The following is a 54,902-nucleotide window of genomic DNA, read 5'->3' as shown; positions in this document are numbered from 1 at the left end:
GCGGTGATTGTCAGCAGCCAGGTCTTGAGACTGGAGCGCCCCTCGAAACGGCCGATATTACGCACCACCGACAGCCACGCGTCCTGCACCACTTCCTCGACATGGCGCTGGCCGACAATCGCGTAGGCGACCGCGCGCATGGGGCTTTGATAGGTGCTGACCAGTTCCTTGAAGGCTTTCTGTTCGCCTGCCAACAACCGCTCGAGCAGTTGTGTGTCGTCAACCGCCATCCATCAATCCCCTTTTCCTGACTCCGAAAATGATAGCGGCAGGATCTCTCCTGCCGCCAGTTTCGAAAATTACAGCGCTCGCGCCGATTCGGATGTAGGAAACGTCAGCGCGATTAAGAGGAAATGAACTCGCTCTTAGCGTTTACGCAGAATCACGCTACCAATCGAGTAACCGGCACCGAACGAACTCAGCACCGCCAGCGAACCGGCCGCCAGATCGTCCTGATATTTGTGGAACGCGATCACGGAACCGGCGGAGCTGGTGTTGGCGTAGGTGTCGAGAATCACCGGGGCTTCTTCTTCGGTGGCTTCGCGACCCAGCAGCTTGCGCACGATCAGGTGGTTCATGCTCAGGTTGGCCTGGTGCAGCCAGAAGCGCTTCACGTCACCGACGTTGAGCTTGTTCTCTTCCAGATGCTCGCCGATCAGCTCGGCCACCATCGGGCAGACATCCTTGAACACCTTGCGGCCTTCCTGCACGAACAGTTTGTCGCGGGCGCCGATGCCCTCTTCCGCCGCGCGGTTGAGGAAGCCGAAGTTGTTGCGGATGTTGTTGGAAAACTTGGTCAGCAGTTTGGTGCTGACCACATCGAACTGGTGTTTCGACGTCGCCAGATCGGCGCGCTCGATGACGACGGCAGTAGCGGCGTCACCGAAAATGAAGTGGCTGTCGCGGTCGCGGAAGTTCAGGTGACCGGTGCAGACTTCCGGGTTGACCATCAGGATCGCCCGGGCCTGGCCCAGTTGCACGGTGTTGGCCGCTTGCTGGATGCCGAAGGTCGCCGACGAGCAGGCCACGTTCATGTCGAAACCGAAACCCTGGATGCCCAGCGCTTCCTGGACTTCGATGGCGATGGCCGGGTAGGCGCGCTGCAGGTTGGAGCAGGCGACAATCACGCCGTCGATGTCGGCGGCGGTCTTGCCGGCACGTTGCAGAGCTTGTTCGGCAGCGCCGATGGCCATCTGGCAGAGTACCGACCATTCGTCGTTGGAACGCTCCGGCAGCCGTGGCGCCATGCGCGCAGGGTCGAGGATGCCGTCCTTGTCCATGACAAAGCGGCTCTTGATGCCGGAAGCTTTTTCGATGAACGCGGCGCTGGACTCGGTCAGGGCCTGGACTTCGCCGCTGGCGATGGCGTCGGCGTTGTCCGCGTTGAACTGGGCGACGTAGGTATTGAAAGACTGCACCAGCTCTTCGTTGGAGATGCTGTTGGCCGGAGTGTACAGGCCGGTGCCGCTGATGACGACGTTATGCATGGTCGTTTCTCTAATCTGTTCAGGCAGAAAGTGCTGGCACCGACGTGCCAACACGCAAAGGGTCCATTCCCGTATCAGGGACGCAAAAACCTGGCATCGCTTTATTCCGTTGCGCGGCCCGGCAAAGGCTCTGGGACGCGAAAACGGCATTTATGGTGGCGAAGTTTGCCATAAACCCGAGGTTTTGGCCCCATTCTCAAGCACAACGCCTAACCAATGTGGGAGCGGGCTTGCTCCCACAAGGGGAATTTGTGATCGTTCCCACGGAGCGATCAGGCACTCGCTAGGGTTCCACCTGCGTCCACTGCTTGTTGAGGCGCTTGTCGGAGATCGGCACCTTCGTCCCCAACTGCTGGGCGAACAGCGAAACCCGGTACTCCTCCAGCCACCAGCGATACAGCTCGAGCTGCGGATCGCGCTTGCCTTCCTGGGCATGTTTGGCGGCACGGGTCTGGTATTGCGTCCAGAGCCCGGCAAGCTCGCCGCTCCAGACCCGATCCTTCTGCACCTGCGCGCCCAGCTTCTCGAAACGCTGCTCGACCGCTTTCAGGTAACGCGGCAACTCCTTGAGCCAGAGCATTGGCGTTTCCCGGACGAAGCCCGGATACACCAGATGACTGAGCTGCTGCTTGATGTCGTTAAGCGCCACGGCCTGAGCCAGATCGATCTTGCCCTTGAAGCGTTTTTGCAGACCGTGCCAGAGCTTGAGGATTTCCAGAGTCAGGCGTGCCACCCGCTCGGCGTGCTCGGTCCAGCTGCCGCGCTTGCGCTCGGCCAGTGCCGCCAGACCTGCGCCATCACGGGGCAGCGGGTCTTCACCGTCAAGAATGCAGCTGTCGAGGCTGGCCAGCAGAATGTCTTCGACCAGCGCATCAACCCGCCCCAGTTCGCGGTACAGCAGGCCCAGTTCGGTCAGGCCCGGCAACTTGCCGCGCAGGAACTTCGCCGGTTCGGCGAGTTGCTGCAGCAGCAGACGTTGCAAGGCGCGGCGGTGCTGGAATTCGGCTTCGGCCGGGGTAGAAAATCGCCCTTCCTTGACCGTACCGCTCTCTTCCACCAGCGCCGGATACACCGTCATCGACAGCCCGGCGATCTTCTGTTGGGTCTTTTCCGCCACTGGCGCAAAAACCTTGGCCTCCACCGGTTGCTGGTTTTTCGCACTTTGTGGCACGGCCAGTGCGGCCTGGCTGGCTTCGGCGAAACGTGCGGTCAGTTCGACCAGATCCCGGCCTTCGCCAAGGAACTTGCCCTGGCCGTCGACGATTTCCAGGTTCATCCGCAGGTGGCTTTCAACCTGCTGCGCCGCTTCGGCCCAGGCTTCATCGCTGACCCGCGCACCGGTCATGCGCAGCAGTTCGCGACCCAGCGCTTGCGGCAACGAGCCTTCGGCGAAGGTCATGCGTTGCAGCGCGGCCTTGATGAAATCCGGCACCGGCACGAAGTTTTTTCGCAAAGCCTTGGGCAGGTTGCGCACCAGCGCGATGCACTTGGCCTCGATCAGTCCCGGCACCAGCCATTCCAGACGCTCCGGTGGCAGCATCGGCAACAGCGGCGCCGGCACACGCAGGGTCACGCCGTCACGCGGGTGATTCGGTTCGAAGTGGTAACTCAGCGCCAGTTCCAGATCGCCGATGTGCAGCGTGTCCGGGTAATGCTGGGCGGTGACTTCGCTGGCTTCGCGCGCCAGCACGTCCTCCTCGCGCATGATCAGCAGTTGCGGATCTTTCTGGCTGTTGACGCGGTACCAGCTATCGAACGTCGCGGTCTGGTGAATCTCCGCCGGCAAACGCGCGTCGTAGAACGCGTAGAGGGTTTCCTCGTCGGCCAGAATGTCCCGACGACGAGCCTTGGCTTCCAGTTCGTCGAGTTGTTCGAGCAATTGCTTGTTGGCAGTCAGGCATTTGGCCCGGGACTGAATCTCGCCGCGCACCAGGCCTTCGCGGATAAACAGCTCTCGCGAAACCACCGGATCCACCGGGCCGTAATGCACCGGCCGGCGACCGACCACGATCAGGCCAAACAGAGTGATCTGTTCGAACGCGACGACCTGGCCGCGCTTCTTCTCCCAGTGCGGTTCGAAGTGGTTCTTCTTGATCAGATGCCCGGCCAGCGGTTCGATCCAGTCGGCGTCGATCTTCGCCACCATCCGCGCGTAGAGCTTGGTGGTTTCCACCAGTTCGGCGGTCATCACCCACTGCGGGCGTTTCTTGCCGATACCCGATGACGGGTGAATCCAGAACCGCCGCTGACGGGCGCCAAGGTAATCGCCGTCCTCGGTTTTCTGACCAATCTGGCTGAGCAGGCCGACCAGCACCGCTTTGTGCAATTTCGGATAATCCGCCGGCTCTTTGTTCAGACTCAGCTGCAAGTCGCGGCAGATCAGGCTCAACTGACGGTGGGAATCGCGCCACTCGCGCAGGCGCAGGTAGTTGAGGAAATTCTTGCGGCACCAGTTGCGCAGCGGGCTGGCGGTCAGCGCCTGGCGCTGCTCTTCAAAACCGCGCCACAGATTGACCAGCCCGGCGAAGTCCGAATCGGCGTCCTTCCACTGAGCGTGGGCCTGGTCAGCGGCCTGCTGACGCTCCGGCGGACGCTCGCGCGGATCCTGAATCGACATGGCACTGGCGACGATCAGCACCTCCTGCAAGCTGCCAAGTTTCGCCGCTTCCAGCAGCATGCGGCCCATGCGCGGGTCCACCGGCAGGCGCGCCAGTTGGCGACCGAGCGGGGTCAGCTGACTGTTGCGATCCACCGCCGACAATTCCTGCAGCAGGTTGAAACCGTCGCTGATCGCCTTGCCGTCCGGCGGCTCGATGAACGGGAAATCGGTGATCTCGCCGAGGCGCAGATGGAGCATCTGCAGGATTACCGCAGCGAGGTTGGTGCGCAGGATTTCCGGATCGGTGAATTCCGGGCGACCAAGGAAATCCTCTTCGCTGTACAAGCGCACGCAGATACCCGGCTCGACCCGGCCGCAACGACCTTTACGCTGGTTGGCACTGGCCTGGGAAATCGCTTCGATCGGCAGCCGCTGGACCTTGGCACGGTAGCTGTAGCGGCTGATGCGCGCGGTGCCGCTGTCGATCACGTAACGGATGCCCGGCACGGTCAGCGAAGTTTCCGCAACGTTGGTCGCCAGCACCACGCGACGCCCCGGATGGGACTGAAAGATCCGCTGCTGCTCGGCCGGCGACAGGCGCGCGTACAACGGCAGGATTTCGGTGTGTTTGAGCTGGGCCTTGCGCAGCATGTCGGCGGCGTCGCGAATCTCGCGCTCGCCGGGCAGGAACACCAGCACATCACCGGGACTGCGGCGCTCGCTGCGCTCATAGGCGGCGATTTCGTCGAGGGTGGCGAGAATCGCCTGATCCACGGTCAGGTCATCCTCGACGCGGTTGCCTTCTTCGTCCTGCTCCAGCGTCAGCGGGCGATACCAGGTTTCCACCGGGAAGGTGCGGCCGGACACTTCGACAATCGGCGCATCGTCGAAATGCTTGGAGAAGCGCTCCAGATCGATGGTCGCCGAAGTGATGATGACTTTCAGATCCGGGCGACGCGGCAGCAGGGTTTTCAGGTAACCGAGCAGGAAGTCGATGTTGAGGCTGCGTTCGTGGGCTTCGTCGACGATGATCGTGTCGTAGCGCTCGAGGTAGCGGTCGTTCTGGGTTTCCGCCAGCAGGATGCCGTCGGTCATCAACTTGATCAGGGTGTTGGAATCGCTCTGATCTTCGAAGCGCACCTGATAACCGACCAGCGCGCCCAGCGGTGTACCGAGCTCTTCGGCAACCCGGCTGGCCACGCTACGCGCCGCGATCCGCCGCGGTTGGGTGTGGCCGATCAAACCGTGCTGGCCGCGACCGATCTCCAGACAGATTTTCGGCAACTGGGTGGTTTTGCCCGAGCCGGTTTCACCGGCGATGATCAGCACCTGGTGCTTTTCCAGGGCCTTCTTGATTTCGTCACGCTTGGCTGCAATCGGCAGGCTGTCGTCGTAACGGATCACCGGCAGGCTGGCCTTGCGCGCCAGCACCTGATCGCAGGACGCCTGCATCCGCGCCACCCACTGGGCCAGCTTGGCCTCGTCGGGTTTCTTGCGCAGCTCAAGCAACTGTCGCCGCAGCCGGTGGCGGTCGGCGAGCATGGCGTGATCGAGGTTTTTCAGCAGTTTGTCGATGGAGGGCGATTCGTCGGTCATCGGGTACGCAATTCGGTCGTCTAGTGGCGCAAGGACGCGATTGTCGCAGAAAAGCAGCTACAAGCGGCAAGCTACAAGCCGCAAGTTGAAAGCGGCGTTTGACTTGCTGCTTGTAGCTTGCTGCTTGCTGCTTGCGGCTTGCGGCTTGCGGCTTGCGGCTTGCGGCTGCTTTATTCGTTATCCAGGCCTTTGCGCCGATACGGAAAGACATCAATGACTTTCCCCGCCCGAATCGCTTCCTGTAGCCCCTTCCAGTAATCAGCGTTGTACAACTCGCCATGCAACTGATCGAACAGCTTGCGCTGCGCTGCATCGGCAAACAGGAACGGCGGAAATTCCTCGGGAAACACATCCAGTGGCCCGATCGAATACCACGGTTCGGAGGCCATTTCGTCCTCCGGCGTACGCGGTGCCGGAATGTGGCGGAAGTTGGCTTCGGTGAGAAAGCAGATCTCGTCGTAGTCGTAGAACACCACCCGGCCATGGCGGGTGACGCCGAAGTTCTTCAGCAGCATGTCGCCGGGAAAGATGTTGGCCGCCGCCAGTTGCTTGATCGCCAGGCCGTAATCCTCCAGCGCTTCGCGCACCTGGGCTTCGTTGGCGTTATCCAGATAGAGATTAAGCGGCGTCATTCGGCGCTCGGTCCAGCAGTGGCGGATCAGCACGGTTTCGCCTTCCAGCGACACCGTGGACGGCGCGACTTCCAGCAGCTCCGCCAGGCACGCCGGCTCGAATTTGCTCAGGGGAAAACGAAAGTCGGCGAATTCCTGGGTATCGGCCATGCGCCCGACGCGGTCGACGCTTTTCACCAGTCGGTACTTCTCGATCACCGTGGCGCGGTCGACGTTTTTCGATGGGGAGAAACGGTCCTTGATAATCTTGAACACAGTGTTGAAGCCCGGCAGCGTGAACACGCTCATGACCATGCCGCGCACGCCCGGCGCCATGATGAACTGGTCATCGGTGTTGGCCAGGTGATTGATCAGGGCGCGGTAGAACTCCGATTTACCGTGCTTGTAGAAACCGATCGAGGTGTACAGCTCGGCGATGTGCTTGCCCGGCAGGATGCGTTTGAGGAAACCGATGAACTCCGCCGGCACCGGCACATCCACCATGAAATACGAACGGGTGAAGGAGAAGATGATCGACACCTCCGCTTCGTCGGTGATCAATGCGTCGATCTGAATCCCGCGCCCTTCGCGGTGCAGCAACGGAATCACCAACGGCCACTGATCGTCGTTGGTGTAGATGCGCCCCACCAGGTACGCGCCCTTGTTGCGGTACAGCACCGAGGAAAACAGCTCGACGCTCAGCTCCGGGTCCTTGCACACCCAGTCCGGCAGGTTCTCGCGCAGTTGCGCTTCCAGACGCAGCAAGTCGCCGGGCAAATCGGCGTAGGCCTCGCTGAAGCGGTAATCGGCAAAGATGCTCGCAAGCATGCCCGAGATCTGCCCTTGGGGCTTGTAGGTGCGGGTCTGTGCGGCCCGTGCCCGACGCAGGCTCGGGCGCGTGGTGTGGATGAACATGCAGCCGTCGCTGATCAGGTCGTGGCTGAACAGGCTGCAGAAAATCGAGTTGTACCAGGTCTCGGACAGCTCATCGTCGAAGCGCAGGTCGATGATGCTGATGTAGGCGCTTTTCACCAGCGGCCAGCAGGTGACGTCCATCAAGGTGTCCGGCTCGAAATACTCGCGCAGGCGGGCGACGGTTTCACCGACCTTTTCTTCGTAGAGGTTGATCCGTGCCGCCGACGCGGTTTGCGTGTCCTGCCAGCGGGCCTGCTCGAAGCGCTCCCGGGCGCCGTCGGTGATCCGCCGGAAATGCTCGCGGTAATCGTCAAAGCCATCGAGGATCAGGCGGGCGATGTCGGTGGCTGGCCATTGCTGCGGCATAGATGAGACCTCTGCGGGAATTGGAGAATCTGTGCTCGAATGCCTGAGCTTAGCCACGGAAGCGGGCGCAGGAGAAGCGCAATTTCGGCCAAATCCTCTTGCGGGTTGTACAACGACACAGTTTTTATCAAAGTTTTTTTAATCGACCGTTCGGTCAATAAACGTCCCTTCGGCTTCTCCCTATCGCTGAACGCCAGCCCGCGTTTCTTCTGGGTTTCGGATCCAACCCGGTAGCGACGTCTCTAATCCGCGCTTTTCCCGGCTAGTTCCTTCTCGTCCATCGCGTGCCACCCCGGTTAAAAATGGCCTTACCAAGATAGTGGCACTTTGATATACAGCCCGCCATCACCCGCCTTACAACAAGATCCTCGGTCCACGAGGACGACCTCTCCCCCAATCCCCAAGGAGCACATTGATGTCTATCCGGAATCTGCGCATAGGTTTGCGCGCCAGTTTGTGTTTTGCCGTTCTGGCCAGTCTGCTGGTGGTGGTCGGCCTGTTCGGTCTGGGCCAGATGAAAACCCTGCGCGAGAGCGCGGCGGTGATCGAGGAATCGTGGATGCCCAGCATCGAAAGCATCCATGACGCAGCGGCGAATATCGCCAGCATCCGTCTTGAATCCCTGCGCCTGATCACCAGTACTCAGGCTGTCGTTCGCGAACGCAGCAAAGGCATTCTCACCGCGCAACGTCAGGAATTGCTCAAGCGCCTCGACGACCACAAGGCCCTGATCGCCAATGACCAGGAGCGAGCGATGCTGGAAGGTTTGAGCGCCGACACGGCCAAGTACCTGAGCATCCTCGACCAGATCATCAAACAGATCGATGCCGGACAAAACGAACAAGCCTACGCGCGCCTGACCACTGAACTGGCGCCCCAGGGCACGGTGCTCGACAAGACCCTTGAGCAAATGATCAGCCTCAATCAGCAAGGCGCGGATGCCGCCGCCAAGTCCGCGGCGGCGATGTACCAGCAGGCGCTGTGGATCGTCGCCGCGATCATCGTCATCGCCCTGATTGCCACGTTGTTGCTGGCCTGGTTGCTGACCCGCAGCATCACCACGCCGATCAATCAGGCGCTGAACGCGGCACGGCAGATTGCTTCGGGAGACCTCAGCGGTCGCATCGACAGCGAGGGTCGTGATGAAGCGGCGCAGTTGCTCACGGCGCTGGCGCAGATGCAGGGCAATCTGCGCTCGACCATTCGCGGCATCAGCGAGTCGGCCCAGCAACTGGCCTCCGCTGCCGAGGAAATGAGTTCGGTGATGGAGCAGAGCACCCGCGGCCTGCAACAGCAAAATGACCAGATCGAGCAGGCCGCCACGGCGGTCACCGAGATGAGCACGGCGGTGGATGAAGTGGCCGCCAATGCGGTGTCCAGTGCCCAGGCCTCCGAAGCGTCGAACGAGGACAGCAAACACGGGCATGTGCAGGTCAGCGAGACCATCAGTTCGATTCAGGAACTGGTCAGTGCAGTACTCGGCGCGTCCGAACAGGCCGAGGGCCTTGCGACTCAGGCCCAGGACATCAGCAAGGTGCTGGAAGTGATTCGCGGCATCGCCGGGCAGACCAACCTGCTGGCCCTGAACGCTGCGATTGAAGCCGCGCGCGCCGGCGAGGCCGGGCGTGGCTTCGCAGTGGTTGCCGACGAGGTCCGCTCGCTGGCCCAGCGCACGCAGAACTCCACCGAAGAAATCGAGCTGATGATCAGCAGCATTCAGCAAGGCACCAGTGCCACCGTCGGCGCCTTGCAAAACAGCGCCGAGCAGGCCAGCCATACCCTGCGTCGCGCCAACAGTGCCGGCCATGCACTGGAGAAAATCACCGCGTCGATTTCGCAGATCAACCAGCGCAACCTGGTAATCGCCAGCGCCGCCGAGCAACAGGCGCTGGTGGCTCGGGAGGTCGATCAGAACCTGGTGACCATCCGTGATCTGTCGACACAAACCGCAGCAGGTGCCACCCAGACGTCTGCCGCCAGTCAGGAGCTGTCGCGACTGGCCGTCGACCTGAACGCACTGGTCACGCGCTTCGTGATCTGATCAGACAATTAAATGCCCGATTAGCGGTTGCCATCGCCGGGGCCCTCGGCAACACTCTCGTCCCGATCAAGGAAGGAGTGGCCCGTGAGCCCTGTCGATATTTTCCGCATGTTGTCGCTGGCCGCCATCTGGGGCGCGAGCTTCCTGTTCATGCGCATCATCGCTCCCGCGATCGGTACGGTTCCGACCGGATTCTTCCGCGTTTCCATCGCCGCCGTCGGCTTGCTGGTGATTCTCGGGCTGATGCGCATCAGCTGGGATTTCAAAGGCAAGCTCAAGACTGTGATGTTGCTTGGCGTGATCAACTCCGGCGTGCCGGCGACGCTGTATTCGGTCGCCGCCCAGGTGCTGCCGGCCGGTTATTCGGCGATCTTCAATGCCACCACGCCATTGATGGGCGTGTTGATCGGCGGTTTGTTCTTCAGTGAAAAACTCACGCTGGCCAAACTCGCCGGGGTGTTCCTTGGCCTGCTCGGGGTGGGGGTGCTGACCCGCGCCGGCCCGGTCGCGTTCGATCTGCACTTGCTGATGGGCGCGGTGGCCTGCCTGCTCGCAACCACCTGTTATGGCTTCGCCGGGTTCCTCGCCCGACGCTGGCTGGATCAGGCCGGCGGCCTCGACAGTCGTCTGTCGGCGCTGGGCAGCATGCTCGGTGCAACCCTGTTTCTGTTGCCGCTGTTCGGTTACAGCGTCATCACTGCGCCGCCGGTGAGCTGGGGTGGCTGGAATGTCTGGCTGTCGCTGCTGGGCCTTGGGCTTGGCTGCACTGCGTTTGCCTACATCATTTACTTCCGCCTGCTGAGTTCCATCGGGCCGGTGAAATCGATGACCGTGACCTTCATGATTCCGCCATTCGGCGTGTTGTGGGGGGCGCTTTTTCTCGATGAGCCGCTGTCGATGGCCCACGTGTATGGCGGGGTATTGATCGCCATTGCGCTGTGGCTGGTGCTGAAACCCGCTGTGGTGAAGCCGGCAGAAGCCACCGCCCGCTGATTGGCAGATGCACAAAGGCCCGGGAGTTTCCTCCCGGGCCTTTTTCATGCGCGGCTGTTACGCCGATTTACGGAATACGAATACCAGACCGACGATGATCAGCAGCATCCCCAGCACGCTCAACGCCGCCAGGCGATTGCCAAAGATCAGGTAGTCCATCACCGCCGTCACGGCCGGCACCAGATAGAACAGGCTGGTGACATTGACCAGATTGCCCCGGGCGATCAGCCGGTACAGCAGCAACGTCGCCAGCACGGAAACCACCAGTCCCATCCACAGCACCGGCACAATGAAACCGGCGCTGTGCTCGAAGTGAAACGGCTGGAACGGCACGAAAATCCCGCACAGCAGCAGACCGGCCAGATACTGCACCGGCAGCGTGCCGAGGGGATTGTCGGTGATGCGCTTCTGCATGATCGAGCCGAAGGTCATGCTCGCCAGCGCCAGCAGCCCGAACAACATCCCCGCCAGCGACATTCCGGCCAGACCGATGCCCTGGTAAACCACCATGATCAGACCGGCCAGTCCCAACGCCAGCCCAAACATTCGGCTCGCCGAACGCTGCCGCTCCATGAGCACCACCGTCAGGATCGGTTGCACGCCCATGATGGTCGCCATCACCCCGGGCGTGACCTTCAGATCCAGCGCCAGCAGATAGAAGATCTGATAAGCCCCTAACAACACCACCCCGGTGGCCATCGCGTACAGCATCGGCTTGCCGCCCTTGGGCAACTTCAACTTGAGCAACGGCACCAGCAGCACCAGCCCGCACAGGGCAATCACAAACCGGATCAGCAGAAAGGCGAAGGGTGAAGCGTGGGCCAGCCCCCACTTGGAGAAGATCGCCCCGCTGCTCCACAGCAGAACGAACAGGCTCGTGGACGCCGCCGCGAGCGCGGACTTTTTCGAAAGGACAAACATGAATACCACCTGTAGTCAGGCAAATAGCCAACTCAGCCGAAGCTGAAATTCAGTAGGTTTTTTCAGGCGGGCACAGGGGTCAGCAGCAAACGCTGATCAGCCCGAAACACCAACGCCCGGCGGTGATACGACTGCGCACACCGGCGTGCTACTGACAGGTGGAGGGTAATGACTGATCTGCACAGGCTGCTGATTCCCGCACGGCACGACGCCAGCGTTGACCGCTGAATCGACTACCGCGTTGATGAGGGATGCAGGCATCTGGGCTGATCTTTTTTGAAGGGTTGGACAATGAGTCGTGCGACTCACGAGCGCCGACTATAACCAGCCCGCGACATGGATTGCAACGACTTGGACAAAGGGCCAGTAGCGACAGGCAGGAGGCAGGCGCATAGGCTCGTTTGCAATTGCAACGACCATAGTGGAGACGCCATGAAAACTGTCGCCGAGAACAAAGCGCCAGGCGCCAAATCGATGAGGGCCAAAGGAAAGCGCTCTGCTGGAGAATTATCTGAAAAGGAGTTACTCCGAATTAGAGAGGCATTGGCTAATCCAGCAGCGGAAGAGCCGGGAGGTGTTCTCGCCGGCGCATCCTTTACCTTCCCCGCATAAAAAAACCGCTCACAAGGAGCGGTTTTTTGTTTCTGCTTCCAGCCTCAACCAAACAGCCAATACCCCAGCAACGTCAACACCACCACCGCCAGCACCGGCCGCAGCACACGGTAGGCCTTCGGGTTGCGGCGTTTCCACTGTTTGACCGCACCACTGAACCTGTCGCTGAAGTTCTTGCTCCAGGCGTAAGCCTGGTTGATCCCGCCGACACGCTCGTCGTCGAGGTTCTGCGGTGCCGTGGCACGGCCCAGCCAGGCGCTGATGAAGCGGTTGATGCGGGTCATCAGGCGGCTGCTCAGCGGCCGCTCGATGTCGCAGAACAGGATGACGCGGGTCTGTTCGGTTTCGTTCTTGACCCAATGCACGTAGGTCTCGTCGAACATCACGTCTTCACCGTCGCGCCAGGCGTAGACCTGACCGTCGACGAAGATTCGGCAATCGTCGGAGTTTGGCGTTGACAGACCCAGGTGATAACGCAGGGAGCCGGCGAACGGATCGCGGTGCGGGTTCAAATGGCTGCCGCCCGGCAACAGCGCGAACATCGCGCCTTTGACGTTGGGGATGGCACTGACCAGCGCCACGGTTTTCGGGCACAGGGTTTCGGCCGATGGCAGCGGTTTGTCGTACCACTTGAGGTAGAAACGCTTCCAGCCTTTCTTGAAGAACGAGCCGAAACCGGCGTCGTTGTTCTTCTCGGCGGCACGAATATAACCCTCGTCGAACAGATGCATGGCTTCGTCGCGAATGGTTTCCCAGTTATCGCGCAACACGTCCAGCTCCGGAAACTTGCTGCGATCCAGATACGGCTTGGACGGCACGCCCGAGAACAGGTACATCAAGGCGTTATACGGGGCGAACAGCGCCGAGTGGTTGACGAACTGCCGCAACACCGGCAAACGCGCCTTGCCGCGCAAATGCACGTAGAGGATGCTGCCCACAAACAGCAGCAACACCGACACCTTGGCGGCTAACGAAAAGGTCATCAACAACTCCTTGAAATAAGACAACGCCACGCCATGTCATTTACCCGAGATGGCGGCCGGCCATGATAAACACTACCGGCTCCGGGAAAAACCCGCCCGACTCAAGATTCAGTGTTAAGAATTGCGCAACAAAGCACTTATTAACATAACGATCCTGAACCCTGGCTGACCTGAATCAACGTGCCCCCTTACTGCTGGTTCTCCTGATCGGTGAACAGATCACTGAACAGCATGCTCGACAGATAACGCTCACCGGAGTCGGGCAGCACCACCACAATGGTCTTGCCCTGCATTTCCGGGGTCTCCGCCAGACGCACCGCCACCGACATGGCCGCACCGCAGGAAATCCCGCACAGGATCCCCTCTTCCTGCATCAGGCGCAGGGCCATGGCCTTGGACTCGTCATCCGTCACCAGCTCGACCCGGTCAACCATCGACAGATCAAGGTTCTTCGGCACAAAACCGGCGCCGATGCCCTGAATCTTGTGCGGGCTCGGCTTGATCTCTTCACCCGCCAACGCCTGGGTAATCACCGGCGACGACACCGGTTCCACCGCCACCGACAGAATCGGTTTGCCCGCCGTATTCTTGATATACCGCGACACGCCGGTAATGGTTCCGCCGGTGCCGACGCCCGCCACCAGCACATCGATGGCGCCATCGGTGTCATTCCAGATTTCCGGGCCGGTGGTCTTTTCATGAATGGCCGGGTTGGCCGGGTTATCGAACTGGGCCGGCATGAAGTATTTGCCCGCGTCACTGGCTACGATTTCGTTGGCCTTTTCGATAGCGCCTTTCATGCCCTTGGCTGGCTCGGTCAGCACCAGCTCGGCGCCCAGCGCCTTGAGCACCTTGCGCCGCTCGATGCTCATCGAGGCCGGCATGGTCAGCAGCAACTTGTAGCCGCGCGCGGCCGCCACGAAGGCCAGGCCGATGCCGGTGTTGCCGGAGGTCGGCTCGACAATGGTCATGCCCGGCTTGAGTTTGCCGCTGCTTTCGGCGTCCCAGATCATGTTGGCGCCGATCCGGCACTTGACCGAGTAGCCCGGGTTGCGACCTTCGATCTTGGCCAGAATGGTCACGCCACGGGGCGCGATGCGGTTGATCTGCACCAGCGGCGTGTTGCCGATGGAATGGGCGTTGTCAGCAAAAATACGGCTCATGGCTGGGTCCTTGTGCAGCGTTGAATTCAGCTCTCCAAGGTAAGCCTGTTGCTCTTGTCAGTCCAGTCGGGCCGAACGTCTGCGCCAGGCGGCAGTCAATCGCTTTATACCGTTCGGAATTTGCTGCCATGAAGCGTCGCTACCGTTGGCCATTGTGGATTTTCACCACTCTCGTTGTATTACTGGTCGCCCTGCACATCGCCCTGCCCTACCTCGTGCGCGACTATCTGAATGACAAGCTGGCCAACATGGGCGACTACCGCGGCCAGATCACCGACGTGGACCTGGCGCTCTGGCGCGGGGCCTACAAGATCAATGGCCTGAAAATCGTCAAGGCCGACGGCAAGGTGCCGGTGCCGTTCGTCGATGCGCCGGTTATCGACCTGTCTGTCAGTTGGCACTCGCTTTGGTACGACCATGCTGTCGTGGCACAGGTGAAATTCTTTAAACCTCAGGTGAACTTCGTCGATGGTGGTGCCAACAAGCAGAACTCCCAGACCGGTCAGGGCACCGACTGGCGTGAGCAACTGGGCAAACTGTTGCCTATCACGCTCGACGAAGTGCAGATCAGCGATGGGCGGATCAGCTTTCGCAACTTCAACTCCAAGCCACCGGTAAACATGAATGCAACCAACGTCGACGCCAGCATTTACAACCTGACCAACGTGGTCGACAAAGAAAGCAGACGCGACGCTCGCTTCGAAGGCAAGGCCCTGCTGCTGGGGCATGCCCCGCTGGAAACCACAGCCACCTTCGACCCCTTGAGCAATTTCGAAGACTTCGAATTTCGCCTGCGGGCCCGCGACATCGAACTCAAGCGCATGAACGATTTCGCCTCGGCCTACGGCAAATTCGACTTCAACGCCGGCCACGGCGACGTGGTCATCGAAGCCGCCGCCAACAAGGGCCAGCTCAAGGGCTACATCAAACCGCTGCTGCGCGACGTGGACGTGTTCAACTGGCAGCAAGATGTCGAGAACAAGAACAAGGGGATCTTCCGCTCGATCTGGGAAGCACTGGTCGGCGGCACGGAAACCGTGCTGAAAAACCAGGGCAAAAACCAGTTTGCCACCCGAGTCGAACTCAGCGGCAGCGTGCACCAGCAAGATATCAACGCGTTCGAAGCGTTTTTGCAGATTTTGCGCAACGGATTCATCCAGGCCTTCAATGCCCGGTATGAACGGCCGAAGCCGGACGCGGGCTAAGTTTTACGGTTGACGATGTAGCGCCCGTTATCCTCTGCCGCGATCAATGCAGGCTTCTCCTGCAACGAATCCCAACCCAGACAGGCCAGGGCCAATGATCGCGGCACCGCTTCCCGACCATTACTGTAGCGACTGATGCTGCGGGCGCTCACACCCAACGCTTCGGCCGCCTCATTCAACGGTAGACCGGTGCGAGCGCGCCAATCCATGAAAATCCGTGTGTTTTCGTCCGGCGCATTTTGCGCGAGCGCGTCCCGGTACAAGGTATCGGCACCAATCTGGATATCCGGTTCCAGCCACTCCACGCTCCAGCCGTCGTCACCCAACTCAGCGGTTGCAAACACTTCGGCGTCCAGTAGCGGAGCGAGCCCCGGATAGGTTTGCAGATCGCGGCTCAAGTCCAGGTTCAGCCGTTGGCCATCAATAAAGGTCAGCGACAGGCAAGCATCGCCAACAGCCTGCACTGCGGCCAATCGTGGCCGCTTCATGGGTAACATCGTTTCCAGTCCTCCAGCAATTGCGTCTGATGGGCCGAAACCCACGCCAACGCTTCCTTGACGATCAGTGGCGGTGCCTTGCCCATCATGACCTCGACGGTTTCCAGGCTAAGCATCACATCCACTCCACCACCGGTCAGGTGAACATGGGGTGGCGGGTGATCCTTCTCGCGCAACTGAATGCGGTATTTTTCGCGAAATCGGTATTTGGTAGTCATGCCCGAAGGCTATCGCCAAATCGGCGATACCTGGAATACTGGCCTCGTGCCGAAACTGAGTCAACATGTGACGCCCCATTCAGAGACTGAATAAGCCGTCTGCGTTCACAGTCGACCGGGCCGCGCGTTATAGTCGGGCATCCGATTATTTCGCCCCCGCCCTGCCCGTTCAGGTCGGCGTTACCGTTCGAGGATTAGCAGATGAAGTTCGAAGGCACCCAGGCCTACGTCGCCACCGATGACCTGAAGCTGGCGGTCAACGCCGCCATCACCCTGGAGCGGCCGCTGCTGGTCAAGGGCGAACCGGGCACCGGCAAGACCATGCTCGCCGAGCAACTGGCCGAATCGTTCGGCGCCAAGCTGATCACCTGGCACATCAAGTCCACCACCAAGGCCCATCAGGGCCTGTACGAGTACGATGCGGTCAGCCGTCTGCGCGACTCGCAACTGGGCAATGAAAAAGTCCACGACGTACGCAACTACCTGAAGAAGGGCAAGCTCTGGGAAGCGTTCGAGTCCGAAGAGCGGGTCATTCTGCTGATCGACGAAATCGACAAGGCCGACATCGAGTTCCCCAACGACCTGTTGCAGGAACTCGACAAGATGGAGTTCTACGTTTACGAGATCGACGAGACCATCAAGGCCAAGAAACGTCCGATCATCATCATTACCTCCAACAACGAGAAAGAGCTGCCGGACGCCTTCCTGCGCCGCTGCTTCTTCCACTACATCGCCTTCCCCGACCGCACCACCCTGCAGAAAATCGTCGATGTTCACTACCCGGACATCAAGAAGGATCTGGTCAGCGAAGCGCTGGACGTGTTCTTCGACGTGCGCAAGGTGCCGGGCCTGAAGAAGAAGCCGTCGACCTCGGAACTGGTCGACTGGCTGAAACTGCTGATGGCCGACAATATTGGCGAAGCGGTGCTGCGCGAACGCGATCCGACCAAAGCCATCCCGCCGCTGGCCGGTGCGCTGGTGAAGAACGAACAGGACGTGCAACTGCTTGAGCGCCTGGCGTTCATGAGCCGTCGCGGCACCCGCTAAGAGGCTGACGCCATGTTGCTCAACCTGTTCAATGAAATGCGTGCAGCCAAGGTGCCGGTGTCGGTGCGCGAGCTGCTCGACCTGATCAACGCGCTGAAACAGCGCGTGACCTTCGCCGACATGGACGAGTTCTACTACTTGTCGCGGGCGATTCTGGTGAAGGACGAACGGCATTTCGACAAGTTCGACCGTGCGTTCGGCGCCTACTTCAATGGCCTGGAAAAGCTCGACGATCACTTGCAGGCGCTGATCCCCGAAGACTGGCTGCGCAAGGAATTCGAGCGTTCGCTGAGCGACGAGGAACGCGCGCAGATCCAGTCCCTCGGCGGTCTGGACAAGCTGATCGAAGAGTTCAAGAAACGCCTGGAAGAACAGAAGGAACGCCACGCCGGCGGCAACAAATGGATCGGTACCGGCGGCACCAGCCCGTTCGGCTCCGGTGGTTTCAACCCGGAAGGCATCCGGGTCGGCGATGCCGGCAAGCGCCAGGGCAAAGCGGTGAAAGTCTGGGATCAGCGCGAGTACAAGAACCTCGACGATTCCGTGGAGCTGGGCACCCGCAACATCAAGGTCGCCCTGCGTCGCCTGCGCAAATTCGCGCGTCAGGGCGCGGCGGAAGAACTGGACATCGACGGCACCATCGACCACACCGCCAAGGACGCCGGCCTGCTGAACATCCAGATGCGCCCGGAACGGCGCAACACGGTGAAGCTGTTGCTGCTGTTCGACATCGGCGGCTCGATGGACGCCCACGTGAAGATCTGCGAGGAACTGTTCTCGGCCTGCAAGACCGAGTTCAAGCATCTGGAGTACTTCTACTTCCACAACTTCATTTATGAATCGGTGTGGAAGAACAACATGCGCCGCACTTCCGAGCGCACGTCGACCCAGGACCTGCTGCACAAGTATGGCGCTGACTACAAAGTGATCTTCATCGGTGACGCCGCGATGGCGCCTTATGAAATCACCCAGGCCGGCGGCAGCGTCGAGCACTGGAACGAAGAGCCGGGTTACGTGTGGATGCAGCGCTTCATGGAGAAGTACAAGAAGCTCATCTGGATCAATCCGTACCCCAAAGATACGTGGGGCTACACCTCGTCGACCAATATCGTGCGGGATTTGATCGAGGACCAGATGTATCCGCTGACGTTGCGCGGGCTGGAAGAAGGGATGCGGTTTCTGTCCAAGTAACCGGATTCTTCCCACGTCGAACGGTATGCCTGGGAACGTATCAAGTGACGCTCTGCGTCACTGGGACGCGGAGCGTCCCGAGCGGCATTCCCACGCAGACGGTTCGACGCCTCGACGTGGGAACGATCAAGTAAAGCGCCGCAGATATTCGACATGCTCCCGGTGCGCCACTTCCTGCACCACCGGGCGCAACCTGACCTTCGCCCCCGGCAGACACTGCGCCAGTCGAGCCAGCGCCAACGGCGTCAACGCGCCCAATCGCGGATAGCCGCCAATCGTCTGCCGATCATTGAGCAACACGATCGGCTGCCCGTCCGGCGGAACCTGCACAGCACCCAGAGGAATGCCCTCGGAAATCATCGGTTTGCCCTGATACTGCAACGCCGTGCCCAACAGACGAATACCCATGCGATCGGCGCGACTGTCCAGCGTCCAGGCACGGTTGAAGGCATCGAACAGACTCTGCCCGCTGAACTGACCGATTTGCGCGCCGAGCACCAGATCGAGCGGTGCGTCGAGGCGCAGGTCCGGTCGATGCTCCGCCGGAACCTCACGCACCAACAGGGTTTCGCCCTGATAACTCAGCGAAGCGCCCTTGGCCAGCGGCAATCCAAAACCATCAAGACCGCCAAGCTCCTCACGCACCACCGTAGCACTGCTGCCCAGCACTTTCGGCGCACTGAAACCGCCGGGCGCCGCCAGATAGGCCCGCGCGCCCAGCAACGGCTGAGTGAACTTCAAGGTCTGCCCTTTGCGCAGTTTGAAACTGCGCCACGGCGCCAACCCCTCACCTTCGATCTGCGCGCCAAGATCCGCGCCAGCCATTGCCAGCAGACAATCCTCTTGCGCCACCACCGTAAACCCGCCGAGGGTGATTTCGATCACCGGCAGATCCAGGTCATTGCCCAGCAGCCAGTTGGCCCAGGCCATCGACCGCCAGTCCGCCGCGCCGCCCTGAGTCACGCCCAGATGCCGCACGCCAAACCGCCCGGCATCCTGCAACAGGCACAGCGGCGTACTCGCTTCAATCGTCAGTCGGCTCATGCCAGGGCCTCCAGAGGCGTGTCATCACCGCCCAGACGGATGAATTCGGCATGACTCACCGCTTCGAAACGCACGGTATCGCCGGGCTGCATGAGGCTGTAGCCATCGCGTTCACGGTCGAACAGTTTTGCCGGCGTACGCCCGATCAGGTTCCAGCCACCGGGAGACACCACCGGATACGCCGCTGTCTGCCGCTCGGCGATGCCGACGCTGCCGGCGGCGACTTTCTTGCGTGGGGTATTCAGACGTGGTGCCGCGAGAATTTCTTCCACCAGCCCCATGAACGCGAAACCCGGCGCAAAGCCTAGGGCGAACACCTGATATTCACGAGCACTGTGACGGCGGATCACTTCTTCCACCGCCAAACCGCTGCGTTGTGACAGCAGACTCAATTCCGGTCCGACGCTCAGGTCGTACCACACCGGCAACACATGACACTTGACGTCGGTGTGCGCATTCGGCGACAGGTCGATCAGCGCTTCGGCGATCAACTCCCGCGCCTGATTCGGGCTCAACGCGGTCAGATCGTAATGCACCATCAACGTGGTGTACGACGGCACCAGATCGACCAAATGCTCGCCGAACACCGCGCGCAGCCGCTCACTGGCGGCGAGCATCCACGGCATGTTGGCTTCGGCGATTTCATCGAACAGGCGCAGCATCAGGCAATCCAGTGCCACCACTTCCACTCGCGGATTCATGGCGCGCTCTGCTCGTTCAAAGCCTGACGAATGCGCTGCACGGCCGCCACAGAACTGGCGTTGTCGCCATGTACGCACAGCGTGTTGGCTTGCAGGTGCAGCGCGCTGCCGTCGCTGGCGGTGAGGTTGTCACCACGGGCGATGGTCAGCGCCTGCCCGATAATGGTTTCGGAATCGTGGTGTACCGCGCCCGGCAGTTGTCGCGAAACCAGTCGGCCGGCGCTGTCGTAGGCGCGGTCGGCGAAGGCTTCGAACCACAGGCTCACGCCGTATTCGTCGCCGAGTTGCTGGGCTGCCGTGTTATCGCGGGTGGCCATCAGCATCAGCGGCAGGCTGCGATCGTAAGCCGCGACGGCCTGAATCACCGCCCGCAACTGCGCCGGGTTGGCCATCATGTCGTTGTACATCGCGCCGTGGGGTTTGACGTAACTGACCCGCCCGCCTTGGGCACGACAAATACCGTCGAGGGCACCGATCTGGTAATGCAGGATGTCTTGCAGCTCCTGGGCGGTGTAGGCCATGGAACGCCGGCCGAATCCCACCAGATCCTGATAGGCCGGATGCGCACCGATCTGCACGCCGTGGCTCAGGGCCAGGCTGACGGTCTTGCGCATGATGCTCGGGTCGCCGGCGTGAAAACCGCAGGCAATGTTGGCGCAGTCGATGAAGGGCATGACTTCCGCATCCAGACCCATGGTCCAGCTGCCGAAGCTCTCGCCGATGTCACAGTTCAATAGCAGGCGGCTCACGGTGAACACTCCTGTAGTTCTTTTCTTTTTTTGCTGTGGGACAGGCAGTGTCCCGCAGGTTATCAGTTACTGCGCGTCCAGTTGTTTGCCACGGGTTTCCGGCAGGCTCAACGCCGCGAGGATCACCACGCCGTAGGACACTGCCGCAAAGGCACCGATGCCTACACTCAGCGGCACTTTCTGGCTGAGCAACCCGATCAACAGCGGGAACAACGCCGCCAGTGCCCGGCCGATGTTGTAGCAGAAGCCCTGCCCCGAGCCGCGAATCCGGGTCGGGAACAGTTCGGTGAGAAACGCTCCCATGCCACTGAAAATCCCCGAGGCAAAAAAGCCCAGCGGAAAGCCCAACCACAGCATCACGCCATTGCTGACCGGTAATTGGGTGTAGAGCAGAACGATGGTGAACGAGCCGACCGCGAACAGGATGAAGTTCTTCTTGCGGCCCAGCAGGTCGGTCAAATAGGCGCTGATCACATAACCGACGTAGGAACCAATGATCACCATCGCCAGATAACCGCCGGTGCCGAGTACGCTCAAGCCGCGTTCGTTCTTCAGAAAAGTCGGCAGCCAGGAGGTGATCGCGTAATAACCGCCGAGGGCGCCGGTGGTCAGCAACGAGGCGCGAATCGTGGTGAAGAGCATGCCGGGGGCGAAGATCTCGTAGAACTTCGACGGGCTGTCCGGGGTTTGCTTGGCTTTGGCTTCGCGATAAATCTCCGGATCTTTCACCAGACGCCGGACAAAAATCACGAACACCGCCGGCACGATGCCGAGGATAAACAGTGCGCGCCAGGCATCCTCCGGCGGCAGTACCGAGAACAGCAGCGCATAGAGAATCGCCGTCAGCCCCCAACCCAGCGCCCAGCCGGATTGCACCATGCCCACCGCTTTGCCGCGATCCTTTGCGCGGATCACTTCACCGATCAGCACTGCGCCAGCCGTCCACTCGCCGCCGAAACCGAAGCCCATCAGTGTGCGGGCGATCAGCAGCTGTTCGTAGTTTTGAGCGAAGCCGCAGAGGAAAGTGAAGAAGGCAAACCACAGCACCGTCAGTTGCAGGGTGCGCACGCGGCCGATGCGGTCGGAGAGAATCCCCGCCACCCAGCCGCCGATGGCCGAAGCGATCAGGGTACTGGTGTGAATCAGGCCGGCTTCGCCGGTGGTGATGCCCCACATCGCGATCAGGGTCGGCACCACGAAGCTGAGCATCTGGGTGTCCATGCCGTCCAGACCGTAGCCGATCTTGCAGCTCCAGAAGGTCCGGCGCTCCTGCTGATTGATGTTGCGATACCAGTCGAATGGGCCGGGACGGGCCGCGGTCTTGGGGAGGTCGAGGGTGTCGGGCGCACTCATGGCATGTCTCCGCAGGCTTTTATTGGTCTTGTTCGAAGCTCCGACGACGCCTATCGTGGGAACCGGATGCGTCGATTCTTGGGTGCGTCACCCGGTCGCGTCCAACGAATAAAAACCCGCCCAAGACATAAGAAAAATTTGTTGCCATGAACCTGAAGTTTCTCGAAACCTTCGTCTGGGTCGCCCGGCTGAAAAGTTTTCGCCTGACCGCCGACAAGCTGTTCACCACCCAGGCTTCGATTTCCAGCCGGATTGCAGTACTCGAAGGCGAGCTCGGGGTGAAGCTGTTCCTGCGTGACTCACGCGGCGTCAGTCTGACGCCCGAAGGTTTGAAAGTGCTGGACTATGCCGAGCAGATGCTCGACACGATGCAGGCGCTGAAGCAGTCGATCGAGACCCGATCGAGCAAGGTCGGCCGGGTACGTATCGGCGTGATGGACACGGTGATCCACACCTGGCTCAGCCCGCTGGTGGCGCAGATGACCGATCTGTACCCTCGGGTGGAAATCGAGCTGGTGGCGGATACCTCGCTGAACCTCTGCGATCAGCTGCAAAAAGGCTTTCTCGATTTGATCCTGCAAACCGACCTGGTGCGCCAGGAAAGCGTGCGCAGCCTGGAGCTGGCCAGCCACCCGATCGGCTGGATCGTCGCCAGCCATTCGATCTACAACCGCGACTACCAAAGCCTCGCCGACCTGGCGCAGGAACGGATCATCACCTACTCGAAAAACTCCCGGCCGCATCAGGACATTCTGGCGCTGATGCAGACCCAGGGCGTGCTGGCGCCACGCTTGAACTGTGTGAATTCGGTGTCGGCGATCACCCGTCTGTTGCGCGACGGCTTCGGCATTGGCGCGTTGCCGCCGTTGCTGGTGGCCGAGGAACTGGCGCGAGGGGAATTGACCCTGCTTGACATCGAACAGCGTCCGCCGAACCTGCAGGTGGTGGTGTCGTGGCGGGTCGGTGTGGAATGGGTCGAGGAGATTGTGACGCTGTGTCAGCAGGTGCTGGAGGAATATGCGCGCAAGGTAGGTACGGATTACATCGTTCTAAGTTGATCATTCCCACGCTCTGCGTGGGAATGCAGCCCGGGACGCTCCGCGTCCCTGGCAAGCCGAACGCGGAGCATCCGTTGAGGCTCAGAGCCCGCGCACATCCCGGTCTTCGATCGGCCGGCTCTGGCGCAGGCGCTTGCCGCCCAGCACCACCCAGTCGATCAGACGGAACAGGCATTCAAGGCCGAACGACAGCAACATCGCGCCGCTCATGCCCCAGATCATCGCTTCCGGCGTCAGCAGGATCTGGTAGCTGTAGCCATTCCAGGTTTCCTTGCGGATGTCCGGGTCGGCGGCCAGCACCACTTGCAGGAAGCGGATGTACCACGGGCCCTGCATCGCCTGGAATTGCTTGTCCAGCGCCAGCTGACGGTTGAGCAAGGTGCTCAGGCTGTCGGCATCGCTGCGAAACACCGGATCTTCGCTGGCTCGATAGTGGGCGACCAGCGCCTGGATATCACCCTTGAAAAACTGCTCGGCGGTGCCCTGGAAGCCGCGCAGACCGGTCTGCGCCTCGATCAGGTGCGCTTCGACCCGCTTGGCGTAATCGTTGATGAAGCCCGGCACCTGGACACCGATCAACAGGCCCGCCGCAAACAACACCAGCCGTAGATAACTGAGCAACATGGGGGTGCAATCCTTATTCGGTCGTGCCCTGGCTGACGCATTCGCCGCGTCGCCACAGGCTCCATTGGCCCGGTTCGTAGCGGGTCCAGGTTTCGTTTTCGGTCAAGGGTTCGGTGGCAATCACCGTGACCACGTCGTTGGGCGTGGTTTCGGCCTGGAAGTCGACAATCACATCGACATCCTTGAGCCGCGCCGGGCCAAACGGTGCGCGTCGGGTGATCTGCGCCAGTTTGGTCGAGCAATAGCAGAACAGCCAGTCGCCGTCGCTGAGCAAGCAGTTGAACACGCCTTTGCTGCGATATTCGGCGCAGGCCGCGACCAGATCCGGCAGCAGCACTTCTATATCGACCGGTTCCGGAAACGCTGCACGTACCCGATTGAGCAAATCGCAGAACGCCGCTTCGCTGTCGGTATCGCCGACCGGACGGTAGAAACTCTTGATCGGGGTGAAATCGGCGAGTTGACCGTTGTGCGCGAAGCACCAGTTGCGCCCCCACAGTTCGCGGACGAACGGGTGGGTGTTGGACAGGCAGACCTTGCCGACGTTGGCCTGACGGATATGGCCGATGACCACTTCGCTCTTGATCGGATAGCGCTGCACCAGATTGGCCACTTCCGATTCGCTGCTGGCCGCCGGGTCCTGGAACAGGCGCAACCCGCGCCCTTCGTAGAAGGCAATGCCCCAGCCGTCGCGATGTGGCCCGGTGCGACCGCCGCGCTGCATCAGCCCGGTGAAGCTGAACACGATGTCGGTCGGCACGTTGGCACTCATGCCCAGTAATTCACACATGTGCGGACTCTCGTGATTACAGACGCGGCTCGACCCGCATGCGCTGCGGATTGCTCGGCACCGGCGGGCGACCGTAGCGGTCATCGCCGGCACCGCCGAACGGTTGATCGGCGTCGCGCTCGTCATCGGCACGGGCCGCTGCGCGGGCGGCTTCAGCCTGCTCCCGGCGGGCCTTGGAGGCGCGTTCGATCGGCAGGCGGATCAGCACGAAAATCAGGTACAGGCCGAATGCGATCATGGCGTACATGAGCAGTTCGGAAATGGCGCGCCAGGCGTTGTTGCCGACCTTGAACGCCAGATCCAGCGCCGTGATGGCGATGGCCGGGGCGAATTTTTCCTTCACCGGGTCAATGATGGTCGGGCTGAACAGCAACACCGCCATCAGCACACGCAGCGGCTCACGCAGCCAGCGCCACATCCAGCGGGTCATGCGCATCCACACCAGCAGGCAGCCCACGGCGGCAAAGGCGTAAAGGCCCCAGGCGATCAGATAGTCGTTCTCGGTCATGGTGTCCATGGCAAGGCAGGCAAAGAGGCGCTTATAGTAACGACTTTTCGCACGTCAGGCTTCCCTGCCGTCCGTGCGGCCCTTATTTGTCATGTCCGAGAGCTTTCCATGCCCGTATCCGCCAACGTCAGCAGCGCCCCGATTGCCCACAAGGCCGCCGGTCACGACCCGTACGCCTGGCTGCAGGAACGCGACACCGACGCGGTGCTCGACTACCTCAAGGCTGAAAACGACTACCAGCAGGCACAGACCGCCGATCAGGCCGAACTGCGCGAAACCCTGTTCGAAGAGATCAAGGGCCGGATCCTCGAAACCGACCTTTCCCTTCCCTCGCCATGGGGCCCGTACCTGTATTACACCCGCACCACAGCGGGTGACGAATATGCCCGTCACTACCGCTGCCCGCGTCCGGCCGACGACAGCCTGACCCTCGACGAAAGCCGCGAACAACTGCTGCTCGATCCGAACGCTCTGGCCAACGGCGGCTTTTTCTCCCTCGGCGCCTTCAGCATCAGCCCGGATCACCAGCGTCTGGCCTACAGCGTCGACGCCTCGGGCGACGAGATTTACACGCTGTTCGTGAAGGAATTATCCAGCGAGCGTGTCAGCGAACTGGAATTCCAGGATTGCGACGGCAGCATGACCTGGGCCAACGACAGCCTGACCCTGTTCTTCGGCGTGCTCGACGACACCCATCGCCCGCACAAACTGTTCCGCTATCGTCTGGACGGCACCGCCGCCGAAGAGGTCTTCCACGAGCCGGACGGGCGTTTCTTCCTGCATTGCTACCGCGCCAGCTCCGAGCAACAACTGCTGTTGTCGTTGGGCAGCAAGACCACCAGCGAAGTCTGGGCGCTGGACGCCCATCAGCCGCACCAGCCATTCACTTGCCTGGCGCCACGGGTCGAGGATCACGAATACGACGTCGATCACGGCAAACTCGATGGCGAATGGACCTGGTTCATCCGCACCAACCGCGACGGCATCAACTTCGCCCTGTATCAGGCGCCGGACACCGGCATTGCACCGAGCGAAGCCGACTGGCAGAACCTGATCCCGCACAGCGATTCGGTGATGCTCGATGGCGTGACCCTCAACGCCGAAGCCCTGACGCTGAGCCTGCGCGAAGGTGGTCTGCCGATCATCGAAGTTCGCCCACACGGTCTGGCGCCTTATCGCGTGCAATTGCCGGACGCGGCCTACAGCCTCTATGTGCAAAACAGCCTGGAATTCGAAAGCGACCGCATTCGCCTGCGCTATGAAGCGCTGAACCGTCCGGCTCAGGTTCGGCAATTGATCCTCGCCACCGGCGAACAGACTGTGCTCAAGGAAACCCCGGTGCTCGGCCCGTTCGACGCCGACGCCTACGTCAGTCAGCGCCTGTGGGCGACCGCGCCGGACGGCACCCAGGTGCCGATCAGCCTGGTGATGAAACGGGAAATGGTTGGCAAACCAGTCCCGCTGTACCTGTACGGTTACGGCGCCTACGGTTCGAGCCTCGATCCGTGGTTCTCCCACGCGCGGCTGAGCCTGCTGGATCGCGGCATGGCGTTCGCCATCGCCCACGTGCGCGGCGGCGGTGAACTGGGCGAAGCGTGGTACCGCGCCGGCAAGCAGGAGCACAAGCACAACACCTTCAGCGACTTCATTGCCTGCGCCGAATTCCTGATCCTCAACGGCATTACCACCGCGCCACAGCTGGCGATCAGTGGTGGCAGCGCCGGTGGCCTGCTGATCGGCGCGGTGCTCAACCAGCGTCCGGACCTGTTCGGTGTGGCGATTGCCGAAGTGCCATTCGTCGACGTGCTCAACACCATGCTCGACCCGGACCTGCCGCTGACCGTCACCGAATACGACGAGTGGGGCAATCCCGAAGAGCCGGAGGTCTACGAGCGGATCAAGGCCTATGCGCCGTACGAAAACGTCACTGCACAGGCGTATCCCGCAACACTGGTGATCGCCGGCTACAACGACAGCCGCGTGCAATATTGGGAAGCGGCCAAGTGGGTGGCGAAGTTGCGTGCGACCAAGACCGATGACAATCCATTGCTGCTCAAGACCGAACTGGGCGCCGGCCACGGCGGCATGAGCGGGCGTTATCAGGGATTACGTGACGTAGCGCTCGAATATGCATTTGTTTTCAAGGTTCTGGGCATTGCCTGAGGAACTCCGCCGGTCAGTCAGGTCTTAATTCCGGGCACCGGGAGCCGATAAGCAGATCGGCCCCCGGTGGCGAGCCTGCCACCCGACACAACAAAAAGACCGCATGACATGTCAGAACCAACCCTACTGAACAACGAAATCCGCGACTGGCTGATGGACTGCGGCCTGTTCGATCAATTGCAACTGGCGGATTTCGCCGCCGCTTCGGGCTACTTCAGCATCAGCACCGTGGCTGAAGGCGAAGCGATCTTTCGCGAAGGCGATGCCGGCAGTTTCATGTGCATCATCCACACCGGCCAGGTGGCCGTGCAGAAAACCGGTGGCGACGGCCAGGTCGTGACCATGGCCACCCTGCGCAGCGGCCGGGCGTTCGGTGAAATGGCCGTGCTCGACGGCGAACGCCGTTCAGCGACTTGTGTGGCGGCGAGCAACTGTCAGTTGCTCAACCTCGGCAAGGATTCGCTGGAAAAAATGCTCAACGACGCACCGAAGATCGCCGCCAAGATCATCCGCGCCCTCGCCGTCTCCCTCTCCAAACGCCTGCGCATGGCCGACGGCCAGCTCGCCGCCCAGCAGATCTAGCCCCCCGGGGATTTGGGTTTGCTGTCGTTCTGTTCCAGGCCCGGCAATGGCTGATCCTTGGTCGGCGGGCTGGGCATTTCGATCGGCACCAGCGGCGGGCCGCCACTGCCGGGGCCGGCCTTGGGAATCGGCACCGGGCTGATCTGCGGATACGGGGTTGGCGTCGCGGTGCCGGGCGAGCCCGGTTGCGGTGTGGGGCTGACGGGAATCGTCTGTTGCGCCTGTCCGGCAGTTATCGAGAGCGCGGCCAGGGTAATGACCGTTAGAATGGTGCGCTTCATCAAGGGCTCCGTTGGCCTGAAGTCTGCCTTCAGGCTACTCCCAACGCGCCGGCTTGCCTTCCCCCCCTGTAGAGATTTCCATGAAACGTTTCGTTCTGCTCGACACCACGCCGATCCCTGACAACGGTGGCGCCCTGTGCCTGTTCGAGTATGGCGAGGACTTCGTCATCAAGATCCAGGGCGGCGACGGCGGCCAATTGATGAACACCCGCATGCACGGTTCCGAAGACGCGCTGGCCGAGATCCCGTGTCGCAAGGTCGCCGGCCGGCCGAACTCGCGCGTGCTGATCGGTGGCCTGGGCATGGGTTTCACCCTCGCCTCCGCGCTCAAGCATCTGGGCAAGAGCGCCGAAGTGGTGGTCGCCGAGCTGGTACCCGGCGTGGTCGAGTGGAATCGCGGCCCGCTCGGTGAAAAGTCCGGGCGCCCGCTGCTCGACCCGCGCACGGTGATCCGTCAGGAAGACGTAGCCAAGGTGCTGCAAAGTGAGCCGAACGGCTTCGACGCGATCATGCTCGATGTCGACAATGGCCCCGAAGGCCTGACCCAGAAGGCCAATAGCTGGCTGTATTCCGCCGCAGGCCTGGCCGCCTGCGCCAAAGCGATGCGGCCCAAAGGCGTGCTGGCGGTGTGGTCGGCCAGTGCCGACCGGCAGTTTTCCGACAAATTGAAGAAGGCCGGTTTCAAGGCCGAGGAAGTCCAGGTCTTCGCCCACGGCAACAAGGGCACGCGCCACACAATCTGGATTGCCGAGAAGCTCAAGGGCTGAGCTAAACTTGCGTCATAACCGTCATTAGTCTTCTGCAAAGGTGAACCCATGAGTTCGTCCACCCCGACCAACACCTCGAAGCTGGATCGCATCCTCGCCGACAACCAGCGCGACAAGGAAATGGGCTACCGCGACAAGGCCCTGAAGATGTACCCGCACGTTTGCGGCCGCTGCGCTCGTGAGTTTTCCGGCAAGCGCCTGAGCGAGCTGACCGTGCATCACCGCGACCACAACCACGACAACAACCCGCAGGACGGTTCCAACTGGGAGCTGCTGTGCCTGTACTGCCACGACAACGAACACTCGCGCTACACCGACCAGCAGTACTTCGGCGAAGGCTCGCTGAGCACGCCGAAAATCGCCAAGGCCACACACAATCCGTTTGCGGCGCTGGCCGGGCTGATGAAGAAAGAAGACTGAGTTCCCCAACTCTGATCGTTCCCACGCTCCGCGTGGGAATGCAGCCCGGGACGCTCCGCGTCCCAAAGCGGACGCAGAGCGTCCATTGAGGCATTCCCACGCAGAGCGTGGGAACGATCTGTCCTGAATCTGCCCGCCCTCCCCCAATCCCCGTATAATCGCCCTCTTTTCCCGAAGGCACCCCGCTCGTGGCAGACAAACGGTACAGCTGCATTGGTTTGTATAACCCCAAATCACCGGAAAACGTCGGTTCGGTGATGCGCGCCGCAGGCTGCTACGGCGTGTCGACCGTGTTCTACACCGGCAAGCGCTATGAGCGCGCCGCCGATTTCGTCACCGACACCAAGCGCGTGCACTACGACATCCCGCTGATCGGCATCGACGACCTGAAAAAGATCCTGCCGCTCAACTGCGTCCCGGTTGCCGTGGAACTGGTCGACGGCGCCCGCCCGCTGCCGGAATACACTCACCCGGATCGCGCCCTGTACATCTTCGGCCCCGAAGACGGCTCGCTGGATCAGGAGATCCGCGACTGGTGCGAAGACGTCGTGTACATCCCGACCACCGGTTGCATGAACCTCGCCGCCACGGTCAACGTCGTGCTCTACGACCGCATGGCCAAAGGCCTGAACACCCGCTCCGGACCGAAATTCCGCTGAAACGCCGCACATCCGATGGAACGAGCTGACCGCCTGCGCAGTCAGCTTGTTTATCCATTACTCATTGCCTGGAGAAAGATCATGACCGAGCTCAAACGCGTCGAACGTATCGAATCCACCCCGTTTCAGAGCCGTCCCGAGCAGAACGTCGAAGGCTGGGAGCGCATCGGTTCGCTGGCCGGCGGCGTGATCATGGTCGGCAAGGGCCTGCGCCGTGGCGGCGTATTCGGGCTGATTCAGGTGGCGATTGGCGGCGTGGCCATGGCCCGCGGCATCACCGGCCACAGCTCGGTGAAAAGCCTGCTGGAGAAAAGCCGTCAGGACATGAACAACGTGCGGGCGAAGATCGAGCGGGCCGGTGAAGAGCTGAGCAAGCTCAAGGCCAATGCCGAGGCGGCGACCAACACCGCCACCGTGACCGGCAATGACTCGGTGAAATCGCCGAAAGCCGGGGTTTGACCGCTACCGAAGCAACCCGCTATCAAGGACCTTGGACGACTCGCCGAGAACGCTTTCGGCGAGTTGCACAAACTCTTTGGTGTCCACCGTCCCCAGATGCATCGCCCCGCGCAGGACATCATCCAGCGAGCGCTTGTTGCGGGTCTTCAGGCGAATCTCGCCGTCCAGCTCCTGCAATAGCAACACCGCTTTCGACAGCTGCGCCGGGCTGATCTGCTCGCCGCGCAGGGTCGTGACTTTCTGACTGTCCTTGGTCAGTTTCGCCTGCAAGCTCTGATAACGCTCGTCACTCATGCCGCCGGCACGGCGCACCAGTTCAATGGCGTAATACTCGGCGAACCCTTCGCTGATCCAGTCGCTGCGCTGCTCGTCGTTGATCCGTCCGAACACCTGCGCCAGCTCGCGCACCAGTGCGCTGCTGCCGCTTTCGCTGACCAGCGGCAACCGTGTGTTGAGGTAGATCGACTCCCGCGCCGCCAGACTGCCGCGCCACATCGGGTCGTTGGCGCCGACAATCAGCAGTTTGCTCGGATGGCGGGGAAACACCGCCTGCACCTGTGGCCAAACGAACGTCAGCAGCGTCAGCACGTCCATCCGGCGCATGCCCTGCCCTTGCGGCGAGGCCACGGTGACTTCGGTTTCCCCCAACCGCGTGCGGCGGCTGCCGAGGTGGCCGGCGAGCATCCAGCCGGTCGGGCGGTCGAACAGGCGTGACGGATTGTCGATACGGAATTTGTTCTTGCCGATGCGCGGCCAGGCGGTTTCGACGCTCTTCCAGCCGTCGGGCAATTCGAAGTGCAGGCGCGCGACCAGCTCGATGCCGTCCTGCTGATCGAGCCTGGCTGGCGGCACCAGTTCATCGCCACGCATCAGCGCCCAGGTCGGGGTCATGCGCGTGTCGAAGCTGCCGTTCTTGCGGCCGTGGCTGATGCGTACGCGGTAGGTCAGGCTGGCCTTGTCCGCCGTCGGGCGCCAGACCCCGCGCGCCGGTTTGCCCGGCGTCAGTTGCCACTGGCCGTCGGCCTTGAAGTCGCTGTAGTGGCTGCCATCGCCGAGGTCGAAATCCAGGCTGCGCACCGCTTCGCCCTTGGCGAGGGTCAGGCGCACTTCGGCCTGATCGCTCTGCGGCAGCAGGCGTACCTGATAATCCAGATCGACTTTCTTCGCCGCCCACACCGGCGCACTCAGCGCCAGCAGCGTGACGATCAGCGCCCGGCGCAATCCCGTCGCCATACCTGCTCCTTGGTCAATCGTTAACCTGCGCGGAAAATCAGGTGATCTTCCCAGTCGTCTTCCGGCACGCTGCCTTCGGCGAGCATGCGCCCGGACTGGGAAATCCGTTCGTGGTGCACCGCGTCGCGATCACCGCAGACCAGGTGATGCCACAGCGGCAGGTCCTTGCCTTCGCTGACCAGCCGATAACCGCAGGTCGGCGGCAGCCATTTGAACGCTTCGGCCTGGCCCGGAGTGAGCTGAATGCAGTCCGGGACAAACTGCATGCGGTTCGGGTAATCGCTGCACTGGCAGGTTTTCAGGTCCAGCAGTTTGCAGGCGATGCGCGTGTAATAGACGCTGTTGTCTTCTTCATCCTCGAGCTTTTGCAGGCAGCACAGACCGCAACCGTCGCACAGCGATTCCCATTCCTCGTGATCGAGTTGATCGAGGGTTTTGCGTATCCAGAACGGTTCGACTTTGGCGGCCATGGCTCAAGCATCAACATCAGGTGGTGAAAAGGCCGCCAGTCTAGTGCCCAAGGCCCCGTGATCCAAGCGCTGGCGACTGCCGGTTGTGCGGGGCTTGTCAGTTTTTGCACGGCCAAGTAGCTTTGCCGGTCACACCAGGCCTTTGCCGGATGCCATTAACGCTCGACCGCGTCGCATCCGGTGAACTGCAGGCTTGCGCCACAACCCCATCGTTCAGCCCAACTGATCCCGCCGGGTTTCGCTTCCAACCTGTCCTCAAACGTAGCAAGGAATCTTTCGATGAGTGCCAACCCTCGCGTTGCCGAATACGCCATTCACCCGCAGTTCACCGATCGCTGGTCGCCCCGCGCCTTCACCGGCGAAGCGATCCCGGAAGAAACCCTGCTGAGCTTCTTCGAAGCTGCACGCTGGGCGCCATCGGCATACAACTCGCAGCCGTGGCGTTTTCTCTACGCCCGTCGCGACACGCCCAACTGGGAGCGTTACCTGGGCCTGCTCAATGAATTCAACCGCAGCTGGGCACAGCACGCTTCGGCGCTGGTGATCGTGATTTCGAAAACCACCTTCACCGCACCGGGTGCGACCGAGGAAACGCCAGCGCTGTGGCACACCTTCGACACCGGTTCGGCGTGGGGCCATCTGGCACTGCAAGCGAGCCTGAGCGGCTGGCACACCCACGGCATGGCCGGCTTCGATCAGGAGCTGACCCGCAAGGAGCTGAACATTCCGCAAGGTTACGCGCTGCATGCCGCCGTGGCGGTGGGCAAGCTGGGGGACAAGGCAACCCTGGCGGATTACCTGCAAGCACGGGAAACGCCGAGCCCGCGTCGTCCGCTGAGCGAACTGGCGGCTGAAGGCGACTTCACCCTCTAAGCCACACTGCAAAACGAACTGTGGGAGCGGGCTTGCTCGCGAAGAGGNCAAACCGCTTTCGCGAGCAAGCCCGCTTCCACATTTTTCACTGCGGTGAATCAGTAACCGCGTGCGAAATCCACTTCCCCGCGCAACGCCTCTCCCGCCTGATACGCCCGCAAGTTATCCAGAAACAACTGCACCATCATCGGCGGCGAGGTCGGCGCCGAACTGTGCCCGGTCAGCAGCAAGCCCCACGCGGTCCAGAATGGGTGCCGTTGCGGCAGCGGCTCCTGACGGCAGACGTCGATCACCGCGCCGGCCAGATGGCCTTCCTTCAATGCTTCGACCAGATCTGCATCGACCACCGCCACACCGCGCCCGGCGTTGATGAACAACCCGGTCGGCTTGAATTGCTTGAACAGCGCAGCGTCATAGATGTCGTGGGTGTGCTCGGTGTTGGGCAGCAGATTGACCACGTAATCCACCTCGCCGACCAGACGCGGCAAGTCCGCCATAGAACCGACTTCGATAAACGGCGCCTGTTCGCGGGCGCTGCTGGCGATGCCGTACAACTCGACGCCGAACGGCAGCAGGAACTGCGCCACGCTCTGGCCGATGTCACCGGTGCCGACGATCAGCACCTTTCGTCCGACCAGACTCTGGCCGGTGCGGTTGTCCCACTTGCGCTCGACCTGGCTGACCAGCCGCGCCAGCACTTCGCGCTCGTGGCCGAGCATGTAGGTCAGCACGTACTCGGCCATGACCTGACCGAAAATGCCGACCGCCCGGGTCAGGCGGTAATCCCGGCGCAGGCCGTCGGCCAGCAGCGGCGTGATGCCCGCCCAGGTCGATTGCAGCCATTGTGGCTCGTGGCCCTGACGCAACAGGGTCGCCAACAGATCCGGCTGGCCCAGCCACACCGGGCAATCAGCAGCCTGGCGAGCCAGTTCGGCGGAGTCGCCACTGGTCAGCACTTCAAGCTCGGGGGCCGCCTGACGCAGCAGTCGGGCGTATATCGCGTGGTCGTGTTCAGCAATCAGAACGCGCATCTTCAAACCTTTCGCAAACCGTGCAGGCGGCCGTCCACTTCGTGGCAGCCGTCGCCGTAAAAACCGTTCCAGGGGTTACCAGAGGCCCAGGACGGGGCCTCGCGGATCAGACCGGGTCGTTGCGTCGCAGCAACTCTTCGGGCAAGTGCTCGATGTACTCTTCCTCGGCCGGTGGCATTTGCAGGTGATAGCCCTGCTTTTCGAGGTTTTCCAGGACCACGGCGATGTCTTCGCTGGCCAGCTTGCGCTCGGGGGTCAGCACCAGATCGAAGGAATGCTTGGCCTTGCCGAACGCCGCCATCAGGCCTTCCGGCACGCGCTCCAGCGCATCGCTCTTGAGCACGTACAGGTACATGCCGCTTTTCTTCGAACTTTGATAAATGGAACAAATACGTTTCAAGGCTGTTCTCCGGCGGTGGCCAGGCTGTCGAGCAGCTTCTGGCCCATCAATTCGCGGCGCCAGCCACGCAGCGAATCAGGCAATTGGTAAGGGCCCTCGGGGAAGCCGCTTTTGACCAGCGCTTCGAGGGTTTTCTTGCGCAGCATCAGTTCCGGCGCGATGCCCAGACGTTCCGCTTCAGCCTGACCGAGCGCCCGCAGCTGTTTGATCAGCGCGGCGGCTTCGATCGGCAACGGCTCCGGCACGGCTGGCGGCCATTGATCAGGCCCCACACTGCCAGAGCGCTTGATCAGATCAAGCAGAAACTCGCCGTCCTGACGCACGGTACGCGGGTGCATGTCTTCGATCTTGCCCAGCGCGCTGAGGTTGTCCGGTTGGGTCCGGGCCAGCGGCCACAGGGAATGCTCACGCACGATGCGGTTGCGCGGCAAGTCGCGGGCGCGGGCTTCGCGTTCACGCCAGGCACACAGCTCACGCAGCACGGCCAGTTGGGCGCGGGACAGTTTCCACGCCAGTTTGGCCTCGCGATACACCTCGTACGGATCGGTTTCGCGGCGCAGGTTGGCGACCAGTTCGGCGCCGTCCTCCAGCACCCAGGCGTATTTGTCGTCGGACAGTTTCGGACGCAGTTGTACGAAAACCTCCGCCAGATGCACGGCGTCTTCGGCGGCATAGCTGATTTGCGTGTCGGACAACGGACGCTGCAGCCAGTCGGAACGGGTTTCACCCTTCGGCAGTTCGATGCCGAGCACTTCCTGCACCAGACGCGAATAGCCCATCGAGAACCCGAGGTTCAGGTAGGCAGCGGCCAGTTGCGTGTCGAACAGCGGCGCCGGCAGGCTGCCGGTCAGGCGCAGCAGGACTTCAAGGTCTTCGCTGCAGGCGTGCAGGACTTTGAGCACCGCCGGGTTTTCCAGCAACGCGGCCAAGGGTTGCCAGGCGTTGATGGTCAGCGGGTCGATCAGGTAGGCGCGTTTGCCGTCGCCGACCTGCAACAGCCCGGCAATCGGGTAGAAGGTGTCGACCCGCATGAATTCGGTGTCGAGGGCAACGAACGGCAGCTGCTGCCACTCGGCGCAAAACTGCGCGAGGCTATCGTTGTCGCGAATCCAGTGAATATCGATGGCCACACGGCTCTCCCTTCAAGAATGGCGCGCAGTATATATCGCCACCGGCGCTTTCCGCGCCTCTACAGGGCAAGAGCTTGATGAAATCTCCTGCCTGAGGGAAAGAATAGTCTTACAGAGTGAGTCTGCCGGCTCAGTCCTTGGCCAACACGCCGTCGATCACCGCGCCCCGGCAGCCGGCAAACATGTCCAGATCCTGCTGGTAGACCTTGCTCTGCACTTCCAGCAGTCCGAGCATCGAGTGGAACAGATTGTCCTGGCTCAGCGGCTTGTCGCGGCTCATTTGCAGGCAATGGGTGTCGACCGAGTAGGACTTCTGATAGCTGTCGGAGAACCACGCCAGCATCGCTACGTGTTTCTGTTGCTCCGGCGCCAGCATGTACGGCGTGCCGTGGAGGAACAGGTTGTATTCGCCCAGGGATTCGCCATGGTCGGACAGGTACAGCATGGCGGTATCGACCTTGTCCTGATTGCTGCGCAGTACGTCGATCAGGCTCGACAACACATGGTCGGTGTACACCAGCGTATTGTCGTACCCGTTGACGATGCTCTCGCGGCTGCAATTGTTCAGCGCGTTGCTTTCACATACCGGGGTGAAGTGCTCGTATTCCTTTGGATAACGCTTGAAATACTCCGGGCCGTGGCTGCCCATCTGGTGCAGGACCAGTACGGTGTCCTTGTCCAGGTGATCGATAAAGCTTTGCAGGCCTTGCAAGAGGATTTCGTCGCGGCATTCGCTGTTGGCGCACAGCGCCGGGTCTTTCAGATTGCTGACGTCCTGCAGGGTGACGCGATCGCAGGTGCCCTTGCAGCCGGACTGATTGTCGCGCCAGATCACGTCGATCCCGGCACGCTTGAGCACGTCCAGCAGCCCTTCCTCATTCTTCGCCTTGCTGGCGTCGTAATCCTTGCGGCCCATGTTGGAGAACATGCACGGCACCGACACGGCGGTTTCCGTGCCGCAGGAATGCACGTCGGTGAAGGCGATCAGGCCGGCTTCCTTGTCCAGTTTCGGCGTGGTGTCGCGGCCATAACCGAGGATGCCGAAGTTTTCCGCCCGGGCACTCTCCCCCACCACCAGCACCGTCAGGGATTTGCGCGGATGGTTCTGCACGGCGGCATTGCGCTGGGCGTCTTCGCCGATCATGACAAACGGTTGCTGCGCCGAAGCCACCTGCTCGCGCAGATAACCGGCCGAAGCACCGATGTAGTTGCTCGGCACCAGCATCAGGCGAATTTCGTGGTGATTGCGAAACAGCGAGGACAACCCCTGATAGTTGGCCAGCGCCACGCCGCCAATGACGGCAACCGACGCGACACTCACCACAACTTTGCTTAATAACTCGCGATGCCAGCGACGATAGTTGACTGGAACTTTCCATAACAACCAGGACGGCAAGACACCCAGAAAAACGATATAAGCCAGCAACTTCAAAGACAGCAGGTCGCGAACTTCCGTGGCATTGGTTTCGGCAAAGTTGCGAAACATGCCGGCATCGATCATGACCCCGTATTGGCTCATGAAATACGCCACGCCGGCACTGACCATGAACAACAACGTCAATACGGGTTTCAATACGGGTCGAAACGCCAGCAACGTCAACACGATGTTATATGCCGCGAAGATCATCACCCCGAACGCAATACGCATGGCAATGCCCTTGCCGTCCGCAGCGGTGATGTCGAACAGGTGTTGCCAGAGAACGAAATTGAATCCGGTCAAAAGAAAGGCGCTGGCAAACAACGTCACCCATTCCGGGCGCACGGCTTTTAACTTGAACATGGCGAGGGGCGATTTCCTTGAAATAAGTGCCGTCGTCAATTGTGAAAATTTCATTGACTCAGACCACACAAACTTTATGCAGGCAACCATCAATTTTTTGTGAAAAAGAAGCCAACGATTAGTTGGCACATGAAACAACCATGAAACTTTCGGTGTATTTGAGAATGGTTCAGCTGTGGTTCAGTCGCGGGCAACGAAAACGCCGTATCGAATTTCTCGATAGCGCTCCCGACTTTCTGATTTGCCGCCCCGCTCGCCTGCCCGCCTAATCGACAGTCTCTGGTTCAAAGGTTTGAAGATGGAAAACGTTCGCGCCGCTGCCCGCCCCGCCCTCTGGCTGATGCTCGGCATCATCCTGGTCGCCCTCAACCTGCGCCCGTCGATGGCGGCGGTCGGGCCCTTGCTCTCGGCCATTCGCGGCGATATGCCGCTGAGTTTCAGCCTCGCAGCGTTGCTGACGCTGCTGCCGGTGATGGCGATGGGGCTGGCGATGTTCTTCGGCATGGCGGTCAGCCAGCGCCTTGGTGAACAACGCACGGTGCTGCTGTCGTTGCTGATCATTGGCGTGCCAACGCTGTCGCGGTTGTTTCTCGACTCGGCGGGCGGATTGATCGCCAGCGCCGTGCTGGCCGGGATCGGCATTGCACTGATCCAGGCCTTGATGCCAGCGCTGATCAAATCGCGGTTTCCCGACAACGTGGCGCTGTGCATGGGGCTTTACGTCACCTCGATCATGGGCGGCGCGGCGCTGGCGGCTTCGTTTGCACCGTGGGTGTTGATGCAGACCGGCAACTGGCGGGCAGGTCTGGCGGTCTGGGCGGTTTTGGCACTGCTCGCCATTCCTGTGTGGTGGACAACCCGCGCCACGTCACCGGACACCATCCGGACCGTCGTCAGAAAAGAATCTTTCTTGACGAATTCCCGCGCCTGGTTGCTCGCGATCTTCTTCGGTCTGGGCACCGCGTCCTACACCTGCGTGCTCGCCTGGTTGGCGCCGTACTACGTGGAAAAAGGCTGGAGCGAACAAAACGCCGGCCTGATGCTGGGTTTTCTGACGGCCATGGAGGTGATTTCCGGCCTGGTGGTGCCAGCCATCGCCAATCGCAGCCGTGACCGACGCCTGGTGCTCGGCGCTCTGCTCGGATTGATCATCGCCGGATTCCTGGGTCTGATCCTCAGCCCGCAGCACCTGAGCCTGCTGTGGCCCTGCCTGCTCGGGCTGGGCATCGGCGGACTGTTCCCGATGAGCCTGATCGTATCCCTCGATCACCTCGACGAACCGCAACGAGCCGGCGGGCTGACCGCATTTGTACAAGGCATCGGCTATCTGATTGCCGGGCTCTCGCCCCTGATGGCCGGCGTGGTTCGCGATCGACTGGGCAGCTTCGAGTGGGCGTGGTGGTCACTGACGGCAGTGATGGCGCTGATGCTGCTGATGGTGCTGCGTTTCAACCCGCGGCATTACGCGCGGCACATGGGTTAATCTGGCAGACCCGTCTGGATAAAGGCTTCTGGCCATCTTTGCCGGGTTTGATTGGGCACGTCGTGTTACTAAAACTTTCTGTCCCACAACTGACCGTGAAACGTCCTACAGGGCTTTCTCCTGGCACCATCGTTCCGTTACGATCATGCGCACACGTTTGCGCGGATTCGGCGCAAGGAGCACAGCGAGACAGAACGGATGCTGAACAGTAACTTGCTTAGAAAGCTCGACATGCAGGATCTCATGGTGTTTGTCGCCGTGTATGAGCAAAGCAGCGTCACCGACGTCTCGGAGGCGCTGTTCGTCAGTCAGTCCACTGTCAGTTACTGCCTGAAAAAACTGCGCACCAGCTTCGAAGACGAATTGTTCGTCAACACCCGCACGGGCATGCGCCCGACCTACAAGGCCAGCAGCATGTATGGCCATGTGCAGAAAATCCTCGAAAGCATCAACCTGTGCCACGCCGGCGCCCCGACCTTCGACCCGATGGCGCAACCGGTGACCTTCAACATCTGCGCCCCGGAATACTTCGAACAACTGATCCTGCCGCGAATGTTGAAGCGCTTCGACTTCGATGACTTGCCGGTGATGGTCAACATGCACAAGTTCGAAACCGACGTGCCGGTCGAAGAGTTGCGCGACGGCAGCCTCGATCTGGTGATCTGCTTCGGCCCGCACTTCCATCGCAGCCACGCCGATCTGAAATCACGCATGCTGCTGGAAGATGACCTGGTCTGCGTGTTCGACAAACGCGCCACGCCGCTGGAACCGCGCCTGAGCCTGCAAGCCTTCACCGAACGCCGGCATGTGTTCCCGACACCGTGGACGTCGACCACCAACATGGTCGATGGCTGGCTGGCGCGCCAGGCGCAGAAACGCCAGATCGTCGCCCGCTCCAACAGTTACAGCGCGGCGTTGAAGATGATCACCGGCACCGATTTCATCCTGACCCTGCCCCGGCGCATTCAGCGTTTACTGACCAACGACGCGGTGTTCAATCACTGCGAGGCGCCGAACGGCCTGCCTGGGTTCACCCTCGACATGCAGTGGAGCCACAACGTCGATCAGGACAGCGCCAACCTCTGGCTGCGCGAGCAGGTCATCAAGACCTGCGCGGAACTGGAAACGGCCTGAGTTCTACACGCCGATGGCGATCTTGTTGTAGCCCCCGCGGTCAATGTCGAGCAGCTCCACACTCAACTGCACCTCAACCCCGGCCGGCCATTCACACAGATCCTGCAATACCGCCAACAGGCTCTGCGACAGTTGCGTCTTGATCTCCGAGGAACGACCGCTGAGCAGCGCCAGCCTTACCGCCACAAAGGCGCGCTCGTTCATGGCGGTACCGACCTTGAAGGTTTCAACCTTGGTGGCACGACTCTTGATATCGAACTCCGCCGAGAATTGACCGGAACCCACCAGCGTGTTGTTGAGCCGGATCAACGCCACGTCGGCGTTCAGTTGCGGCAGGTTGGCGGTGTATTCCAGGTGCAGATGTGGCATCTCGGTGCTCCAGCGGTTCGGCAGAAAGGTCGTACATATAACACAGCATCGTCTGACTCACTCCAACGACGACATCACCGGCCGCTCACTCATGAATTGCTCCAGCCGCGAACGCAGCCAGCGCTCCGCCGGATCGCTGTCGACGTGGCTGAGCCAGACCATCGACAGGTCGAGGGTCGGGGTCTTGAACGGGAACGGCTCCTTGAACAAGAACCCGGAAGCGGCCATGGCGTCGGCGGTGTAATCCGGCAGGCTGGCGATCAGGTCGGTGCCGGCCAACAGCGCCGGCAACGAACTGTACTGCGGCACCGACAGCACCACCTGACGGGTGCGACCGATGTCCGCCAGCCACTCATCGGCGTAGCCACTGACATTGGCGGTGTGGGAAACCAGCACGTGAGGACGTGCGCAATATTCATCGAGGGTCAGCGGCGTGTCGGACTTGTCGGCACGCAGGATGCTCGGCTGAATGTGTCGCAACAATTTGCGCTTGGCATTGGCCGGAAGGCCGCGGGTCTGGCTGATGCCGACGGTGATATCGCCCGCCGCCAGCAAGTCGGGAATCCGCCAGTAATCGACATGCTGTACGACGAACACCACGCTCGGCGCCTCCTGACGCAAGGCGCGCAACAGCGGCGGCAGCAGGCCGAATTCGACGTCGTCCGACAGGCCGATGCGAAACGTCATGGTGCTGACGGCGGGGTCGAAATCACGAGTCAGGCTCAGCGCCACCGACAGAGAATCGAGCGCGGGCTTGAGATGGCGATAAATGTCTTCGGCACGGGCAGTCGGCTCCATGCGATGGCCAACGCGAATGAACAACGGATCGTTAAGCAGGGTGCGCAGACGGTTGAGCGCCGAGCTGATCGTCGGCTGGCCGAGAAACAGCTTCTCGGCGGCCCGCGTCACGTTGCGTTCGAGCATCAAGGTCTCGAACACCACCATCAGGTTGATGTCGGCCTTGCGAAGTTCATTGCGGTTCATCCATTGCCCCCCGATCCCCAGATGGCGGCAGTGTAGAAAGGCCGTGGGGGCGGCGTCCATCGAAACGCTGCATCATTGCACCGTTAACGTCTTCAGCCCCAGGCCCATAATCCGCGAATCGTCGTTGATACCCAGCTGCCGAGGGCTGACGGCATCCGGCAGCTGCAATTCGATGTCGAGCCGGTCATCCCTCCCGAGGCGCTGGTTGAGCGCGGCACTGATCGGAATCTCCAGGCGGTTGCCTTGAAACTGCGTCAAACGGGTCTCCAGTACCCGTTGGCCATTCAGGCTGACGATCACCCGCTGGCCGGGGTGCCCGGGCTGAATGAATGCCAATGCGTCGATCACGATCGAGCGTGCCGGTGGCGATACTCTCAATTGGATTTTCGCCTGTTGTCCTTCCGTCCACGTCCCCCAGCTTTCCGGCTTCGACCAGCCGCCGGTCAGTTGTCGGTTGCGATAGTTGAAGGTGAGCGTTTGCCCTGGACGAGTGAGCGGCGTGAGCAATATCTGCTGCCCTTCATCAGGCATCTGCAGGCATTCCCTGCAGCGCTTCCAGCCAGGCGCCAGTAACGCTACCCCGTCCACGCGCGTCAACAGATCGGTTTCACTGCTGATGCTCCATGCGGCATCGACCAGAGCGTCGTCATCAAGAACGTACAAGGAGTCCGCGTCGTACTGCCCCGAATCGAACATCGCGCGTGCTTTCTGTTGTGCTTGCGTCAGCGCCGAAGTGCTCATGCGTCCCAGATACACCGCATCGGTTTTCATCCCGTGGGTCGCTGCGAAACCGGCGATCATCTGCCAGCGATCGCTCTGATTCTGCGGCATCAGGCTGCGCACATTGGCGTAACGCGCAGCAGCACTGGCCCAGAAGGAATCAACCATCGGGCTACTCCAGACCGATGACGGCGCGAGCATTTTCCCCTGCCTGATAGCCATCCATCCGCTGCGGGTGTCGGCAACCTGGATCAACAACGCGACGGCAAGCAGAGCGATGGCGATGCGTGGCCGGTAACCGCGTATCACCAGAAAAATCATGGTCAGGATGCAGGCATACAACACCGGCCAGAACATCCGCCCCGAGGCCCGAAAAATACTGGCCAGGGCAATGACGCCATCCGGCAGCGGATACTCGAACGTCAACGCCCCAATGCCTATTCGGTTCGACAGCGCGAAAAGCCATAAACCGAGCATGACCAGCAACAGCCATGGACGAGCACGTACTTCATCCTTCAAGGAATGCCGGTTGCGCAGCCAGGCCAAAAAAGCCGGCGGCACCAGCAACAGAACGCCCAGGCCAAAGTAGTTGAAACCTTCGTAATCTCCGTCAGCCTTCGGCAGGTCGGGCAGGATCAATGACCAGCCGGCCGGGTCGAGGGGCGACAGCAGATTCATCCGGTACAAACCAAAACCGCCCGAGGCCGCACCATCGGCAATGCTGAAGTACCCGGCCTGCCAGCAACACATGCTCACCAGGGCGAAAAGCATGCCGCCCTCGATCAAACCCTGACGCCGACTCAAAGAATGAATGAAAGTCTTGCCCAGCAGATCCAACACCCAGATCAGCGCAACCATGGCCAGCAGATAGGCGTGCACCCATGCCGTCACCGCCAGCAAGGTGCCCCAGGCCAAGCGCCGTCGGCGCAGGTTCGGCAGCAGCGCGAGGTATAACGCAGCCAGGATCAGGAAATGGCCGGCCAGTGAAAGATGCCCGCCCATGCGCAAGAACATCGCTGGCGAGAACACCAGCAGCCCGGCACCCAGTAGTCGAATCACGGGATTGGCCGTCATCAGCCCCATCAGTTTCCAGCCAAACCAGGCCTGCAGGACACAGCAGGCCAGCAGCCACAATCCGAAATACTGAAAGGTGTCCGGCAACCAGGCACTGAATGGTTTGAACAACAGCGCCAGTAGTGGATTGGAGTCGGAAAAAATGATCGCGCTACCCAGTTCCAATCCATATGACGGATTGAGCCCGAGCGGGAAAGTCCACGGCGAATGTCGGAAAAACGCCCAGCCCAGATAATGCGTGGCCGGATCGCCCTGCTCCAGCCAGGTAATGTTCTGCGGGTTCAGCGCTTGCGGTCCGACCACCAGAAAAAACACCAGAGCACCCAAAAACAATGGCAACAGGGAAAGTGCCGGGTGCTCCTGTGAGTCCTTCATCGATACGTCCAGAAGTTATGCAGTACGAAGGTGAATGCCGGAATCGTCAGCGCCACGGCACCGATTCCGGCGAGATAGTGCAGCCCGGCCATCTGTGCCGCCCAGGCCACGAACATCGCCAACAGGAAACCGCCCGCCGAAACCAGCATGAAACGCAGCAGGGTTTTACCGTGCAGTCGGGCCGAAAAACTCCAGGTGGTGTTGATCACGTAGGACACCAACGTCGCCACAATAAAAGCCACACCGTTGGCCAACGGAGGCAGGGGGCTGACAAAATTGATGAACAGCACCGCCACCAACGCATGCAATGCGGTGACAAACAGACCGGTCACGGCAAAGCGCAAGCCGCGCTGAATCAAGGCGGATCTTTCGGTGGGTGTCACGGCTTGCGCGCCAGCACGAAGACACTCAGACCAGCGAGGCGGTTGATACCCATCACCGGCAGCTCGAGACTGCACAGGGTTTTCAGCAGCATATTGACCAACGGATGGTGTTTTTTCAGCTGCGAGCGCGGGGCCGAACCTCGAATGCCGCCAGGTATCAGGCGCGACGCCAGCGCAATCGGGAAGACCGCGCCGAAGTAATAGGCGCCCCGCTCCACCGTCAATCCGGCGTTACCCGCCAGAGCCTCGAATTGCTTCAGGGTGTAGCGACGCTTGTGTTCGAGGAAATCATCGTGCCCGCTCCACATGAACTGGAACGCTGGCACGGTCATCAAAAAGCGGCTGCCGGATGGCACTTTATCGACGTAGGACTTGAGCAGGCCGAGGTCGTCATCGACGTGCTCCAACACATCCATCAGCAACACCAGATCAGCGTCGACGTTGTCGATCGAGCGACGGTAATGCACCGGTTTACCGGCGGTGGTGGCGCTCGAATCGGCCGGGTAGCTGATGTCCACGCACCACGCTTCGCGCGCCGCCGTGTGGCTCAACAAATGATGGGAGAAGAATCCTGAACCGGCGCCGACGTCGAGAATTCGTTTGATCGGCGTTTCACCCAGCAAGCGGCGGGTGGCGGCCGCTTTGGAGCAGTAATACCAATGCTCGCCGATGCTGTCGCCGAGGATGTCGGTTTCCTTGAGGTCCATCTGTCAGTCCTTGGATTCGTAGATGCGGCGCACCAGGAAAACCGGCCGGCGCTTCGCTTCGATATAAGTGCGGCCCAGGTACTCGCCGAGCACGCCGATGCCAATCAACTGCAAACCGCCGAGAAACGTCACGGCCACCATCAGCGAGGCGTAACCGGGCAAGTCAACGCCATGAATCAGCGTGCGCAGCACAATGAACATCGCAAAGGCGAACGACACCAGAGAGACCAGCGCCCCCAGATACGTCCAGATCCGCAACGGTTCGGTGCTGAAACTGGTGATGCCCTCCAGGGCGAAATTCCACAGCCGCCAGCCATTGAACTTGCTCTGCCCCACCGCCCGCTCCGGGCGTTCGTACTCGACCTGGGTGGTGCGAAATCCGACCCAGGCGAACAGACCTTTCATGAAGCGCCGGGATTCGGGCAGCGTCAGCAGCGCGTCGACCACGCAGCGATCCATCAGCCGGAAATCACCGACGTTTTCCGGCAATGACTGTTCGGCAATTTTGTTGTGCAGGCGATAGAACCAACTGGCGGAAGTTTGCTTGGCCCAAGTGTCGTTGCGCCGGCTAAGGCGATGGCCGAGCACCACCTCGAAGCCTTCACGCCAACGCTCGATCATTTGCAAAATGACCTCGGGCGGATCCTGCAAATCGACATCGATCGGCACCACGATCTGCCCGGTGCAGAGCTGCAGACCGGCGGAAAGCGCCGCCTCCTTGCCGAAGTTACGGCTCAGATCGACGATACGGATGCGCGAGTCGCTCTGCTGGCAGTGCAGCAAGCGCTCCAGCGTTGTATCGGAACTGCCGTCATTGACGAACACCAGTTCCAGCTCGACCAGCGTCTCTTGCTCGAAAACCTGCCGAATGCGCAGGAGAAAACCGTCGAGGCTGTCCTCTTCATTGAATACGGGCACTACCAGCGACAGCGTCACCGGGCCCGCGTGTTGCGTTCCGTGCGGATGGGTCAATGGAGTGCTCTTTTCTTATAGTGTTGGTGGGTCGCCGAAACGGATTCGACGCCATGAGCCTCGCCGTATTAAGCAGCACCCAACCAGGTCACGCAAGGGCGCCGCGAGGACGTACCTGCCAATCCAAAGGTCGATCCCGACGCTCTGCCCCGCACCTGACGGAAACATTCTCCAACGATTGGAAACAAATCCTCGATAGCCAAAAAACCGCGCTCCGCTAGGCTTGCGTCGAAGCGACAGGTTGTCGCACAAACGCATCGCATGGAGCGAATTGAATGTATTTCGAGATTTACAGGCAATCCAAAGGCACCCCGAGCACCGGTAAAGGCCAATGGCGCTGGAGATTAAGGGCGGGGAATCACGAGACGGTCGCCAGTGGCGAATCGTACGTGAACAAGGCGGATTGTCTGCATGTGATCGAGTTGATCAAAGGTGTGAAGGGTGAGACACCGGTCAAGGAGATCTGAGGAAAACCCAAGACGCCGGGCTGCCTGTATTGGCAGCTCCGGCGACTGAACGAATGCGGTTTCAGAACCTCTCGGGAATGTGCCTGAACGGATAATCCGACTCTTTATAACCGCCCGGTTTCTGCCGTTTGGGCAAGGTCACCTTCTCTCGCGGCACCTCCTTGTAGGGGATGCGACTGAGCAGATCCGAGATGATATTGAGCCGCGCCCGACGTTTGTCGTTCGAGTTGGCCACCAGCCATGGAGCGTAATCGGTGTCGGTCGCTTCGATCATGTCGTCCCGCGCCCGGGAGTAGTCATACCAGCGGCTGTAGGACTTGAGGTCCATCGGCGACAGCTTCCAGATCTTGCGACCGTCGACAATGCGCGCCTCCAGGCGCCGGGTCTGTTCTTCCTGACTGACATTCAGCCAGTACTTGAGCAGGATCACCCCCGAACCGACAACTGCGCGCTCCACCAGCGGCACGGTCTTGAGAAACTTGTCGACCTGTTTGTCCGTGCAAAAGCCCATCACCCGCTCGACGCCGGCGCGGTTGTACCAACTGCGATCGAAGATCACCACTTCGCCGGCCGCCGGCAAATGCGGCAGATAGCGCTGCAGGTACATCTGGCTCTTCTCGCGATCGGTTGGGGCCGGCAACGCGATGACGCGAAAGACTCGCGGGCTGACCCGCTCGGTCAGCGCCTTGATGGTGCCGCCCTTGCCTGCACCGTCGCGGCCTTCGAAGATGATGCAGATCTTGATGCCTTCGGCCTTCACCCACTCCTGCATTTTCACCAGTTCGATATGCAGGCGGCGCAACTCGGCAAGGTAGTCCTTGTTCGACAGTTTTATATGTTCGTCAGGTTTTTCTCGGGGCGAGCCTTTCTTCTTTCCCTTTGCCATGACCAGACCTCTCGGGTTGGAACGACAGCCAGGCTCGTCGGCAATGCATGACCTGGAACCGGAAAGTTTAGTCATTTATCGCAAAACGCAAGCAAACGGGCGGTAACGCTCAGGCAACGTGCTTATTGCGAAAAAGCCTGTGCAGTTTTTGACGGAACGCCAATCGCCAACCATTCTCCATCACGGCGCAGCTTCCGATGTCGGCCGTTGATGCCTCGCGTGTTGCAAACCTGCCATCTGGATGTGGGGAAGAGGTCATGCACAGTTCGCTCTTGCGTGCCGCGTCGCTCATGCTCGCCTTGAGCGCTGCACCGGTCCTGGTGCAGGCCGCGGATGCGCCTGAGGCCCAAGCGGCGGCTACCGTTCCGGCCAAAGATGCCGTGTTTACCACGGAGCAGCTCGACCAGATGCTCGCGTCGATTGCGCTGTATCCCGATCCACTGCTCGCTCAAGTGCTGATGGCCGCCACCTATCCGGGAGAAGTCGCCGAAGCCGTGACCTGGTCCAAGGCCCATCCGGATGCCAAGGGCGATGACGCGGTCAAGCAAGTGGCCAGCCAGACGTGGGACCCGAGCGTGCAGGCCTTGGTGGCGTTTCCGCAGGTATTGGCGACACTGGGGCAGGATCCGGTCTGGGTGCAGCGTCTGGGGGATGCCTTCCTGGCCCAGCCTGACGAACTCATGGCCGGCGTTCAGCGCTTGCGGCGTCAGGCGCAGGCGGCGGGCAATCTGCAGAGCAATCAATATCAGAATGTGACGGTGCAGAACGTAACGCCGCCCATCTCTGCCGGGACAACCAAGCCGGCCGACAACACGACCATCATCATTCAGCCCGCCGATCCGCAGGTGGTCTACGTTCCGACCTATAACCCGACGACCACTTACGGCACCTGGCCTTATCCGGCCTCGCCGCCGGTGTATTACCCACCGCCGCCCGCTTATTACCCGGGTCAGGCACTGGTGGCAGGATTGGCTTTCGGTACGGGCGTGGCGGTCGTCGCGTCGTTGTGGGGCGACTGCGATTGGAGCAATAACGATATCGACATCGATGTAAACCGTTACAACAACATCAACGCCAACAACCGGATCACCAACAACCAGAACAAGTGGCAGCACAACACCGTGCATCGCGATGGCGTGCCCTATCGTGACAACCGCAGCCGTACGCAATATGGCCGGCAGCTGGATGGCGCGGCTCAGCGTGATGCCTATCGCGGGGACAACGCGCAGCGGGCGCAGGCTCGGGAACGGGCGCGCAGTTCGATGGACAGGGCCGGTATCGAACGTCCCGCGACCAGCAATCGCGAAGCCCGCAATCAAGTCCGCGAAGCGCAATCTGCCAATGTCGGCAACCGCATGCAAGGCGGCGCGGACAGGCCCAGAGCCGCCGATCGCGCTCAAGGCAACACGCGGGAGGTGCGGCAGCCCGGCGTCAATCAACGTGATACCCGTGCATCTCAAGCCCGACCCGCAGCAGGCAGTGCGCGTAACAACGCTTTCGCCGGCGCGCGCTCTCCGTCCCAGACCCGAGTCCAGGCCGATCGCGGCCGGGCCAGCCAGATTTCTGCGCAACGTCCCAATACCTCCCGCGCCGCCGGACATCAGATCAGCCGGCCATCCGGTGGGGGCATGCGTCAGAGAGGAGGTGGCCGTCGATGAACATCCATTCTCTGGTCAAAAACTGCCTGACCCTCGCGGCCGGCCTCGCTTTGTCGAGCTTCGCCTCGGCCCAGCAGGTATTTCCAACCCCGGAAAAAGCCGCGGACGCCTTCGTCGAAGCCCTCGGCACGCAACACGCCGACCAAAAACGCCTGACCGAACTGCTGGGCGAGGAATGGCACAGTTTCATTCCCCGCGAAGGCGTGCAGCGCAGTGATGTCGATGCCTTCCTGCAGCAATACCGCGAACAGCACACCCTGGAAAAGACCGGCGACAACAAGGCCGTACTCTCCGTCGGGCCCGATCACTGGACGCTGCCCATTCCGCTCATCAAAGACAAAACCGGCTGGCGCTTCGACATGAAAGCCGCCCAGGTCGAAATCCGCGCCCGCCGCATCGGTCGTAACGAACTGGCGGCAGTGCAATCGGCGCTGGCCTACCACGACGCGCAAATGGACTACGCCTCGGAAGACCGCGACGGCGACGGCGCCCTCGAATACGCACAGAAAATCTTCAGCACCCCCGGCAAACACGACGGCCTCTATTGGCCAGAAGACGACAGCGGCCAGATCAGCCCCCTCGGCCCCGCCTTCGGCCAGGCCATCAACGACGAAGACTGGCACGGCTACCACTTCCGCATCCTCGACGCCCAAGGCCCGTCAGCCCCGGGCGGCGCCTACAGCTATCTGATTGGAGACAAGATGAGTCGCGGATTCGCCTTGATCGCCTGGCCAGCGAAGTATGCCAACACCGGGGTGATGAGCTTCATGATCAGCCATGAGGGCCAGGTTTTTCAGAAGGATCTGGGGCCGGATGGGGAGAAGGTGGCGAAGGCGATGACGCGGTTTGATCCGGATGATAGTTGGGAGGTGGTGGATTTGGGGCAGAAGTAGTTGGGGTGTCGAATTGCGCCGGATCAGAAACGAAAAAGCCCCGCAGCTTCTCAGCTACGGGGCTTTTCTATGTATGGCGGAGAGATAGGGATTCGAACCCTAGGTACCGGTGAAGGTACAACGGATTTCGAATCCGTCCCATTCGGCCACTCTGGCATCTCTCCAACGGCGCGCATCATAACAACACTTTCGCTGAATGGGAAACCCCCAGACGAAATTTTTTCCGTGCTATCAGATGCTTGCGTCGATTAAAGCGGTACGCCCAGACGGTTGGCGACTTCTTCGTAGGCTTCGATGACGTCACCGAGGCCCTGACGGAAGCGGTCCTTGTCCATCTTCTTCTTGGTGTCCTTGTCCCACAGACGGCAGCCGTCCGGGCTGAACTCGTCACCCAGGACAATGGAGCCGTCACTGAACACGCCGAATTCAAGCTTGAAGTCCACCAGCAAGAGGCCTGCGTCGTCGAACAGTTTGCTCAGGACTTCGTTGACCTTGAGCGACAGTTCTTTCATGCGCGCCAGTTGCTCGGCGGTGCCCCAACCGAACGCCACGACGTGGGATTCGTTGATGAACGGGTCGCCCTTGGCGTCGTCCTTCAGGAACAGTTCGAAGGTGTACGGGTTGAGCTTCATGCCCTCCTCGACGCCCAGACGCTTGACCAGGCTACCGGCGGCGTAGTTACGCACGACGCACTCGACCGGGATCATGTCGAGTTTTTTCACCAGCACTTCGTTGTCGGCCAGCAGTTTGTCGAATTGGGTCGGAATGCCGGCCGCTTCGAGTTTCTGCATGATGAAGGCGTTGAACTTGTTGTTCACCATGCCTTTGCGGTCGAGCTGCTCGATGCGCTTGCCGTCGAACGCCGAAGTGTCGTTGCGAAACAGCAGGATCAAGCGGTCAGCGTCGTCGGTCTTGTAAACCGATTTGGCTTTGCCGCGGTAGAGTTCTTCACGTTTTTCCATGATGGGCTCCGCTTGCTAAGTAGATGGGCTAGGCGATGTGGCGCCAGTCGAGCCCTGAATCTTGATCGGCCAGTTGCAGCCAGTCCGGGTCGCACCCGAGGGTGTCGACAAAACATTGCCGGGCCAGCTGCGGCAGGTTGTTCTTGCTGCTCAGATGGGCCAGGACCAGGTGTTGCAGGCCTTGCCAGCCCAACTCGGCCACCAGGAATGCCGCCTGATGGTTGTTCAAATGTCCTAGCTCGCCGCCGACCCGCTGCTTGAGAAAGTACGGGTAATGACCACGGGCCAACATGTCGCGACAATGGTTGGACTCGATCATCAACGCATCGAGATCCCGATAGCCGTCCAGCACCCGCTCGCAGTATGAACCCAGGTCGGTCAGCAGGCCGAAGCGCCGCTGCTCTTGATCGCTGAATACGTACTGGGTCGGTTCCTGTGCATCATGGGCCACGGCAATGACCCCGATGTTCAGAGCACCGATCTGCAACTGCTCGCCACCGGTCACGAAACCGGCAGGTTCAATCGGTTTGCGCATCCCGCGCAGTGTGCCGCGACTGAGGTAGACAGGCAGATTGTAGCGCCGAGACAGCAAACCCACGCCATGCACGTGGTCGGCATGTTCGTGGGTTACGAGTATCGCGCTCAGTTGCGCCGGGTTCACACCCAAGCGCAACAGGCGTTTTTCGGTTTCCCGCAGGGAAAAACCACAATCCACCAGCACATACGTATCAGCACTGGCGATCAGCGTGCCGTTCCCTTGGCTACCGCTGCCGAGAACGGCAAAACGCATTGGATCAGCCCAGGTTGTCCTGAATCACGCTCAACACTTTGCGGGCCACATCGGCCGGCGCAACGGTGTTGATGTTTTTCTCGACGGTCACCTGAACGTTCTCGCCGACCTTGCTCAGGCGAACCTGATAACGCTCGGCGCGGGCTTCAACTTCTTCCTTGGTCGGCGCGCTGCCGAACAGGCTGCTGAAGAAACCAGGCTTCTCGTCTTTCTTCTCGGCCTTCTCGGACAAGTTGATGTAGTAGAGACCCAGGCTGCGGTTGATGTCTTCAACGCGCCATTCGCCCTGCTCCAGCGCACGACCGACGCTCGACCAGGCACGATCCAGGTCCGTACCGACGTTCAGTACCGGGTTGCCGCTGCCGTCTTCGCTCAGGCTGACACGGCTCGGGGTATCGAAATCACGCGAAGCCAGCATCGACACCGAACCACCCTTCTCGGAGGTACGGCTCATGCTCGCGAGCATGTCGTCGACCAGCGCGGCGTCGAGGCCGGTGTTGACCGAACGGTTGGTGAAATCGACATTGGCGGTGCTGCCGGCAGGACGCTCGGCGCTGACCACATAGACTTCACTGGTGTTGCGCTGCACGCCCGGCTCAATGCGCACCCGCACGCGGGTTTCGCTGTCGGTGCTGACGCCGGCGGCGCTCAGGCGCTTGGCCATGGCGGCGGACAGTTCGTCGGAATGCTGCCAGGTGGTGGTGAATTCGCCGGTTTGCGGTCGCTGTTCATCCAGACGGAAACCGTTGTCCTGGAAGTACTGCACCGCCACTGGCCAGACTTCGGCCGGTGGGTGCTGGGCCATGACCCAACGCGAATCACCGCTCTTCTGCAGCGAGTAGTCGCTGGCGTCGGCCACGGTCGACAGTGGTTGAGGGCGCGGAACGATGTATTCACCCTTGGCGGTGTCGTCGGCCACGTTGCGCGGGATCGGCAGCAGCGGTTCCAGGCGCTTGGAGGTGCTGACGTCTGGTGGCAGTTGCATCGGTGCAGTCTGTTGCGCTTCCAGGTAATCGCTACCACGGTCACGGAAATAACCTTCCGGGCCCCAGACCCATCCGCAGCCACTGGTGCTGGAGATAATCAAGGCAAGTGCGGAAAGTCCGGCCATTCGCTTCATGCGTTGTACTTCCTCAATTAAACCAGGACGTTGCACTGGCGCAGGGCCGAGCGCAGCGTTTCATGACAAGGAGCGCTCAGCCAGGTCAGCGGCAGGCGGATGCCTTGGTGCATCAGGCCCATTTCGACCAAAGCCCACTTCACCGGAATCGGGTTGGCTTCGATGAACAGGTCCTTGTGCAGCGGCATCAGTTTTTCGTTGATGGCCCGTGCGGTCTCGGCGTCGCCCTTGAGCGCGGCCTCACACAGGTCGGCCATTTCGCGCGGGGCGACGTTGGCGGTGACGGAGATGTTGCCCTTGCCGCCCAGCAGGATCAGCTCGACGGCGGTCGGATCATCGCCGGACAGCACGATGAAGTCCTTGCTCACACCGTCGATGATCGCCTTGGCGCGCTTCAGGTCGCCGGTCGCTTCCTTGATGCCGATGATGTTCGGCACGGTGGACAGGCGGATCACGGTCTCGGCCTGCATGTCGCAGGAGGTGCGGCCAGGAACGTTGTAGAGAATCTGTGGGATGTCGACCGCTTCGGCGATGTGCTTGAAGTGCTGGTACAGGCCTTCCTGGGTCGGCTTGTTGTAGTACGGAACGACCAACAGGCAGGCATCGGCACCGGCTTCTTTGGCATTGCGGGTCAGCTCGACCGCTTCGCGGGTCGAGTTGGCGCCGGTACCGGCGATCACCGGAATGCGACCGGCAACCTGTTTGACCACGGCTTTGATGACGGCGATGTGTTCTTCTACATCAAGGGTTGCCGACTCGCCGGTGGTGCCGACCGCGACAATGGCATGGGTGCCGTTCTTGAGATGGAAGTCCACGAGTTTGCTGAGGCTGTCCCAGTCAAGACGCCCTTGTGCATCCATGGGTGTGACCAGTGCCACCATACTGCCCGCAATCATGAAACCGCTCCTGCCGGAAAAAGAGAGCGGTAATGGTACTGGCGCCAAGATGCTTGCACAAGCGAAGTACTGTGCCGCCATTCCCCTTGGCGCCGCTTTTCGCTACCCTTCAGACTTTGATCGGTACTGATCAGCTTGTACGCCGGGTTCCAGTCTCCCGTTTCGGCCTCCCAAGGCACCGTTCCAGTGTCGTTGCCGTACGCTTGCTTGTTCACGGAGCCGTAGCGCCACACGAATCGGGTCTTCCGGACAGGCATTGCCCCGGCAATCAACGCCCTCTCCCTACCGACCGCTCATCGCTTTAGGAATGCTGCATGTCCACCCCCACAGTTCGCGAACAATTCCTTGTCATCAGTGCCCTCGGCGCCAATCCCATGGAGCTGACCAACGTCCTGTGCCGCGCCAGCCATGAAAACCGCTGCGCGGTCGTCACCTCGCGCCTGACCCGTCACGGCGAGTGCAGCGCGCTGGTGCTCGAAGTCTCCGGCAGCTGGGACGCCCTGGCCCGCCTGGAAGGCAGCCTGCCAGTGCTGGCCAAGCGTCATGCGTTCACCGTCAATGTGGTGCGCAGCGCCGCCCTGGAAAATCGTCCGCAAGCCCTGCCGTACGTGGCTTACGTGTCTTCGGCGTACCGTCCGGACATCATCAACGAGCTGTGCCAGTTCTTCATGGATCACAACGTCGAGCTGGAAAACCTGACCTGCGATACCTATCAGGCACCGCAGACCGGCGGCACCATGCTCAACGCCACGTTCACCGTGACCCTGCCGGCCGGCACCCAGATCAGTTGGCTGCGGGACCAGTTCCTGGATTTCGCCGACGCCATGAACCTGGATGCACTGATCGAACCGTGGCGCCCACAGAACCCAATGTAAGGAAGCTTTCATGGCCGTTGTCATCGACCAACCGGTTACGGATTTCGAAGCACCTGCCACCAGCGGGCAGACTGTCAGCCTGTCGGCCCTCAAGGGCAAGCAAGTGGTGATCTACTTCTATCCGAAGGACAGCACCCCGGGCTGCACCACCGAAGGCCAGGGCTTTCGTGATCAATACGCAGCATTCAAGGCTGCCAACACGGAAATCTTCGGCATTTCCCGCGACAGCCTGAAGTCCCACGAGAACTTCAAGTGCAAGCAGGAGTTTCCGTTCGAGCTGATCAGCGACAAGGACGAGGCCGTCTGCCAACTGTTCGACGTGATCAAGCTGAAAAAACTCTACGGCAAGGAATACCTGGGCGTTGATCGCAGCACGTTCCTGATCGACAAGAACGGCGTACTGCGTCAGGAATGGCGCGGCGTGAAAGTGCCAGGACATGTGGATGCAGTGCTGGCTGCTGCTCAGGCGCTGAACAAGGCCTGATATTTCTGCGTCGACTTCACTGACGCCTTCGCGAGCAAGCCCGCTGCCACAGTTGACCNCGCGACGGGGCCATAAGACTCAACGAATAATCCGCTTTCTAGAGCAGTGGCGCCACCACCGGCTCCTTGCGCGGCCAGGCATCAAGCACAG

56 protein-coding genes and 1 tRNA gene (2 of these 57 cut by a window edge) are annotated in these 54,902 nt (G+C 61.0%); 21 read left to right on the top strand and 36 right to left on the bottom strand.

Features of this window, described 5'->3' with window-relative positions:
• From ACTJK9_RS14315 to aceK, 4 genes are all read right to left on the bottom strand, one after another.
• Window positions 1-230: the beginning of an RNA polymerase sigma factor gene (locus ACTJK9_RS14315; RefSeq protein ID WP_221398937.1), read on the bottom strand. Its footprint begins 382 nt before the window's first position; the window shows 230 of its 612 coding nt (coding positions 1-230); the start codon lies at window positions 228-230; its stop codon lies off the left edge, out of view.
• Between the two features lie 135 nt (window positions 231-365).
• Window positions 366-1,487 carry a beta-ketoacyl-ACP synthase III gene (locus ACTJK9_RS14310; protein WP_440814479.1) on the bottom strand — a complete coding sequence of 374 codons (1,122 nt, stop codon included), beginning with the start codon at window positions 1,485-1,487 and terminating at the stop codon, window positions 366-368.
• 283 nt (window positions 1,488-1,770) lie between these two features.
• A complete protein-coding gene (hrpA, locus tag ACTJK9_RS14305; RefSeq protein WP_440814477.1) occupies window positions 1,771-5,682 on the bottom strand; it encodes an ATP-dependent RNA helicase HrpA in 3,912 nt (1,303 codons plus the stop codon).
• A gap of 170 nt (window positions 5,683-5,852) precedes the next feature.
• Window positions 5,853-7,574, bottom strand: coding sequence for a bifunctional isocitrate dehydrogenase kinase/phosphatase (aceK, locus tag ACTJK9_RS14300; protein ID WP_011332949.1), 1,722 nt, complete (start codon window positions 7,572-7,574; stop codon window positions 5,853-5,855).
• 415 nt (window positions 7,575-7,989) lie between these two features.
• Here aceK and ACTJK9_RS14295 point away from each other — a divergent pair, with 415 nt between their 5' ends.
• Window positions 7,990-9,615, top strand: a complete 1,626-nt coding sequence (locus tag ACTJK9_RS14295) for a methyl-accepting chemotaxis protein (protein WP_221398933.1) — start codon at window positions 7,990-7,992, stop codon at window positions 9,613-9,615.
• Window positions 9,616-9,699: 84 nt separating this feature from the next.
• Window positions 9,700-10,608, top strand: a complete 909-nt coding sequence (locus ACTJK9_RS14290) for a DMT family transporter (RefSeq protein ID WP_221398932.1) — start codon at window positions 9,700-9,702, stop codon at window positions 10,606-10,608.
• Window positions 10,609-10,665: 57 nt separating this feature from the next.
• Here the strand turns inward: ACTJK9_RS14290 and ACTJK9_RS14285 are convergent, their stop codons facing one another.
• A complete protein-coding gene (locus ACTJK9_RS14285; RefSeq protein ID WP_085611590.1) occupies window positions 10,666-11,529 on the bottom strand; it encodes a DMT family transporter in 864 nt (287 codons plus the stop codon).
• 432 nt (window positions 11,530-11,961) lie between these two features.
• Between ACTJK9_RS14285 and ACTJK9_RS14280 the strand changes: the two genes are divergently transcribed.
• The gene (locus tag ACTJK9_RS14280) at window positions 11,962-12,141 is read left to right on the top strand and encodes a hypothetical protein (protein WP_143492905.1); all 180 of its coding nucleotides are present in this window, start codon (window positions 11,962-11,964) and stop codon (window positions 12,139-12,141) included.
• A 44-nt stretch (window positions 12,142-12,185) separates the two neighbouring features.
• Here the strand turns inward: ACTJK9_RS14280 and ACTJK9_RS14275 are convergent, their stop codons facing one another.
• On the bottom strand, window positions 12,186-13,124 hold the full coding sequence (locus tag ACTJK9_RS14275; protein WP_064594184.1) for an aspartyl/asparaginyl beta-hydroxylase domain-containing protein: 939 nt from the start codon (window positions 13,122-13,124) through the stop codon (window positions 12,186-12,188).
• 188 nt (window positions 13,125-13,312) lie between these two features.
• A complete protein-coding gene (gene cysK / locus ACTJK9_RS14270; RefSeq protein WP_085605613.1) occupies window positions 13,313-14,287 on the bottom strand; it encodes a cysteine synthase A in 975 nt (324 codons plus the stop codon).
• Between the two features lie 128 nt (window positions 14,288-14,415).
• Here cysK and ACTJK9_RS14265 point away from each other — a divergent pair, with 128 nt between their 5' ends.
• Window positions 14,416-15,492 (top strand): DUF748 domain-containing protein, encoded by a 1,077-nt coding sequence (locus ACTJK9_RS14265; RefSeq protein WP_440814473.1) that lies wholly within the window; start codon window positions 14,416-14,418, stop codon window positions 15,490-15,492.
• Here the strand turns inward: ACTJK9_RS14265 and ACTJK9_RS14260 are convergent.
• Both ACTJK9_RS14260 and ACTJK9_RS14255 read right to left on the bottom strand, forming a co-directional pair.
• The gene (locus tag ACTJK9_RS14260) at window positions 15,489-15,989 is read right to left on the bottom strand and encodes a helix-turn-helix domain-containing protein (RefSeq protein ID WP_064594179.1); all 501 of its coding nucleotides are present in this window, start codon (window positions 15,987-15,989) and stop codon (window positions 15,489-15,491) included. The two genes, ACTJK9_RS14265 and ACTJK9_RS14260, sit on opposite strands and share 4 nt — an antisense overlap.
• Complete coding sequence (locus tag ACTJK9_RS14255) at window positions 15,977-16,207, bottom strand: DUF4160 domain-containing protein (RefSeq protein WP_064594177.1); 231 nt, start codon at window positions 16,205-16,207, stop codon at window positions 15,977-15,979. Before ACTJK9_RS14255 ends, ACTJK9_RS14260 begins: the two co-directional genes overlap by 13 nt.
• Window positions 16,208-16,408: 201 nt before the next feature.
• Here ACTJK9_RS14255 and ACTJK9_RS14250 point away from each other — a divergent pair, with 201 nt between their 5' ends.
• Window positions 16,409-17,254: an AAA family ATPase gene (locus ACTJK9_RS14250; RefSeq protein WP_007911294.1), complete on the top strand. Its 846-nt coding sequence runs from the start codon at window positions 16,409-16,411 to the stop codon at window positions 17,252-17,254.
• Between the two features lie 12 nt (window positions 17,255-17,266).
• Complete coding sequence (locus ACTJK9_RS14245) at window positions 17,267-18,445, top strand: vWA domain-containing protein (RefSeq protein ID WP_016771218.1); 1,179 nt, start codon at window positions 17,267-17,269, stop codon at window positions 18,443-18,445.
• A gap of 126 nt (window positions 18,446-18,571) precedes the next feature.
• Here ACTJK9_RS14245 and ACTJK9_RS14240 read toward each other — a convergent pair whose 3' ends face one another.
• From ACTJK9_RS14240 to ACTJK9_RS14225, 4 genes are all read right to left on the bottom strand, one after another.
• Window positions 18,572-19,489, bottom strand: a complete 918-nt coding sequence (locus ACTJK9_RS14240; protein WP_221398930.1) for a biotin-dependent carboxyltransferase family protein — start codon at window positions 19,487-19,489, stop codon at window positions 18,572-18,574.
• Window positions 19,486-20,190: a 5-oxoprolinase subunit PxpB gene (gene pxpB, locus ACTJK9_RS14235; RefSeq protein ID WP_221398929.1), complete on the bottom strand. Its 705-nt coding sequence runs from the start codon at window positions 20,188-20,190 to the stop codon at window positions 19,486-19,488. The genes ACTJK9_RS14240 and pxpB overlap by 4 nt, the downstream gene beginning before the upstream one ends.
• On the bottom strand, window positions 20,187-20,939 hold the full coding sequence (locus ACTJK9_RS14230; RefSeq protein WP_064600711.1) for a 5-oxoprolinase subunit PxpA: 753 nt from the start codon (window positions 20,937-20,939) through the stop codon (window positions 20,187-20,189). Before ACTJK9_RS14230 ends, pxpB begins: the two co-directional genes overlap by 4 nt.
• Before the next feature lie 66 nt (window positions 20,940-21,005).
• Complete coding sequence (locus tag ACTJK9_RS14225) at window positions 21,006-22,292, bottom strand: MFS transporter (RefSeq protein ID WP_064594172.1); 1,287 nt, start codon at window positions 22,290-22,292, stop codon at window positions 21,006-21,008.
• Window positions 22,293-22,438: 146 nt separating this feature from the next.
• On the opposite strand from ACTJK9_RS14225, the gene ACTJK9_RS14220 reads away from it, so the two are divergent.
• Window positions 22,439-23,350 (top strand): LysR family transcriptional regulator, encoded by a 912-nt coding sequence (locus tag ACTJK9_RS14220; RefSeq protein WP_440814467.1) that lies wholly within the window; start codon window positions 22,439-22,441, stop codon window positions 23,348-23,350.
• Between the two features lie 81 nt (window positions 23,351-23,431).
• On the opposite strand, the gene ACTJK9_RS14215 is transcribed toward ACTJK9_RS14220, so the two are convergent.
• The 3 genes from ACTJK9_RS14215 to ACTJK9_RS14205 are packed head-to-tail and all read right to left on the bottom strand — an operon-like array spanning window position 23,432 to window position 25,281.
• Window positions 23,432-23,974 carry a DUF2937 family protein gene (locus ACTJK9_RS14215; protein ID WP_011332934.1) on the bottom strand — a complete coding sequence of 181 codons (543 nt, stop codon included), beginning with the start codon at window positions 23,972-23,974 and terminating at the stop codon, window positions 23,432-23,434.
• A gap of 13 nt (window positions 23,975-23,987) precedes the next feature.
• The gene (locus ACTJK9_RS14210; RefSeq protein ID WP_025110635.1) at window positions 23,988-24,764 is read right to left on the bottom strand and encodes a class II glutamine amidotransferase; all 777 of its coding nucleotides are present in this window, start codon (window positions 24,762-24,764) and stop codon (window positions 23,988-23,990) included.
• A gap of 16 nt (window positions 24,765-24,780) precedes the next feature.
• On the bottom strand, window positions 24,781-25,281 hold the full coding sequence (locus ACTJK9_RS14205; RefSeq protein ID WP_039772625.1) for a hypothetical protein: 501 nt from the start codon (window positions 25,279-25,281) through the stop codon (window positions 24,781-24,783).
• A 99-nt stretch (window positions 25,282-25,380) separates the two neighbouring features.
• Here ACTJK9_RS14205 and ACTJK9_RS14200 point away from each other — a divergent pair, with 99 nt between their 5' ends.
• Together ACTJK9_RS14200 and ACTJK9_RS14195 are read left to right on the top strand one after the other, a co-directional pair.
• Window positions 25,381-27,435, top strand: coding sequence for a S9 family peptidase (locus ACTJK9_RS14200; protein ID WP_440814464.1), 2,055 nt, complete (start codon window positions 25,381-25,383; stop codon window positions 27,433-27,435).
• A 108-nt stretch (window positions 27,436-27,543) separates the two neighbouring features.
• On the top strand, window positions 27,544-28,017 hold the full coding sequence (locus tag ACTJK9_RS14195; RefSeq protein ID WP_007956482.1) for a cyclic nucleotide-binding domain-containing protein: 474 nt from the start codon (window positions 27,544-27,546) through the stop codon (window positions 28,015-28,017).
• On the opposite strand, the gene ACTJK9_RS14190 is transcribed toward ACTJK9_RS14195, so the two are convergent.
• Window positions 28,014-28,298, bottom strand: coding sequence for a hypothetical protein (locus ACTJK9_RS14190; RefSeq protein ID WP_064594163.1), 285 nt, complete (start codon window positions 28,296-28,298; stop codon window positions 28,014-28,016). The two genes, ACTJK9_RS14195 and ACTJK9_RS14190, sit on opposite strands and share 4 nt — an antisense overlap.
• Window positions 28,299-28,378: 80 nt before the next feature.
• On the opposite strand from ACTJK9_RS14190, the gene ACTJK9_RS14185 reads away from it, so the two are divergent.
• From ACTJK9_RS14185 to ACTJK9_RS14170, 4 genes are all read left to right on the top strand, one after another.
• Complete coding sequence (locus tag ACTJK9_RS14185; RefSeq protein ID WP_011332930.1) at window positions 28,379-29,065, top strand: hypothetical protein; 687 nt, start codon at window positions 28,379-28,381, stop codon at window positions 29,063-29,065.
• A 48-nt stretch (window positions 29,066-29,113) separates the two neighbouring features.
• Window positions 29,114-29,485 (top strand): YajD family HNH nuclease, encoded by a 372-nt coding sequence (locus ACTJK9_RS14180; protein ID WP_007944009.1) that lies wholly within the window; start codon window positions 29,114-29,116, stop codon window positions 29,483-29,485.
• Window positions 29,486-29,673: 188 nt separating this feature from the next.
• Complete coding sequence (locus ACTJK9_RS14175; RefSeq protein WP_007958066.1) at window positions 29,674-30,144, top strand: RNA methyltransferase; 471 nt, start codon at window positions 29,674-29,676, stop codon at window positions 30,142-30,144.
• A gap of 81 nt (window positions 30,145-30,225) precedes the next feature.
• Window positions 30,226-30,603 (top strand): YgaP family membrane protein, encoded by a 378-nt coding sequence (locus ACTJK9_RS14170; RefSeq protein WP_039772634.1) that lies wholly within the window; start codon window positions 30,226-30,228, stop codon window positions 30,601-30,603.
• A gap of 3 nt (window positions 30,604-30,606) precedes the next feature.
• Here the strand turns inward: ACTJK9_RS14170 and ACTJK9_RS14165 are convergent, their stop codons facing one another.
• Together ACTJK9_RS14165 and ACTJK9_RS14160 are read right to left on the bottom strand one after the other, a co-directional pair.
• Window positions 30,607-31,836 carry a hypothetical protein gene (locus ACTJK9_RS14165; protein WP_085611598.1) on the bottom strand — a complete coding sequence of 410 codons (1,230 nt, stop codon included), beginning with the start codon at window positions 31,834-31,836 and terminating at the stop codon, window positions 30,607-30,609.
• 20 nt (window positions 31,837-31,856) lie between these two features.
• The gene (locus ACTJK9_RS14160; protein WP_085611599.1) at window positions 31,857-32,306 is read right to left on the bottom strand and encodes a YcgN family cysteine cluster protein; all 450 of its coding nucleotides are present in this window, start codon (window positions 32,304-32,306) and stop codon (window positions 31,857-31,859) included.
• Between the two features lie 279 nt (window positions 32,307-32,585).
• Between ACTJK9_RS14160 and ACTJK9_RS14155 the strand changes: the two genes are divergently transcribed.
• Window positions 32,586-33,179, top strand: a complete 594-nt coding sequence (locus tag ACTJK9_RS14155) for a nitroreductase family protein (protein WP_102717527.1) — start codon at window positions 32,586-32,588, stop codon at window positions 33,177-33,179.
• Window positions 33,180-33,277: 98 nt separating this feature from the next.
• Here the strand turns inward: ACTJK9_RS14155 and ACTJK9_RS14150 are convergent, their stop codons facing one another.
• From ACTJK9_RS14150 to ACTJK9_RS14135, 4 genes are all read right to left on the bottom strand, one after another.
• The gene (locus ACTJK9_RS14150; protein ID WP_440814457.1) at window positions 33,278-34,210 is read right to left on the bottom strand and encodes a D-2-hydroxyacid dehydrogenase; all 933 of its coding nucleotides are present in this window, start codon (window positions 34,208-34,210) and stop codon (window positions 33,278-33,280) included.
• A 106-nt stretch (window positions 34,211-34,316) separates the two neighbouring features.
• Window positions 34,317-34,610 (bottom strand): YcgL domain-containing protein, encoded by a 294-nt coding sequence (locus tag ACTJK9_RS14145; protein WP_007958052.1) that lies wholly within the window; start codon window positions 34,608-34,610, stop codon window positions 34,317-34,319.
• Complete coding sequence (gene rnd, locus ACTJK9_RS14140) at window positions 34,607-35,740, bottom strand: ribonuclease D (RefSeq protein ID WP_039772643.1); 1,134 nt, start codon at window positions 35,738-35,740, stop codon at window positions 34,607-34,609. Before rnd ends, ACTJK9_RS14145 begins: the two co-directional genes overlap by 4 nt.
• A gap of 130 nt (window positions 35,741-35,870) precedes the next feature.
• Complete coding sequence (locus tag ACTJK9_RS14135; RefSeq protein WP_440814453.1) at window positions 35,871-37,520, bottom strand: phosphoethanolamine transferase; 1,650 nt, start codon at window positions 37,518-37,520, stop codon at window positions 35,871-35,873.
• Window positions 37,521-37,818: 298 nt separating this feature from the next.
• Here ACTJK9_RS14135 and ACTJK9_RS14130 point away from each other — a divergent pair, with 298 nt between their 5' ends.
• Together ACTJK9_RS14130 and ACTJK9_RS14125 are read left to right on the top strand one after the other, a co-directional pair.
• Window positions 37,819-39,003, top strand: coding sequence for a cyanate transporter (locus ACTJK9_RS14130; protein WP_440814450.1), 1,185 nt, complete (start codon window positions 37,819-37,821; stop codon window positions 39,001-39,003).
• A 198-nt stretch (window positions 39,004-39,201) separates the two neighbouring features.
• Window positions 39,202-40,137: a LysR family transcriptional regulator gene (locus tag ACTJK9_RS14125; RefSeq protein ID WP_064594151.1), complete on the top strand. Its 936-nt coding sequence runs from the start codon at window positions 39,202-39,204 to the stop codon at window positions 40,135-40,137.
• Window positions 40,138-40,140: 3 nt separating this feature from the next.
• On the opposite strand, the gene ACTJK9_RS14120 is transcribed toward ACTJK9_RS14125, so the two are convergent.
• From ACTJK9_RS14120 to ACTJK9_RS14095, 6 genes are all read right to left on the bottom strand, one after another.
• Window positions 40,141-40,506 carry a 5-carboxymethyl-2-hydroxymuconate Delta-isomerase gene (locus ACTJK9_RS14120; protein WP_085611603.1) on the bottom strand — a complete coding sequence of 122 codons (366 nt, stop codon included), beginning with the start codon at window positions 40,504-40,506 and terminating at the stop codon, window positions 40,141-40,143.
• Between the two features lie 57 nt (window positions 40,507-40,563).
• Window positions 40,564-41,490, bottom strand: a complete 927-nt coding sequence (locus ACTJK9_RS14115; protein ID WP_085611604.1) for a LysR substrate-binding domain-containing protein — start codon at window positions 41,488-41,490, stop codon at window positions 40,564-40,566.
• Between the two features lie 72 nt (window positions 41,491-41,562).
• The gene (locus ACTJK9_RS14110; protein ID WP_440814447.1) at window positions 41,563-43,659 is read right to left on the bottom strand and encodes a DUF6311 domain-containing protein; all 2,097 of its coding nucleotides are present in this window, start codon (window positions 43,657-43,659) and stop codon (window positions 41,563-41,565) included.
• Window positions 43,656-44,042: a GtrA family protein gene (locus tag ACTJK9_RS14105; protein ID WP_064594141.1), complete on the bottom strand. Its 387-nt coding sequence runs from the start codon at window positions 44,040-44,042 to the stop codon at window positions 43,656-43,658. Before ACTJK9_RS14105 ends, ACTJK9_RS14110 begins: the two co-directional genes overlap by 4 nt.
• Window positions 44,039-44,749 (bottom strand): class I SAM-dependent methyltransferase, encoded by a 711-nt coding sequence (locus ACTJK9_RS14100; RefSeq protein ID WP_440814444.1) that lies wholly within the window; start codon window positions 44,747-44,749, stop codon window positions 44,039-44,041. The genes ACTJK9_RS14105 and ACTJK9_RS14100 overlap by 4 nt, the downstream gene beginning before the upstream one ends.
• 3 nt (window positions 44,750-44,752) lie before the next feature.
• Window positions 44,753-45,721 carry a glycosyltransferase family 2 protein gene (locus tag ACTJK9_RS14095; RefSeq protein WP_440814441.1) on the bottom strand — a complete coding sequence of 323 codons (969 nt, stop codon included), beginning with the start codon at window positions 45,719-45,721 and terminating at the stop codon, window positions 44,753-44,755.
• A 275-nt stretch (window positions 45,722-45,996) separates the two neighbouring features.
• Here ACTJK9_RS14095 and ACTJK9_RS14090 point away from each other — a divergent pair, with 275 nt between their 5' ends.
• On the top strand, window positions 45,997-46,188 hold the full coding sequence (locus ACTJK9_RS14090; protein ID WP_039772660.1) for a YegP family protein: 192 nt from the start codon (window positions 45,997-45,999) through the stop codon (window positions 46,186-46,188).
• 61 nt (window positions 46,189-46,249) lie between these two features.
• On the opposite strand, the gene ppk2 is transcribed toward ACTJK9_RS14090, so the two are convergent.
• Window positions 46,250-47,074 carry a polyphosphate kinase 2 gene (ppk2, locus tag ACTJK9_RS14085; RefSeq protein ID WP_221398919.1) on the bottom strand — a complete coding sequence of 275 codons (825 nt, stop codon included), beginning with the start codon at window positions 47,072-47,074 and terminating at the stop codon, window positions 46,250-46,252.
• A 257-nt stretch (window positions 47,075-47,331) separates the two neighbouring features.
• Between ppk2 and ACTJK9_RS14080 the strand changes: the two genes are divergently transcribed.
• Both ACTJK9_RS14080 and ACTJK9_RS14075 read left to right on the top strand, forming a co-directional pair.
• Window positions 47,332-48,732: a DUF3300 domain-containing protein gene (locus ACTJK9_RS14080; RefSeq protein ID WP_440814438.1), complete on the top strand. Its 1,401-nt coding sequence runs from the start codon at window positions 47,332-47,334 to the stop codon at window positions 48,730-48,732.
• Window positions 48,729-49,625, top strand: coding sequence for a DUF2950 domain-containing protein (locus ACTJK9_RS14075; RefSeq protein WP_440814435.1), 897 nt, complete (start codon window positions 48,729-48,731; stop codon window positions 49,623-49,625). The genes ACTJK9_RS14080 and ACTJK9_RS14075 overlap by 4 nt, the downstream gene beginning before the upstream one ends.
• Window positions 49,626-49,699: 74 nt before the next feature.
• Here ACTJK9_RS14075 and ACTJK9_RS14070 read toward each other — a convergent pair.
• The 5 genes from ACTJK9_RS14070 to dapA form a co-directional block, all read right to left on the bottom strand.
• Window positions 49,700-49,789: transfer RNA gene (locus tag ACTJK9_RS14070), tRNA-Ser, on the bottom strand.
• 84 nt (window positions 49,790-49,873) lie between these two features.
• Window positions 49,874-50,587 (bottom strand): phosphoribosylaminoimidazolesuccinocarboxamide synthase, encoded by a 714-nt coding sequence (gene purC / locus ACTJK9_RS14065; protein ID WP_007958019.1) that lies wholly within the window; start codon window positions 50,585-50,587, stop codon window positions 49,874-49,876.
• A gap of 28 nt (window positions 50,588-50,615) precedes the next feature.
• A complete protein-coding gene (locus ACTJK9_RS14060; RefSeq protein WP_011332911.1) occupies window positions 50,616-51,377 on the bottom strand; it encodes an MBL fold metallo-hydrolase in 762 nt (253 codons plus the stop codon).
• A 4-nt stretch (window positions 51,378-51,381) separates the two neighbouring features.
• The gene (bamC, locus tag ACTJK9_RS14055) at window positions 51,382-52,497 is read right to left on the bottom strand and encodes an outer membrane protein assembly factor BamC (RefSeq protein WP_440814432.1); all 1,116 of its coding nucleotides are present in this window, start codon (window positions 52,495-52,497) and stop codon (window positions 51,382-51,384) included.
• 17 nt (window positions 52,498-52,514) lie between these two features.
• Window positions 52,515-53,393 carry a 4-hydroxy-tetrahydrodipicolinate synthase gene (gene dapA / locus ACTJK9_RS14050; protein WP_007958015.1) on the bottom strand — a complete coding sequence of 293 codons (879 nt, stop codon included), beginning with the start codon at window positions 53,391-53,393 and terminating at the stop codon, window positions 52,515-52,517.
• 314 nt (window positions 53,394-53,707) lie between these two features.
• On the opposite strand from dapA, the gene ACTJK9_RS14045 reads away from it, so the two are divergent.
• The gene (locus tag ACTJK9_RS14045) at window positions 53,708-54,268 is read left to right on the top strand and encodes a glycine cleavage system protein R (RefSeq protein WP_007958014.1); all 561 of its coding nucleotides are present in this window, start codon (window positions 53,708-53,710) and stop codon (window positions 54,266-54,268) included.
• A gap of 10 nt (window positions 54,269-54,278) precedes the next feature.
• A complete protein-coding gene (locus ACTJK9_RS14040; protein WP_064594118.1) occupies window positions 54,279-54,752 on the top strand; it encodes a peroxiredoxin in 474 nt (157 codons plus the stop codon).
• Window positions 54,753-54,849: 97 nt separating this feature from the next.
• On the opposite strand, the gene ACTJK9_RS14035 is transcribed toward ACTJK9_RS14040, so the two are convergent.
• Window positions 54,850-54,902, bottom strand: partial view of an AI-2E family transporter gene (locus tag ACTJK9_RS14035; protein ID WP_039772670.1) — the end only. 1,018 nt of this gene lie beyond the right edge of the window; only the last 53 of its 1,071 coding nucleotides appear in the window; its start codon lies off the right edge, out of view; its stop codon occupies window positions 54,850-54,852.

The sequence above is a fragment of the Pseudomonas sp. 22082 genome, assembly GCF_052046055.1.
Taxonomy (GTDB): domain Bacteria; phylum Pseudomonadota; class Gammaproteobacteria; order Pseudomonadales; family Pseudomonadaceae; genus Aquipseudomonas; species Aquipseudomonas pharyngis.
This window is presented reverse-complemented; position numbering and strand designations above follow the sequence as displayed.

What these genes read in the sequence shown, in the direction of transcription:
- ACTJK9_RS14090 (WP_039772660.1), top strand. Translation starts at nt 45,997, where the DNA reads ATGTATTTCGAGATTTACAGGCAATCCAAAGGCACCCCGAGCACCGGT.
- ACTJK9_RS14200 (WP_440814464.1), top strand. Translation starts at nt 25,381, where the DNA reads ATGCCCGTATCCGCCAACGTCAGCAGCGCCCCGATTGCCCACAAGGCC.
- ACTJK9_RS14220 (WP_440814467.1), top strand. Translation starts at nt 22,439, where the DNA reads ATGAACCTGAAGTTTCTCGAAACCTTCGTCTGGGTCGCCCGGCTGAAA.
- ppk2 (WP_221398919.1), bottom strand. Translation starts at nt 47,074, where the DNA reads ATGGCAAAGGGAAAGAAGAAAGGCTCGCCCCGAGAAAAACCTGACGAA.
- ACTJK9_RS14195 (WP_007956482.1), top strand. Translation starts at nt 27,544, where the DNA reads ATGTCAGAACCAACCCTACTGAACAACGAAATCCGCGACTGGCTGATG.
- ACTJK9_RS14130 (WP_440814450.1), top strand. Translation starts at nt 37,819, where the DNA reads ATGGAAAACGTTCGCGCCGCTGCCCGCCCCGCCCTCTGGCTGATGCTC.
- ACTJK9_RS14135 (WP_440814453.1), bottom strand. Translation starts at nt 37,520, where the DNA reads ATGTTCAAGTTAAAAGCCGTGCGCCCGGAATGGGTGACGTTGTTTGCC.
- ACTJK9_RS14040 (WP_064594118.1), top strand. Translation starts at nt 54,279, where the DNA reads ATGGCCGTTGTCATCGACCAACCGGTTACGGATTTCGAAGCACCTGCC.
- ACTJK9_RS14205 (WP_039772625.1), bottom strand. Translation starts at nt 25,281, where the DNA reads ATGGACACCATGACCGAGAACGACTATCTGATCGCCTGGGGCCTTTAC.
- ACTJK9_RS14075 (WP_440814435.1), top strand. Translation starts at nt 48,729, where the DNA reads ATGAACATCCATTCTCTGGTCAAAAACTGCCTGACCCTCGCGGCCGGC.
- ACTJK9_RS14170 (WP_039772634.1), top strand. Translation starts at nt 30,226, where the DNA reads ATGACCGAGCTCAAACGCGTCGAACGTATCGAATCCACCCCGTTTCAG.
- ACTJK9_RS14255 (WP_064594177.1), bottom strand. Translation starts at nt 16,207, where the DNA reads ATGACTACCAAATACCGATTTCGCGAAAAATACCGCATTCAGTTGCGC.
- ACTJK9_RS14180 (WP_007944009.1), top strand. Translation starts at nt 29,114, where the DNA reads ATGAGTTCGTCCACCCCGACCAACACCTCGAAGCTGGATCGCATCCTC.
- aceK (WP_011332949.1), bottom strand. Translation starts at nt 7,574, where the DNA reads ATGCCGCAGCAATGGCCAGCCACCGACATCGCCCGCCTGATCCTCGAT.
- cysK (WP_085605613.1), bottom strand. Translation starts at nt 14,287, where the DNA reads ATGAGCCGTATTTTTGCTGACAACGCCCATTCCATCGGCAACACGCCG.
- ACTJK9_RS14215 (WP_011332934.1), bottom strand. Translation starts at nt 23,974, where the DNA reads ATGTTGCTCAGTTATCTACGGCTGGTGTTGTTTGCGGCGGGCCTGTTG.
- ACTJK9_RS14245 (WP_016771218.1), top strand. Translation starts at nt 17,267, where the DNA reads ATGTTGCTCAACCTGTTCAATGAAATGCGTGCAGCCAAGGTGCCGGTG.
- ACTJK9_RS14310 (WP_440814479.1), bottom strand. Translation starts at nt 1,487, where the DNA reads ATGCATAACGTCGTCATCAGCGGCACCGGCCTGTACACTCCGGCCAAC.
- dapA (WP_007958015.1), bottom strand. Translation starts at nt 53,393, where the DNA reads ATGATTGCGGGCAGTATGGTGGCACTGGTCACACCCATGGATGCACAA.
- ACTJK9_RS14125 (WP_064594151.1), top strand. Translation starts at nt 39,202, where the DNA reads ATGCTGAACAGTAACTTGCTTAGAAAGCTCGACATGCAGGATCTCATG.
- ACTJK9_RS14190 (WP_064594163.1), bottom strand. Translation starts at nt 28,298, where the DNA reads ATGAAGCGCACCATTCTAACGGTCATTACCCTGGCCGCGCTCTCGATA.
- ACTJK9_RS14210 (WP_025110635.1), bottom strand. Translation starts at nt 24,764, where the DNA reads ATGTGTGAATTACTGGGCATGAGTGCCAACGTGCCGACCGACATCGTG.
- ACTJK9_RS14060 (WP_011332911.1), bottom strand. Translation starts at nt 51,377, where the DNA reads ATGCGTTTTGCCGTTCTCGGCAGCGGTAGCCAAGGGAACGGCACGCTG.
- ACTJK9_RS14295 (WP_221398933.1), top strand. Translation starts at nt 7,990, where the DNA reads ATGTCTATCCGGAATCTGCGCATAGGTTTGCGCGCCAGTTTGTGTTTT.
- ACTJK9_RS14240 (WP_221398930.1), bottom strand. Translation starts at nt 19,489, where the DNA reads ATGAGCCGACTGACGATTGAAGCGAGTACGCCGCTGTGCCTGTTGCAG.
- ACTJK9_RS14280 (WP_143492905.1), top strand. Translation starts at nt 11,962, where the DNA reads ATGAAAACTGTCGCCGAGAACAAAGCGCCAGGCGCCAAATCGATGAGG.
- ACTJK9_RS14185 (WP_011332930.1), top strand. Translation starts at nt 28,379, where the DNA reads ATGAAACGTTTCGTTCTGCTCGACACCACGCCGATCCCTGACAACGGT.
- ACTJK9_RS14150 (WP_440814457.1), bottom strand. Translation starts at nt 34,210, where the DNA reads ATGCGCGTTCTGATTGCTGAACACGACCACGCGATATACGCCCGACTG.
- ACTJK9_RS14285 (WP_085611590.1), bottom strand. Translation starts at nt 11,529, where the DNA reads ATGTTTGTCCTTTCGAAAAAGTCCGCGCTCGCGGCGGCGTCCACGAGC.
- ACTJK9_RS14265 (WP_440814473.1), top strand. Translation starts at nt 14,416, where the DNA reads ATGAAGCGTCGCTACCGTTGGCCATTGTGGATTTTCACCACTCTCGTT.
- hrpA (WP_440814477.1), bottom strand. Translation starts at nt 5,682, where the DNA reads ATGACCGACGAATCGCCCTCCATCGACAAACTGCTGAAAAACCTCGAT.
- purC (WP_007958019.1), bottom strand. Translation starts at nt 50,587, where the DNA reads ATGGAAAAACGTGAAGAACTCTACCGCGGCAAAGCCAAATCGGTTTAC.
- pxpB (WP_221398929.1), bottom strand. Translation starts at nt 20,190, where the DNA reads ATGAATCCGCGAGTGGAAGTGGTGGCACTGGATTGCCTGATGCTGCGC.
- bamC (WP_440814432.1), bottom strand. Translation starts at nt 52,497, where the DNA reads ATGAAGCGAATGGCCGGACTTTCCGCACTTGCCTTGATTATCTCCAGC.
- ACTJK9_RS14080 (WP_440814438.1), top strand. Translation starts at nt 47,332, where the DNA reads ATGCACAGTTCGCTCTTGCGTGCCGCGTCGCTCATGCTCGCCTTGAGC.
- ACTJK9_RS14250 (WP_007911294.1), top strand. Translation starts at nt 16,409, where the DNA reads ATGAAGTTCGAAGGCACCCAGGCCTACGTCGCCACCGATGACCTGAAG.
- ACTJK9_RS14275 (WP_064594184.1), bottom strand. Translation starts at nt 13,124, where the DNA reads ATGACCTTTTCGTTAGCCGCCAAGGTGTCGGTGTTGCTGCTGTTTGTG.
- ACTJK9_RS14045 (WP_007958014.1), top strand. Translation starts at nt 53,708, where the DNA reads ATGTCCACCCCCACAGTTCGCGAACAATTCCTTGTCATCAGTGCCCTC.
- ACTJK9_RS14110 (WP_440814447.1), bottom strand. Translation starts at nt 43,659, where the DNA reads ATGAAGGACTCACAGGAGCACCCGGCACTTTCCCTGTTGCCATTGTTT.
- ACTJK9_RS14160 (WP_085611599.1), bottom strand. Translation starts at nt 32,306, where the DNA reads ATGGCCGCCAAAGTCGAACCGTTCTGGATACGCAAAACCCTCGATCAA.
- ACTJK9_RS14165 (WP_085611598.1), bottom strand. Translation starts at nt 31,836, where the DNA reads ATGGCGACGGGATTGCGCCGGGCGCTGATCGTCACGCTGCTGGCGCTG.
- ACTJK9_RS14225 (WP_064594172.1), bottom strand. Translation starts at nt 22,292, where the DNA reads ATGAGTGCGCCCGACACCCTCGACCTCCCCAAGACCGCGGCCCGTCCC.
- ACTJK9_RS14120 (WP_085611603.1), bottom strand. Translation starts at nt 40,506, where the DNA reads ATGCCACATCTGCACCTGGAATACACCGCCAACCTGCCGCAACTGAAC.
- ACTJK9_RS14115 (WP_085611604.1), bottom strand. Translation starts at nt 41,490, where the DNA reads ATGAACCGCAATGAACTTCGCAAGGCCGACATCAACCTGATGGTGGTG.
- ACTJK9_RS14100 (WP_440814444.1), bottom strand. Translation starts at nt 44,749, where the DNA reads ATGGACCTCAAGGAAACCGACATCCTCGGCGACAGCATCGGCGAGCAT.
- ACTJK9_RS14155 (WP_102717527.1), top strand. Translation starts at nt 32,586, where the DNA reads ATGAGTGCCAACCCTCGCGTTGCCGAATACGCCATTCACCCGCAGTTC.
- ACTJK9_RS14260 (WP_064594179.1), bottom strand. Translation starts at nt 15,989, where the DNA reads ATGTTACCCATGAAGCGGCCACGATTGGCCGCAGTGCAGGCTGTTGGC.